This window comes from Citrobacter sp. BDA59-3, assembly GCF_015167655.1.
In the GTDB taxonomy this organism is placed as follows: domain Bacteria; phylum Pseudomonadota; class Gammaproteobacteria; order Enterobacterales; family Enterobacteriaceae; genus Phytobacter; species Phytobacter diazotrophicus.
The window spans coordinates 3,162,314-3,219,562 of the sequence record NZ_CP063427.1 but is presented as its reverse complement, the minus strand read 5'-3'; the positions used below and the strand labels follow the sequence as shown (position 1 = coordinate 3,219,562).

General features: G+C 53.1%; 57 protein-coding genes, 1 pseudogene and 1 other annotated feature (2 of these 59 only partly in view). Of the genes and pseudogenes, 42 read left to right on the top strand and 16 right to left on the bottom strand.

What is annotated here, in order from left to right; all coding sequences use genetic code 11:
• Together hutI and hutC are read right to left on the bottom strand one after the other, a co-directional pair.
• Window positions 1-361 carry the 5' end (the start) of an imidazolonepropionase gene (gene hutI, locus IP582_RS15145; protein ID WP_193793689.1) on the bottom strand. 902 nt of this gene lie to the left of the window's left edge, so 361 of the gene's 1,263 nt are visible here — the first part of the coding sequence; the start codon lies at window positions 359-361; its stop codon lies off the left edge, out of view.
• A 162-nt stretch (window positions 362-523) separates the two neighbouring features.
• Complete coding sequence (gene hutC, locus IP582_RS15140; RefSeq protein ID WP_193793688.1) at window positions 524-1,315, bottom strand: histidine utilization repressor; 792 nt, start codon at window positions 1,313-1,315, stop codon at window positions 524-526.
• Between the two features lie 237 nt (window positions 1,316-1,552).
• Here hutC and IP582_RS15135 point away from each other — a divergent pair, with 237 nt between their 5' ends.
• From IP582_RS15135 to astE, 15 genes are all read left to right on the top strand, one after another.
• Entirely contained in the window at window positions 1,553-2,926 is a 1,374-nt protein-coding gene (locus IP582_RS15135; protein ID WP_193793687.1) for a formimidoylglutamate deiminase, read from the top strand.
• On the top strand, window positions 2,923-3,510 hold the full coding sequence (locus IP582_RS15130) for a HutD family protein (protein ID WP_193793686.1): 588 nt from the start codon (window positions 2,923-2,925) through the stop codon (window positions 3,508-3,510). The genes IP582_RS15135 and IP582_RS15130 overlap by 4 nt, the downstream gene beginning before the upstream one ends.
• 228 nt (window positions 3,511-3,738) lie before the next feature.
• Window positions 3,739-4,722: an ABC transporter substrate-binding protein gene (locus IP582_RS15125; protein ID WP_041851642.1), complete on the top strand. Its 984-nt coding sequence runs from the start codon at window positions 3,739-3,741 to the stop codon at window positions 4,720-4,722.
• Between the two features lie 11 nt (window positions 4,723-4,733).
• A complete protein-coding gene (locus tag IP582_RS15120) occupies window positions 4,734-5,615 on the top strand; it encodes an ABC transporter permease (RefSeq protein WP_041851641.1) in 882 nt (293 codons plus the stop codon).
• Complete coding sequence (locus IP582_RS15115) at window positions 5,615-6,400, top strand: ABC transporter ATP-binding protein (protein ID WP_041851640.1); 786 nt, start codon at window positions 5,615-5,617, stop codon at window positions 6,398-6,400. Before IP582_RS15120 ends, IP582_RS15115 begins: the two co-directional genes overlap by 1 nt.
• Window positions 6,401-6,515: 115 nt before the next feature.
• Entirely contained in the window at window positions 6,516-8,066 is a 1,551-nt protein-coding gene (hutH, locus tag IP582_RS15110; RefSeq protein ID WP_193793685.1) for a histidine ammonia-lyase, read from the top strand.
• A 42-nt stretch (window positions 8,067-8,108) separates the two neighbouring features.
• Window positions 8,109-9,791 (top strand): urocanate hydratase, encoded by a 1,683-nt coding sequence (gene hutU, locus IP582_RS15105; protein ID WP_193793684.1) that lies wholly within the window; start codon window positions 8,109-8,111, stop codon window positions 9,789-9,791.
• A 56-nt stretch (window positions 9,792-9,847) separates the two neighbouring features.
• Entirely contained in the window at window positions 9,848-11,014 is a 1,167-nt protein-coding gene (gene hisC / locus IP582_RS15100; RefSeq protein WP_193793683.1) for a histidinol-phosphate transaminase, read from the top strand.
• Window positions 11,011-12,159: an alpha-hydroxy acid oxidase gene (locus IP582_RS15095; RefSeq protein WP_193793682.1), complete on the top strand. Its 1,149-nt coding sequence runs from the start codon at window positions 11,011-11,013 to the stop codon at window positions 12,157-12,159. The genes hisC and IP582_RS15095 overlap by 4 nt, the downstream gene beginning before the upstream one ends.
• Before the next feature lie 40 nt (window positions 12,160-12,199).
• Window positions 12,200-13,285, top strand: coding sequence for an iron-containing alcohol dehydrogenase family protein (locus tag IP582_RS15090; RefSeq protein WP_193793681.1), 1,086 nt, complete (start codon window positions 12,200-12,202; stop codon window positions 13,283-13,285).
• A gap of 402 nt (window positions 13,286-13,687) precedes the next feature.
• The gene (locus IP582_RS15085) at window positions 13,688-14,908 is read left to right on the top strand and encodes an aspartate aminotransferase family protein (protein WP_193793680.1); all 1,221 of its coding nucleotides are present in this window, start codon (window positions 13,688-13,690) and stop codon (window positions 14,906-14,908) included.
• On the top strand, window positions 14,905-15,939 hold the full coding sequence (gene astA / locus IP582_RS15080; RefSeq protein ID WP_193793679.1) for an arginine N-succinyltransferase: 1,035 nt from the start codon (window positions 14,905-14,907) through the stop codon (window positions 15,937-15,939). Before IP582_RS15085 ends, astA begins: the two co-directional genes overlap by 4 nt.
• Window positions 15,936-17,411, top strand: a complete 1,476-nt coding sequence (astD, locus tag IP582_RS15075) for a succinylglutamate-semialdehyde dehydrogenase (RefSeq protein ID WP_193793678.1) — start codon at window positions 15,936-15,938, stop codon at window positions 17,409-17,411. Before astA ends, astD begins: the two co-directional genes overlap by 4 nt.
• Window positions 17,411-18,736 carry an N-succinylarginine dihydrolase gene (gene astB / locus IP582_RS15070; RefSeq protein ID WP_193796286.1) on the top strand — a complete coding sequence of 442 codons (1,326 nt, stop codon included), beginning with the start codon at window positions 17,411-17,413 and terminating at the stop codon, window positions 18,734-18,736. Before astD ends, astB begins: the two co-directional genes overlap by 1 nt.
• An 11-nt stretch (window positions 18,737-18,747) precedes the next feature.
• Entirely contained in the window at window positions 18,748-19,713 is a 966-nt protein-coding gene (gene astE, locus IP582_RS15065) for a succinylglutamate desuccinylase (RefSeq protein ID WP_193793677.1), read from the top strand.
• Between the two features lie 80 nt (window positions 19,714-19,793).
• On the opposite strand, the gene IP582_RS15060 is transcribed toward astE, so the two are convergent.
• Complete coding sequence (locus IP582_RS15060) at window positions 19,794-20,222, bottom strand: hypothetical protein (RefSeq protein ID WP_193793676.1); 429 nt, start codon at window positions 20,220-20,222, stop codon at window positions 19,794-19,796.
• 768 nt (window positions 20,223-20,990) lie between these two features.
• Here IP582_RS15060 and spy point away from each other — a divergent pair.
• Window positions 20,991-21,461, top strand: coding sequence for an ATP-independent periplasmic protein-refolding chaperone Spy (spy, locus tag IP582_RS15055; RefSeq protein ID WP_193793675.1), 471 nt, complete (start codon window positions 20,991-20,993; stop codon window positions 21,459-21,461).
• Window positions 21,462-21,771: 310 nt separating this feature from the next.
• Window positions 21,772-22,329 carry an environmental stress-induced protein Ves gene (gene ves / locus IP582_RS15050; RefSeq protein WP_107222826.1) on the top strand — a complete coding sequence of 186 codons (558 nt, stop codon included), beginning with the start codon at window positions 21,772-21,774 and terminating at the stop codon, window positions 22,327-22,329.
• Here ves and cho read toward each other — a convergent pair.
• Both cho and nadE read right to left on the bottom strand, forming a co-directional pair.
• Window positions 22,323-23,189: an excinuclease Cho gene (gene cho, locus IP582_RS15045; protein WP_228007902.1), complete on the bottom strand. Its 867-nt coding sequence runs from the start codon at window positions 23,187-23,189 to the stop codon at window positions 22,323-22,325. The genes ves and cho overlap by 7 nt on opposite strands.
• An 84-nt stretch (window positions 23,190-23,273) precedes the next feature.
• Window positions 23,274-24,104: an ammonia-dependent NAD(+) synthetase gene (nadE, locus tag IP582_RS15040; protein WP_193793674.1), complete on the bottom strand. Its 831-nt coding sequence runs from the start codon at window positions 24,102-24,104 to the stop codon at window positions 23,274-23,276.
• A gap of 253 nt (window positions 24,105-24,357) precedes the next feature.
• On the opposite strand from nadE, the gene osmE reads away from it, so the two are divergent.
• The 7 genes from osmE (at window position 24,358) to chbG (ending at window position 30,197) form a co-directional block, all read left to right on the top strand.
• Complete coding sequence (osmE, locus tag IP582_RS15035; RefSeq protein WP_041851625.1) at window positions 24,358-24,699, top strand: osmotically-inducible lipoprotein OsmE; 342 nt, start codon at window positions 24,358-24,360, stop codon at window positions 24,697-24,699.
• A gap of 276 nt (window positions 24,700-24,975) precedes the next feature.
• Entirely contained in the window at window positions 24,976-25,293 is a 318-nt protein-coding gene (locus tag IP582_RS15030) for a PTS sugar transporter subunit IIB (protein WP_193793673.1), read from the top strand.
• Window positions 25,294-25,372: 79 nt separating this feature from the next.
• Window positions 25,373-26,731, top strand: a complete 1,359-nt coding sequence (gene chbC / locus IP582_RS15025) for a PTS N,N'-diacetylchitobiose transporter subunit IIC (protein WP_193793672.1) — start codon at window positions 25,373-25,375, stop codon at window positions 26,729-26,731.
• A gap of 51 nt (window positions 26,732-26,782) precedes the next feature.
• Entirely contained in the window at window positions 26,783-27,127 is a 345-nt protein-coding gene (chbA, locus tag IP582_RS15020) for a PTS N,N'-diacetylchitobiose transporter subunit IIA (protein WP_079496491.1), read from the top strand.
• A gap of 21 nt (window positions 27,128-27,148) precedes the next feature.
• Window positions 27,149-27,985 carry a transcriptional regulator ChbR gene (gene chbR / locus IP582_RS15015; RefSeq protein WP_193793671.1) on the top strand — a complete coding sequence of 279 codons (837 nt, stop codon included), beginning with the start codon at window positions 27,149-27,151 and terminating at the stop codon, window positions 27,983-27,985.
• A 100-nt stretch (window positions 27,986-28,085) separates the two neighbouring features.
• Window positions 28,086-29,432 (top strand): 6-phospho-beta-glucosidase, encoded by a 1,347-nt coding sequence (locus IP582_RS15010; protein WP_193793670.1) that lies wholly within the window; start codon window positions 28,086-28,088, stop codon window positions 29,430-29,432.
• 6 nt (window positions 29,433-29,438) lie between these two features.
• Complete coding sequence (chbG, locus tag IP582_RS15005; protein WP_193793669.1) at window positions 29,439-30,197, top strand: chitin disaccharide deacetylase; 759 nt, start codon at window positions 29,439-29,441, stop codon at window positions 30,195-30,197.
• A 36-nt stretch (window positions 30,198-30,233) separates the two neighbouring features.
• Here chbG and katE read toward each other — a convergent pair whose 3' ends face one another.
• The gene (gene katE / locus IP582_RS15000; protein ID WP_110295463.1) at window positions 30,234-32,492 is read right to left on the bottom strand and encodes a catalase HPII; all 2,259 of its coding nucleotides are present in this window, start codon (window positions 32,490-32,492) and stop codon (window positions 30,234-30,236) included.
• A gap of 209 nt (window positions 32,493-32,701) precedes the next feature.
• Between katE and cedA the strand changes: the two genes are divergently transcribed.
• Window positions 32,702-32,956 (top strand): cell division activator CedA, encoded by a 255-nt coding sequence (gene cedA / locus IP582_RS14995; RefSeq protein ID WP_072039777.1) that lies wholly within the window; start codon window positions 32,702-32,704, stop codon window positions 32,954-32,956.
• Window positions 32,957-33,010: 54 nt separating this feature from the next.
• On the opposite strand, the gene IP582_RS14990 is transcribed toward cedA, so the two are convergent.
• From IP582_RS14990 to hxpB, 4 genes are all read right to left on the bottom strand, one after another.
• Window positions 33,011-34,402, bottom strand: a complete 1,392-nt coding sequence (locus IP582_RS14990) for an L-cystine transporter (RefSeq protein WP_041851616.1) — start codon at window positions 34,400-34,402, stop codon at window positions 33,011-33,013.
• A 130-nt stretch (window positions 34,403-34,532) separates the two neighbouring features.
• Window positions 34,533-35,123, bottom strand: coding sequence for a metal-dependent hydrolase (locus tag IP582_RS14985; RefSeq protein WP_041851615.1), 591 nt, complete (start codon window positions 35,121-35,123; stop codon window positions 34,533-34,535).
• A 96-nt stretch (window positions 35,124-35,219) separates the two neighbouring features.
• Window positions 35,220-35,981 carry a 2-dehydro-3-deoxy-D-gluconate 5-dehydrogenase KduD gene (gene kduD, locus IP582_RS14980; RefSeq protein WP_193793668.1) on the bottom strand — a complete coding sequence of 254 codons (762 nt, stop codon included), beginning with the start codon at window positions 35,979-35,981 and terminating at the stop codon, window positions 35,220-35,222.
• 136 nt (window positions 35,982-36,117) lie between these two features.
• On the bottom strand, window positions 36,118-36,786 hold the full coding sequence (gene hxpB / locus IP582_RS14975; RefSeq protein ID WP_193793667.1) for a hexitol phosphatase HxpB: 669 nt from the start codon (window positions 36,784-36,786) through the stop codon (window positions 36,118-36,120).
• Window positions 36,787-36,931: 145 nt separating this feature from the next.
• On the opposite strand from hxpB, the gene IP582_RS14970 reads away from it, so the two are divergent.
• Window positions 36,932-37,468, top strand: a complete 537-nt coding sequence (locus IP582_RS14970) for a YniB family protein (protein WP_041851612.1) — start codon at window positions 36,932-36,934, stop codon at window positions 37,466-37,468.
• A 34-nt stretch (window positions 37,469-37,502) separates the two neighbouring features.
• Here the strand turns inward: IP582_RS14970 and IP582_RS14965 are convergent, their stop codons facing one another.
• The 3 genes from IP582_RS14965 to pfkB form a co-directional block, all read right to left on the bottom strand.
• A complete protein-coding gene (locus IP582_RS14965) occupies window positions 37,503-38,363 on the bottom strand; it encodes a fructosamine kinase family protein (protein ID WP_041851611.1) in 861 nt (286 codons plus the stop codon).
• 105 nt (window positions 38,364-38,468) lie between these two features.
• On the bottom strand, window positions 38,469-38,759 hold the full coding sequence (ghoS, locus tag IP582_RS14960) for a type V toxin-antitoxin system endoribonuclease antitoxin GhoS (RefSeq protein ID WP_041851610.1): 291 nt from the start codon (window positions 38,757-38,759) through the stop codon (window positions 38,469-38,471).
• A 107-nt stretch (window positions 38,760-38,866) separates the two neighbouring features.
• Window positions 38,867-39,799: a 6-phosphofructokinase II gene (gene pfkB, locus IP582_RS14955; RefSeq protein ID WP_193793666.1), complete on the bottom strand. Its 933-nt coding sequence runs from the start codon at window positions 39,797-39,799 to the stop codon at window positions 38,867-38,869.
• Window positions 39,800-40,091: 292 nt separating this feature from the next.
• On the opposite strand from pfkB, the gene IP582_RS14950 reads away from it, so the two are divergent.
• Window positions 40,092-40,850 (top strand): YdiY family protein, encoded by a 759-nt coding sequence (locus IP582_RS14950; RefSeq protein WP_041851608.1) that lies wholly within the window; start codon window positions 40,092-40,094, stop codon window positions 40,848-40,850.
• A 27-nt stretch (window positions 40,851-40,877) separates the two neighbouring features.
• Here the strand turns inward: IP582_RS14950 and IP582_RS14945 are convergent, their stop codons facing one another.
• On the bottom strand, window positions 40,878-41,123 hold the full coding sequence (locus tag IP582_RS14945; protein ID WP_193793665.1) for a helix-hairpin-helix domain-containing protein: 246 nt from the start codon (window positions 41,121-41,123) through the stop codon (window positions 40,878-40,880).
• Window positions 41,124-41,233: 110 nt separating this feature from the next.
• Between IP582_RS14945 and fumD the strand changes: the two genes are divergently transcribed.
• The gene (gene fumD, locus IP582_RS14940; protein ID WP_041851606.1) at window positions 41,234-41,449 is read left to right on the top strand and encodes a fumarate hydratase FumD; all 216 of its coding nucleotides are present in this window, start codon (window positions 41,234-41,236) and stop codon (window positions 41,447-41,449) included.
• Between the two features lie 701 nt (window positions 41,450-42,150).
• Here the strand turns inward: fumD and IP582_RS14935 are convergent.
• Both IP582_RS14935 and IP582_RS14930 read right to left on the bottom strand, forming a co-directional pair.
• Window positions 42,151-43,542, bottom strand: coding sequence for a hypothetical protein (locus IP582_RS14935; RefSeq protein ID WP_193793664.1), 1,392 nt, complete (start codon window positions 43,540-43,542; stop codon window positions 42,151-42,153).
• 366 nt (window positions 43,543-43,908) lie between these two features.
• A pseudogene (locus IP582_RS14930) lies at window positions 43,909-44,148 on the bottom strand (SOS response-associated peptidase family protein); the annotation flags it as partial.
• Window positions 44,149-44,466: 318 nt separating this feature from the next.
• Here IP582_RS14930 and thrS point away from each other — a divergent pair.
• The 14 genes from thrS to selO all read left to right on the top strand — a co-directional run.
• Window positions 44,467-46,395: a threonine--tRNA ligase gene (gene thrS / locus IP582_RS14925; protein ID WP_193793663.1), complete on the top strand. Its 1,929-nt coding sequence runs from the start codon at window positions 44,467-44,469 to the stop codon at window positions 46,393-46,395.
• A 3-nt stretch (window positions 46,396-46,398) separates the two neighbouring features.
• Window positions 46,399-46,941, top strand: a complete 543-nt coding sequence (gene infC, locus IP582_RS14920; protein WP_071845866.1) for a translation initiation factor IF-3 — start codon at window positions 46,399-46,401, stop codon at window positions 46,939-46,941.
• A gap of 96 nt (window positions 46,942-47,037) precedes the next feature.
• Complete coding sequence (gene rpmI, locus IP582_RS14915; RefSeq protein ID WP_001124225.1) at window positions 47,038-47,235, top strand: 50S ribosomal protein L35; 198 nt, start codon at window positions 47,038-47,040, stop codon at window positions 47,233-47,235.
• 98 nt (window positions 47,236-47,333) lie between these two features.
• A complete protein-coding gene (rplT, locus tag IP582_RS14910) occupies window positions 47,334-47,690 on the top strand; it encodes a 50S ribosomal protein L20 (protein WP_013366084.1) in 357 nt (118 codons plus the stop codon).
• A 241-nt stretch (window positions 47,691-47,931) separates the two neighbouring features.
• Window positions 47,932-48,055 (top strand) — a sequence feature (Phe leader region).
• The gene (pheM, locus tag IP582_RS14905) at window positions 47,937-47,981 is read left to right on the top strand and encodes a pheST operon leader peptide PheM (RefSeq protein WP_001386830.1); all 45 of its coding nucleotides are present in this window, start codon (window positions 47,937-47,939) and stop codon (window positions 47,979-47,981) included. It overlaps the preceding feature by 45 nt.
• Before the next feature lie 51 nt (window positions 48,056-48,106).
• The gene (gene pheS / locus IP582_RS14900) at window positions 48,107-49,090 is read left to right on the top strand and encodes a phenylalanine--tRNA ligase subunit alpha (protein WP_041851604.1); all 984 of its coding nucleotides are present in this window, start codon (window positions 48,107-48,109) and stop codon (window positions 49,088-49,090) included.
• A gap of 14 nt (window positions 49,091-49,104) precedes the next feature.
• The gene (pheT, locus tag IP582_RS14895; protein WP_193793662.1) at window positions 49,105-51,492 is read left to right on the top strand and encodes a phenylalanine--tRNA ligase subunit beta; all 2,388 of its coding nucleotides are present in this window, start codon (window positions 49,105-49,107) and stop codon (window positions 51,490-51,492) included.
• Between the two features lie 4 nt (window positions 51,493-51,496).
• Window positions 51,497-51,796 (top strand): integration host factor subunit alpha, encoded by a 300-nt coding sequence (gene ihfA / locus IP582_RS14890; protein ID WP_006820203.1) that lies wholly within the window; start codon window positions 51,497-51,499, stop codon window positions 51,794-51,796.
• A 99-nt stretch (window positions 51,797-51,895) separates the two neighbouring features.
• Window positions 51,896-52,876 (top strand): vitamin B12 ABC transporter permease BtuC, encoded by a 981-nt coding sequence (gene btuC, locus IP582_RS14885; protein WP_041851602.1) that lies wholly within the window; start codon window positions 51,896-51,898, stop codon window positions 52,874-52,876.
• A 218-nt stretch (window positions 52,877-53,094) separates the two neighbouring features.
• Window positions 53,095-53,646 carry a glutathione peroxidase gene (locus IP582_RS14880; protein WP_193793661.1) on the top strand — a complete coding sequence of 184 codons (552 nt, stop codon included), beginning with the start codon at window positions 53,095-53,097 and terminating at the stop codon, window positions 53,644-53,646.
• Window positions 53,646-54,392 carry a vitamin B12 ABC transporter ATP-binding protein BtuD gene (gene btuD, locus IP582_RS14875; RefSeq protein WP_370551772.1) on the top strand — a complete coding sequence of 249 codons (747 nt, stop codon included), beginning with the start codon at window positions 53,646-53,648 and terminating at the stop codon, window positions 54,390-54,392. The genes IP582_RS14880 and btuD overlap by 1 nt, the downstream gene beginning before the upstream one ends.
• Window positions 54,393-54,468: 76 nt before the next feature.
• Window positions 54,469-54,930, top strand: a complete 462-nt coding sequence (locus IP582_RS14870; RefSeq protein WP_071195364.1) for a C40 family peptidase — start codon at window positions 54,469-54,471, stop codon at window positions 54,928-54,930.
• A gap of 324 nt (window positions 54,931-55,254) precedes the next feature.
• Window positions 55,255-55,965, top strand: coding sequence for an EAL domain-containing protein (locus IP582_RS14865; RefSeq protein WP_193793660.1), 711 nt, complete (start codon window positions 55,255-55,257; stop codon window positions 55,963-55,965).
• Window positions 55,966-56,027: 62 nt separating this feature from the next.
• Window positions 56,028-57,249, top strand: partial view of a protein adenylyltransferase SelO gene (gene selO / locus IP582_RS14860; RefSeq protein WP_193793659.1) — the 5' portion only. The gene runs 221 nt beyond the window's last position; the window shows 1,222 of its 1,443 coding nt (coding positions 1-1,222); it begins with the start codon at window positions 56,028-56,030; its stop codon lies off the right edge, out of view.

Genomic DNA, 57,249 nt, shown 5'->3' with positions numbered 1-57,249 from the left:
TGGCGTTAACCGTGGAGATGATCCCACCACCGGCGGCGGCAATCTGCGCATAACTCACCCCGTTCAGCCGTTGCTCGAACTCACCGCTGCGGTTACCGCCAAAGACCAGATGGGTATGGCAATCGACAAAACCAGGCGTAATGATCCCACCTGCAAAATCATGCTGTTCGGCGTCGGGGAAGGGAGGACAATCGGCGGCCGGGCCGAGCCAGACAATTTTTCCGTCAGAGACAGCAATCGCACCGTTTTCTATCTGGCTGTAGTGTCCGTTTTGCATCGTGACCAGCGTGGCGCCACGCCAGACGCTATCGCAACGGGCGGGTGGCGTGGCGGAAAACGACAAAGATTCGGCTAACGACATGACAAACTCCGGGTTGGATTTATCTTGTATAGACAATTAAAGTCAACCTAACGCATAACCGGAAACGCGGCAAGGCGAGCAGAAAGAGTTTTTTCTTATTGCTGGTGAGCTTACATATCAGGAGACACAGCGGCCAGAAAAGCCGCTATGGGTAAAGCGGGGTTAGCCGTGGCTGGTGAAGCGGCCAAATAGCTGATAGCGCGAACCGGGGTAAACCAGACGGGCGGAGGTGACGATGCGGCTACCGCTCCAGGTACGGCGGTGGATCAGCAGACAGGGTTCGTGCTCCTCCAGTTGCAGCAATTCACGCTGCTCGTCGCTGGCGCTTACCGCTTCGACCCGATGTTCACCGGCGGTGAGCGGCGATATTTCCATCAGATAGGTGTAGGGCATCTGCTTATTGAATACCTGACGCAGATAATCCGGCGCGGCGGCAGGGTTAACGTAGCGGTCTTCGATTTGTACGGGGACATTGTTTTCGTAATGGACGATCTGCGAATAAAACAGCGTGTCGCCGGGCGCGATACCCAATTGCATGGCCTGATCGGCATCGGCCTCGCGGGCCTCACACACCAGAATTCTGCTGTCGTGGCGATGGCCGCGCTGGGCGATTTCATCGGCAATATTGTGCACTTCGAGCATCGGCGTGTAGGCCTTCGCTTCGGCAACGAAGGTGCCGACACCCTGCATGCGGATAAGAAAACCTTCGCTGGTCAGTTCACGCAGCGCACGGTTAATGGTCATCCGGCTCACGCCAATTCCGTTGACCAGTTCACTTTCCGACGGAATACGCTGATGGGGCTTCCAGGCACCGGAGCGAATCTGGCCGATGATAGCCTGCTTCACGCGCTGATAAATCGGGGCAGGTGTATCACTCATGGCAGCGGCAAGCTCAGACAATGCCTGCCGGGTCACGCCGTGTTGTGCGACACCGTTCGGTGAAGGCTCCGACATTTTCTTACCTCTCAAAAAATCCACAGGTATCAGGAACGTTTCCTCAACGTCCGGCCATGTCCACCGCGCAGGGGATAAGCGCACGTTGATGAAAAAACGAAAATAGTAAAAAAAACACGCTGCAAGTTTACAGCCAATTCAGGCATATGTATATGTATAGACAAATTGGTCAAAGGTTTGGCAGTGGTCTGCGCAACGGTGCTCAGACATTGCTTTCCCCCGCTCAGGAACAGTGTTATGCCTGCATATTTTGCTCCACGTGTCTTGCTCGCTACAGGTTGGGCGCACAATGTCCGACTGGAGGTTAATGATGTCGGCATGCTGACCGCCATCACGCCTGATGCTACTCCCGATGGCAGTATCCCGCTTTCCGGCCCGGTGGTGCCGGGCATGCCAAACCTGCACTCCCATGCCTTTCAGCGCGTGATGGCCGGGCTTGCGGAAGTGGCGGGCGACCCGCAGGACAGCTTCTGGACCTGGCGGGATCTGATGTACCGCATGGTACAGCGCCTGACCCCGGAGCAGGTCGGCGTGATTGCCCGCCAGCTCTATATCGAAATGCTCAAAGGCGGCTACACCCAGGTGGCCGAATTCCACTATCTGCACAATGACATCAGCGGCAAACCCTATGCCGATCGTGGTGAGATGACCGCACACCTGAGCGCCGCCGCCGGGGATGTGGGCATTGGCCTGACGTTATTGCCGGTGCTTTACAGCTATGCCGGGTTTGGCGGCCAACCCGCTCAGGCCGGGCAAAAACGCTTTATTCAGGATGTCGACAGCTATCTGGAGCAGCAGGCGATCATTGGGCGACAGATCAACGGAAAACCGCTGCAAAACCAGGGGTTGTGCTTTCACTCCCTGCGTGCGGTCACGCCTGAACAAATGGAGCAGGTTTTACGCGCCAGTGACCCGACGCTCCCGGTTCATATTCATATCGCCGAACAGCAAAAAGAGGTCAACGACTGCCTGAACTGGAGCGGTCAGCGCCCGATCGGTTGGCTGTATGATCATCTGGACGTGGATGCCCGCTGGTGCCTGATCCACGCGACCCATGCGGATGCCACCGAAGTGACAAAAATGGCCCACAGCGGTGCGGTGGCCGGACTGTGCCCAACCACCGAAGCGAACCTTGGCGACGGTATTTTCCCCGGCGTGGACTACCTGGCGCAGGAAGGGCGCTGGGGCATCGGCTCGGACAGCCATGTCTCGCTCAACGTGGTGGAAGAGTTGCGCTGGCTGGAATATGGCCAGCGCCTGCGCGACCAGCGGCGTAACCGGCTGGTCGCTGCGGGGCAAACGCGGGTAGGGGATGTGCTTTACACGCAGGCGTTGTCCGGTGGTGCGCAGGCCTGCGGTGTCCCGCTGGGGCAACTTTCGGTCGGTTATCGCGCCGACTGGCTGGTGCTTGACCATCAGGACCCTTACCTGGCCGCGGCAAGCGACAACGAGCTACTTAACCGCTGGTTGTTTGCCGGTCATGCCGGGCAAATTCGCGATGTTTATGTTGGCGGCGTGGCGCGGGTTATTGACGGGGTTCATCCTCAGCAGCGGGCCGCCGCGGCTGATTTTCTGCACCTTTTGCAACAGCTTTCTCAGGAGAACGCATGAACAACTGGCATCCGTTTTCCCAGGCGGCGTTGCCGGTAAGTCGCTGGCGCAATGGCGGAGGGGAAACCCGCGAGATCATCAGTTGGCCGCAGGGTACGGCGGAATTTGACTGGCGCGCCAGCATTGCCACTATCGCCGCCGATGGCCCGTTTTCCGCCTTCCCGGGTATTGATCGCTCGATAACTTTACTGAGCGGAGAGGGGGTACATCTGTCCGATGGCGTGCAGCTTAACCACCGTCTGAGCACGGTCGGCGCACCGTTTGCTTTCAGTGGCGACCTCTCACTCAGCGCGCATCTGTTGGGCGGTATGACGATGGATTTTAATCTGATGACCCGCCGCCATGTCTGCGCCCCTCGTGTGGTCGTCCTGCGTGAAAGCGGGACAGTCACCGCAGAGAAAGGCGGTGTGCTCTACGCCATTGAGGGTGAGTGGCAACTGCCGGACGGGACCCGTTTTGGCAAGGGCGAGGGTTTCTGGTGGTCGACGAGCGACAGCCAGGCGCAGGCGCAGTGGGTTATTTCGTCGTGTGCGCAAACCCATCCCGGGCAGGGTCTGCTCTTGTGGGCTGCGGTCACGGACTAACCCGGAGCAAAGTGCACTGAAATAGCGCGCCGGGTGCACTACTTTGATTCGTCAGGCCCACGGTCAGTGGGCGAAAGCAACGATACGGGCGCTCTTCCGGACTGGCACAAAGCTTGCTTTATCTTTCTCGGCTTAATTGTATAGACAAGAATATACAGTAGCGTCATTCGCCGGTGGCACATTGCTGCGCAGGCATTCCCGAGACAGGTAATTTGGCAGGAGTGGCAGATGAGCAACATGATTTCCAGGACTGTACTAAAGCGTTCGTTATCTCTGTTAGGGCTGGCAGTCGCGTTAGGCGGTGCGGCTAATACAGCACTGGCGGCGGATACGCCGGTGGCGATTGGGATTTCCGGCTGGACCGGCTTTGCGCCGCTGACCCTTGCCGATAAAGCGGGCATTTTCAAAAAGAATGGTCTTGATGTCACCCTGAAAATGGTCCCGCAGCAATCCCGTCATCTGGCGATTGCCTCCGGTTCGCTGCAATGCGCCGGGACTACGGTTGAAACCTATCTCACCTGGAATGCCAGCGGCGTGCCTGTTAAGCAAATTGTCCAACTGGATAAATCCTACGGTGCGGATGGGATTGCGGTACGCAGCGGTATCAATAGCGTGGCGGACCTGAAAGGCAAAACGATCAGCGTCGATGCGCCCGGTACGTCATCATATTTCCTGCTGGCGTGGATCCTCGATAAAAACGGCATGACGATGAAAGATGTCAAGCTCGCGACCTTAGGGCCGGATGCCGCCGCGCATGCATTTATTGCCGGGCAGAACGACGCTGCCGTGACCTACGAACCGTATCTCTCCAACATCCGCCAGAGCCCGGATAAGGGCAAAATCCTGACCACCACGCTCGACTACCCGATGGTGATGGATACCCTTGGCTGCACGCCGTCCTGGCTGGATAAAAACCCGAAAGCGGCCCAGGCCCTGGTAAACAGTTATTTCGAAGCGCTGGACATGATCAAAGCCGACCCGGATAAAGCCAATGAAATCATGGGCGCGGCGGTGAAAGAGACCGGCAAACAGTTTGCCGAAGAGTCCAGCTATCTGCGCTGGCAGGATCGCGATGCCAACAAAAAATTCTTTAGCGGCGAAATCGTAAGCTTCACCAATGAGGCGGCACGGCTGCTCACGGAGATGAAAATTCTGCGTAAAACGCCGGATATCAATACGTTGTACGACGCGAAGTACGTTACTCAGCCATGAAGGACCACGATATGAACAGTCCTGTCAGTCAGGCCGCGGACTACGCCAGCAAGACCACGACAGACTTACGCGAGCCGGCTCCCCTGCCGGCAAGCAAAAAGGTCTGGCATAACCCGATGATGGTGCCATTACGCCCCGTTGCGCCCCGTCATCGCTGGTTTCTGGGCTTCTGCTTCTTTGTGCTGTTTTTCGCCTTGTGGGCGCTGGTGACCTTTACCGGCCTGGTGGCGCCGACCTTCCTCGCAAGCCCGGCCAGTATGGTGCAGGAAGGGGTATTACTGTTTACCGATTTCGATTTCACCACCGATATCGGCATGACGGTAATGCGCGTACTGGGTGGGTTTGTCCTGGCCTGCGTTATCGCCGTGCCGCTGGGCATCTGGATGGGCTCGTACAAGCTTATCGAAGCCTTCTTCGAACCCTTTGTCTCGTTTTGCCGCTATCTGCCAGCCTCCGCGTTTGTGCCTCTTTTGATCCTGTGGGCCGGTATTGGTGAAATGCAGAAGATCCTGGTGATTTTTATTGGCTCTTTCTTCCAGATAACCCTGATGGTCGCTGTCGCCGTAGGCGCCGCGCGTCGCGATCTGGTCGAAGCGGCCTACACGCTGGGGGCGACCAATAAAAGCGTGGTGCGTCGGGTAATTATTCCCGGTGCGGCACCAGAAATCGCCGAACTTTTGCGTCTGGTGCTCGGCTGGGCCTGGACCTACGTCATCGTGGCGGAGCTTATCGGTTCATCCAGCGGGATAGGCCACATGATTGTCAACAGCCAGGCGTTACTCAACACCGGGCAGATGATCTTCGGCATTATCGTCATTGGCTGTATCGGCTTGCTCTCCGACCTGTTGTTTAAAGCGGTCAATCGCCGCCTGTTTGTATGGAGCTCTCTGTAATGAACTATCCGAAGCTGAGCGTTCGCCAGGTAGAGCGTGTTTTCACTGGCCCGAAAGGTGAAAAAACCCAGGCACTGTTGCCGGTGGATTATCAGGTTAATGAGAACGATTTTATTACCATTCTCGGCCCTTCCGGCTGCGGCAAATCGACGCTGCTGCGTATTGTCGCCGGGCTGGATCAGCCTACACGCGGTGAAGTCTGGCTGGATGGGGAACTGGTCGATGGCCCCGGTGCGGATCGCGGCATGGTATTCCAGAGCTATACGCTGTTCCCCTGGCTGACCGTTGAGCAAAATATCCGCTTCGGCTTACAGGAGCGAGGCGTGAGTAAAGCGGCGCAAAAGGAGCGCAGCGACTACTTTATTAATAAGGTCGGTTTGCGCGGCTTTGAGCATCACTTCCCACGGCAACTGTCAGGTGGTATGCAGCAACGTACGGCTATTGCCCGTGCGCTGGCGAATGACCCGAAAGTTTTGCTGATGGATGAACCCTTCGGCGCGCTCGATAACCAGACGCGCGTGATGATGCAGGAGTTACTGCTGTCAATATGGGAGTCATCGCGCAAGACGGTGCTGTTTGTGACGCACGATATTGATGAAGCCATTTTTATGGCCAATAAAGTGGCCATTTTCAGCGCCCGGCCGGGGAGAATCAAAACCGAAGTGGCGGTGAACTTCCCGCACCCGCGTGATTACACCTTAAAGACATCGCCGGAGTTTATGACGCTCAAAGCGCGGATAACGGAAGAGATCCGTACCGAAACGCTGCAAACCCTGGATCATTGATCGCTTTTTTTTGCGTCGTGTTGCCACTTTTTTGTCAGGTTGTGCGTAAGCACCCGGTGGGCCGAGTCCTGACCGGGTATATTTTCAGCTCTACTTGTATATACAGGAATAGATTATGGCTCCTTCATCCACCGGTTTCACCCTTTGCCGCCTGCAGCCTGGTCATGTTGATCTGCCGATGCTGCGCCAGATTTATCAGGGCAATGTTCATCTCGCGCTGGCGGAAGAGGCCCGTGCCGATGTGCTGGCCTCTCAGGAGACGGTCACCCGCATTGTGGCATCGGGGGAAGTGGTGTACGGCATCAATACCGGGTTCGGCAAGCTGGCGCAAACCCGTATTCCGGCCGAGCGCCTGGCGGAATTACAGCGCAATCTGGTGCTGTCGCACAGCGTGGGGACGGGTAAATATCTGGCGGATAACATCGTACGCCTGGTGATGGCAACCAAAATCCTCAGCCTGTCACGCGGCCATTCCGGCATTCGCATTGAAGTCATTGACGCCCTGATAACCCTCTTCAATGCCGGGGTCTATCCCTGCATTCCCGAAAAAGGCTCGGTGGGCGCCTCCGGCGATTTAGCCCCACTGGCGCATCTGTCTCTGATGCTGATTGGCGAAGGCACGGTGACGGTGCAGGGCAACACCCTGTCTGCGGTGGAAGGTCTGGCAAGCGCGGGGATACGCCCGTTCGAACTCGGGCCGAAAGAGGGGCTGGCGCTGCTTAACGGTACCCAAGTGTCGACCTCCCTCGCGCTGTCGGGACTGTTTGAAGCAGAACGTGTCTTTTCCGCCGGGCTGGTGGCTGGTGCACTGTCGCTGGAAGCCATTAAAGGTTCCGTTAAACCGCTGGACCCGCGTATCCATGAAGCCCGCGGACAGCAAGGGCAGATTGCCGTGGCGGCAGCGCTGAGCAAAATTCTTGCCGGGAGCGAGATTGTGACTTCCCATGCGGCCTGTGGCCGCGTACAGGATCCGTACTCCATCCGCTGTGTGCCGCAGGTGATGGGGGCGTGCCTTGATAACTTACATCACGCCGCCCGCATTTTGCGCATTGAAGCCAATGCTGCGTCCGATAATCCACTGGTGTTTGCGGAAAACGGCGACGTAATTTCCGGCGGCAATTTCCACGCCGAACCGGTCGCCTTCGCCGCGGACATTATCGCGCTGGCAGTGGCGGAGATCGGGGCGATATCGGAGCGCCGTATGGCGCTGTTGCTGGATACGGGATTATCCGGTTTGCCGCCGTTCCTGGTGCGCGACGGCGGCGTGAACTCCGGCTTTATGATTGCCCAGGTCACCGCCGCCGCGCTGGCCTCAGAAAACAAATCGCTGGCCCATCCGGGAAGCGTCGATAGCCTGCCTACCTCAGCCAATCAGGAAGACCATGTCTCAATGGCGACCTACGCCGCGCGTCGCCTGGGGGATATGTGTTTTAACACCAGCGTTGTGGTTGGCATTGAAGCCATGGCCGCCGCGCAAGGGGTGGATTTCCATCGTCCGCTGCAAAGCTCAAATACCCTGGAAAAGGAAATGCAGGCGATCCGCCAGAACGTTGCGTTCCTTGAAAAGGACCGCCTGATGTCACCGGACGTCGAGATGATGCGTCTGTGGGCCTCCCGCGAACACTGGCCCGCAGAAATCGAAGCGCTGTTACCAAGCTTCGCCTGATAACGCTGTGCAAAAAATTCAAATTTAGAGAAGGAAATGAACATGAATGCGCCACACAAAAATGCCGAAGCCCGCGTTGTCCGTGCTCCCCAGGGGAGCGAACTGAGCTGCCAGAACTGGCTGATCGAAGCGGCCTACCGCATGATTCAGAACAACCTCGATCCGGATGTCGCCGAGCGCCCGGAAGATCTGGTGGTTTATGGCGGTATCGGCAAAGCGGCCCGCAACTGGCCCGCCTTTGAGGCGATCCTTGAGAGCCTGCGCAAGCTGCGGGAAGACGAAACGCTGCTGGTACAGTCGGGGAAACCGGTCGGTGTTTTTCGTACCCACACCAATGCCCCGCGCGTATTGATTGCCAACTCCAACATCGTTCCCCACTGGGCGCACTGGGAACATTTTCATGAACTGGATAAAGCCGGTCTGATGATGTACGGCCAGATGACCGCCGGTTCATGGATATACATCGGTGCGCAGGGCATTGTGCAGGGCACCTATGAAACCTTCGCTGAAGCGGGCCGCCAGCATTACAACGGCAGTCTGCGCGGTAAGTGGATTTTAACCGCCGGACTGGGCGGTATGGGCGGCGCACAGCCGCTGGCAGGGGTGCTGGCGGGCGCGTGCGTGCTGGCAATTGAGTGCCAGGAATCGCGCATCGATTTCCGTCTGCGTACGCGCTACCTCGACTACAAAACCAACAGCCTCGACGAGGCTCTGGCGATGATTGAAAAAGCCTGCGCCGAGAACAAAGCCATTTCTGTTGGCCTGCTGGGTAACGCCGCCGAACTGATGCCCCAACTGGCGGCGCGGGCGAAAGCAGGCGGTTTGCGCCCGGATATCGTCACCGATCAGACCTCGGCGCACGATCCGCTCAACGGTTATCTGCCGGAGGGGTGGAGCCTGGAAAAATGGCAGCAGGCGCGCCAGTCCGATCCGCAGTCGGTGGTGAAAGCGGCCCGCTCGTCTATGGCGAAACACGTGCAGGCGATGCTCGATTTCCACGCGATGGGGATCCCGACCGTCGATTACGGCAACAATATTCGCCAGGTTGCCAAAGAGGAAGGGGTGACCAATGCCTTTGATTTCCCGGGATTCGTTCCTGCTTATATTCGTCCGCTCTTCTGCGAGGGTAAAGGCCCCTTCCGCTGGGTAGCGCTCTCCGGCGACCCGGAGGATATCTACAAGACCGACGCCAAACTGAAAGAGCTCTTCCCGGATAACGCCAATCTCATTAACTGGCTGGATATGGCGCGCGAGCGCATTGCGTTCCAGGGGCTGCCAGCACGTATCTGCTGGCTTGGCCTGGGGGAACGCCATCTTGCTGGTCTGGCCTTTAACGAAATGGTGCGCAATGGCGAGTTAAAAGCGCCGATTGTCATTGGTCGTGACCATCTGGATACCGGCTCTGTGGCTTCGCCTAACCGTGAAACGGAAGCGATGAAAGACGGTTCCGATGCAGTTTCCGACTGGCCGCTACTCAATGCGCTGCTTAATACCGCCGGGGGCGCGACCTGGGTCAGCCTGCACCACGGCGGCGGTGTGGGGATGGGCTTCTCTCAGCACGCCGGGATGGTCATTGTCTGTGATGGCAGCGAAGAGGCGGATGAGCGGCTGGCGCGCGTGCTGTGGAATGACCCGGCTACCGGTGTTATGCGCCACGCGGACGCGGGCTATGAACAGGCAAAAGCCTGCGCGCAGCGTAACCACCTGAATTTACCCATGATCTGATGATGAATGCCGGACAGGCCGTTCGCGGTTATCCGGCTTTTCCCGAAGGGGGAGTAATGGCTTCAGATGTCGCAGTTTCCGACCCGCTTTTTGCTTTACAACACCAGACGCTCAACAACCTTGCCCGCCCTACGGCACGTAGCCTGGGGCTGTATAACGCCGGGCTGTCGGCAGAGGCGGTACGACAGCAATATGGCGTAACGCATATTGCCAAACTGGCCAGTAATGAAAACCCGTCAGGCGCCAGCCCGCAGGTGGTATCGGCCTTACAGAAGGATGCCGGTTTTAGCGCGGTCTATTCCGATGCCGCCAGCGCCCAATTGCGTGATGCGCTGGCGAACTATACCGGTGTGAGCGCCGATAAGATTGTCACCGGCAATGGTTCAGAAGACATCCTGCATATGCTGGCGCTGGCTTTTCTTAACCCTGGCGACCGCGTTGTCACGCTGATCCCTTCCTTTGGCCTGCACGAGATTTTCCCGCGTATGATGGGGGCAGATGTGACCCTGGTCGGGGTGGATCAACGTCAGCAGTTTGATGTGGTGGCCTGGGAGCAGGCGCTCTCCACGCCCGCGAAAATGGTTATTTTCAGCAATCCGTCAAACCCCGTGGGGTGCATGCTCGACAAAGACGGTTTTGCCCGCGTCATTGCCGCCGCGCCACAGGAGTGTGTGCTGGTCATTGATGAAGCCTATTTCGAATATTGCCAGGCCGACCCGGATTATCCCGACAGTCTGGCGGTGCTGGCGGCGCAGTCGCGCCCGTGGATCGTGCTGCGGACTTTTTCGAAGGCTTATGGCCTGGCGGGGCTGCGCGTGGGCTATGGCTTAGCCAGTCACCCTGAACTGGTCAATCTGCTTAACCGCGTGCGTACGCCCTTTAATATTAACCGCGCGGCGCAGGCGGCAGCGGTGGCGGCGATAGGCGACCAGGCGCATGTGAAAGCGAGCGTTGCTCTGGTGCGCGTGCAGCGGGAGCGCATGGCCGCAGAGCTTACAGGGCTGGGGTTTTACGTGGCGCCCTCTCATGCCAATTTCCTTTTCTTTGACTGTGGACGGCCCAGCGGCGAGATGGCGCAGCAGTTGTTGCGCTATGGCGTCATCATCAAGCCGTGGCGGGAGCCAGGCTATGAGCGCTGGATCCGGGTGTCGATTGGCAATGAAGAGGATAATCAGCAGTTTATCGACGCCCTGAAAGCGATCCTCGCGCAGGGGGCGGCGTGAAACGACCGGCACTGAATATCGAAGAACTGCGCCATCGCGCCAGACGGGCGCTACCGCGTTTTGCTTTTAGTTATCTGGAAGGGGGCGCGGATGACGAGCAAACGTTGCGCGATAACCGCAGTGTCTTTGCCCGCTGGCGTTTTATTCCCCCGGTACTCAACGAGGCGAGCGAACGCGATCTCTCAGTCACCCTTTGTGGGCAGAAACTGGCGGCGCCGCTGCTGATTGCCCCTACCGGTTATAACGGCATGTTACGTTATGGCGCCGATGCGATGCTCGCGCGTGCCGCCAGAGATGCCGGGATTGGCTATATCCAGAGCACCGTCTCGACCGCAGCCATTGAGGATATCGCCGCTGAAAATCTGCCCCAACACTGGTTTCAGCTCTATGTACTTAAAGACCGCACGGTCACCCTGGGGCTACTTGCCCGTGCAAAAGCGGCAGGCTGCACCACGCTGGTGGTCTCCGTTGATGCAGTACATTTCGGCAATCGCGAAAAAGATAAGCGTAATTACCGCCGCCCGATGAAGCTCTCCCTCTCCAGTCTGTTTGATATCGCGTTACATCCGGCCTGGATGTGGCGCACCATCCGGCCTGCGGGGGTACCGGGGTTTGGTAACTTAACGCCCTATGTCCCGGCGGATAAACAGCGGGGCGCCGGGGGCGCCAGTTATTTTGCCGGGCAAATGGATACGCGCCTGACCTGGGAGACGCTGGCGTGGATCCGCAGCCAGTGGTCGGGGCCGCTGCTGGTGAAAGGTATTCTCGCGTCGGATGACGCAACCCGTGCTTTTGCCACAGGCGCCGATGGCATTGTGCTGTCTAACCACGGCGGGCGACAACTGGATGGTTCAGTGAGCGCCATGGAGGTACTACCCGAGATTCGTCGCCGTTGCGGGGCGGAGGCCACAATCCTTATCGACAGCGGTTTTCGCCGTGGTACCGACGTAGTGAAAGCACTGGCGCTGGGGGCAAACGGGGTGTTACTCGGGCGGCCAATGCTCTATGGCGTGGCCGCTGACGGTGAGGCCGGGGCGAAGCAGGCTCTGGCGCTGATTTTGCAGGAAGTTGACCGCACCCTGGCACAGTTGGGATGTACCTCTATTGCCCGGTTAGGGCCACATTTGCTGCGTCCTCAATCCTGACAGAGAAGGGGGCTGGTTTGTTTATCACGGAGAGTCAATTATGCAGGCACTGAATATCATCTTCCCGGCGCAAATTTTACGTGGCGCAGGCGTTATCAACCGCCTTGGCGGGGTGTGCGCCGCGTTGGGCAAACGCGCCCTGGTCATTGGCGGGCATGCCGGGCTGGCGGCGGTGGACACACAGATTCGCCATCAACTGGCGGCCTCTGCGGTCGAACTGGTGGGCCTGGAGTGGTTTGGCGGCGTGTGCAGCGAAGAGAATATCAAGCGCCTGGCCCACCAGGTCGAACTGACAGGGGCGAATCTGGTGATAGGCGTTGGCGGCGGCAAAGCACTTGATACCAGTAAAGCTGTTGCGGTACAGACGCATGTGCCGGTTGTTACCATTCCTACCATCGCAGCGACCTGTGCGGCCGTGACGCCATTGACCATTCGTTATCACGCCAATGGTCATTTTCGCGATCTTTTCCCCTTAGCGCAGGCGCCCGCCGCGGTTATTATTGACAGCGAAATTCTGGCCGCCGCGCCGCTGCGTTGGCTGGCGGCGGGCCTTGGCGACACGCTGGCAAAATGGTACGAATTCCGTGCAATCAGCGTGCGGCATCAGAACCACAGCGGCGTCGCGCAGGCTTCCAGCGCCAACAGTCGTATCTGTTATGACCTTATTAAGGCCCACGGACCTGCCGCCTGCGACGCCGTGCGGGCAGGCAAACCCAACGCCGCGCTGGAACAGGTGCTGGATGCCATATTTATGTTTGCCGGACTGACATCGCTGATGAGCAGCGGTGCGCATGCCGCCGCCGCCCATGCGATTTATGAAGGCTTTACGGTTTGTGATAAAACCCGCGAATTTGGTCATGGGCTCCTGGTGGGCTTTGGCAACCTGTGTCTGCTGGCGCTGGAAAATCGTAGTGATGATGAATTACTTGAGGCGGTACGTCTGGCGCATGCCTGCGCGGTACCGCTGCGCCTGAGTGATATTGCCGCGCTTGATACCGGTGAGCTTGAGCAGATTGTGCAAATGTCATTACATGCCCCGGATATGAAAAACATGCCGGATAACGTTACCGCACAGGCGCTCTACCAGGCGATTGCGCGCGTCGAAGCGATGGCAGAGCAAGTCTGATTCAAGAACCTGTTACGTCATAGCACTCAAAAAGCTGGCAACGAAGCCGGCTTTTTTTGTTCTGTTGAACAGGATAATTGCCCCATGGCAGTGCGTGATGCCCCAAATTGTCGCAGGATTTACCGATAAATTTCGCAGACGATCACAGATCCAGAATTATATTTTATCGCTGCATAATCTTTCTGATTTTCCCTCCGTCATCCAGACTTCATCTAATATTATTCACTTTTTATGCAATTTATGTGAATAGCGACAGGTTTTAACTTATTGATATTTCGTTGTCAGGCCGCGTTTATGCATTTTGATAGCTGGCTGGCACGCCCTGTGCAATATACATTTACAGCGTAAATACTCATATTTTTTAACATATATTCAACCAATTATTTACCGGGTGAGGTCGCTATGTCACAGTCAATTACGCGTGAGAACTTTGATGAATGGATGATGCCTGTGTACGCGCCAGCGCCTTTCATTCCGGTCCGTGGCGAGGGTTCGCGCCTTTGGGATCAGAACGATAAAGAGTACATCGACTTTGCAGGTGGCATCGCCGTTAATGCGCTGGGCCATGCCCATCCTGCGTTGTGCAAAGCGTTGAGCGAGCAGGCTTCGCGCTTCTGGCATACCGGAAATGGCTACACCAATGAGCCGGTATTACGCCTGGCAAAACGCTTAATCGACGCCACGTTTGCTGAGAAAGTCTTTTTCTGTAACTCCGGGGCAGAAGCCAATGAAGCGGCGCTGAAACTGGCGCGCAAATATGCTCACGATACCTATGGCGGCAAGAAAACCGGCATTGTGGCGTTCAAAAACGCTTTCCATGGCCGCACACTGTTTACCGTAAGTGCAGGCGGTCAGCCTGCCTACTCGCAGGATTTTGCCCCTTTACCCCCGGATATCGATCATGCCCCGTACAACGATCTGGCGGCGGCCAGTGCGCTTATCAATGACGATACCTGTGCGGTGATTGTCGAGCCGATGCAAGGTGAGGGCGGCGTGGTGCCGGCCAGCACCGCGTTCTTACAAGGGCTGCGTGAGCTGTGCGATCGCCATAATGCGCTGCTGATTTTCGATGAGGTACAAACGGGCGTCGGGCGTACCGGCGAACTTTATGCCTATATGCACTATGGCGTAACGCCTGACGTGCTGACCACCGCCAAAGCGCTGGGCGGCGGTTTCCCGGTAGCGGCGATGCTGGCTCGCGAGAAATATGCCCGCGTGATGACCGTTGGCACCCACGGTACGACCTACGGCGGTAACCCGCTTGCCTCTGCGGTTGCCGGTGCGGTACTGGATATTGTGAACACCCGCCAGACGCTGGATGGCGTCAAACAGCGCCACCAGTGGTTTAACGAACAGTTGCAGGCCATTAATGCGCGCAGCGGCCTGTTCCGTGAAATTCGCGGTCTGGGGCTATTGATTGGCTGCGAACTCAACGCTGAATACGCCGGAAAAGCGAAACAGATTTCGCAACTCGCCGCCACTGAGGGCGTCATGGTGCTGATTGCCGGGGCAAATGTGTTGCGTTTCGCGCCTGCGCTCAATATTAGCGAAGATGAAGTCTCTCGCGGGCTGGCACGCTTTGGTATCGCCTGTGATAAATTCCTTGCGGGGTGTCCATCATGATGGTGATTCGTCCTGTTGAGCACGACGATCTTCCGGCGTTGATGGCGCTGGCTGGAAAAACTGGCGGGGGGTTGACCTCGCTGCCTGCGGACGAAGCCACGCTCTCTGCGCGCATTGAGCGCGCCCTGAAAACCTGGCGCGGGGAGCTGGCGAAAAGCGAACAGGGGTATGTGTTTGTCCTTGAAGTCGTAGAGACCGGCGAAGTGGCCGGGATCTGCGCCATTGAGGTCGCCGTGGGCCTTAACGACCCCTGGTATAACTACCGCGTCGGCACGCTGGTCCATGCCTCAAAAGAGCTTAACGTTTATAACGCGCTCCCCACGCTGTTCCTCAGCAATGACCATACGGGCAGTAGCGAACTTTGCACCTTATTTCTCGACCCGGCCTGGCGCAAAGAGGGAAATGGTTATCTGCTTTCTAAATCGCGTTTTATGTTTATGGCCGCGTTCCGCGATCGCTTTAACGAAAAAGTGGTGGCAGAGATGCGCGGGGTCATCGACGAGACCGGTTATTCACCATTCTGGGAGAGCCTTGGCAAGCGCTTCTTTTCAATGGAATTTGCCCGTGCGGATTACCTGTGCGGCACCGGGCAGAAGGCGTTTATCGCCGAACTGATGCCGAAGCACCCCATCTACACCGATTTTCTCTCGCCCGAGGCGCAAGCGGTGATTGGTCAGGTACACCCGCAAACCGCGCCAGCGCGCGCGGTACTGGAGAAAGAAGGTTTTCGCTACTGCAACTATGTCGACATTTTCGACGGCGGGCCAACCCTTGAGTGCGACATTGACCGCGTTCGCGCAATCCGTAAAAGCCGACTGGTGGAGGTCGCTCAAGGAGAGCCTGTGCCTGGGGAATGGCCTGCCTGCATGGTAGCCAACGAGCAATATCATCAATTCAGATCCATGCTTATCTATGCCGACCCGGCAACGGAACGGCTGGTGCTGAGCGCTGCACAACTTGATGCTCTCAAATGTCACCCGGGCGACAAAGTTCGCCTGGTACGCCTGTGCGCAGAGGATAAAAAATCATGACTCAATGGATTAACGGTGAGTGGATTGCGGGGCTGGGTGCCCGACGTAGCAAAACGAACCCGGTCAGTAACGAAACGCTGTGGCAGGGTAATGATGCCGATGCTTCTCAGGTCGGTTTAGCCTGCGAGGCGGCACGCGCCGCGTTTCCCGCCTGGGCAAAACTGGCGTTTAGCCAGCGTCAGGCGATTGTTGAAAAATTCGCCGGGCTGCTGGAAGCCAACAAAACCGCATTAACTGAGATTATCGCCCGTGAAACGGGGAAACCACGCTGGGAAGCGACCACGGAAATCACGGCGATGATCAATAAAGCCGCCATTTCGGTAAAAGCGTATCACGCGCGGACCGGCACTCAGCACACAGAGATGCCGGACGGCGCAGCCACGCTGCGCCATCGCCCACATGGCGTTCTGGCGGTGTTTGGCCCCTACAATTTCCCGGGCCATCTCCCCAACGGGCATATTATTCCGGCCCTGCTGGCGGGCAATACCCTGATTTTCAAACCCAGCGAGCTGACGCCGTGGACCGGCGAGGCGGTGGTAAAACTGTGGGAAGAGGCGGGGTTGCCGCCGGGCGTGCTGAACCTGGTGCAGGGGGGACGGGAGACCGGCCAGGCGCTAAGTGCCCTGGAAGGCATTGACGGTCTGCTCTTTACCGGCAGCGCCAATACTGGTTTCCAGTTACATCGCCAGCTTGCCGGGCAGCCGGAGAAGATCCTGGCCCTTGAGATGGGCGGCAACAATCCGCTGATTGTTGAAGACCCGGCGGATCTTGACGCAGCCGTCCATTTGACCATCCAATCGGCGTTTATCACCGCCGGGCAGCGTTGTACCTGCGCGCGTCGTCTGCTGGTCAAACGGGGCGAAGCCGGGGATGCGTTTTTGCGCCGATTGGTGGAGGTCTCCTCACGGCTGACACCTGCGGCCTGGGATGCGGATCCGCAGCCCTTCTTTGGCGGGCTGATTTCGGAACAAGCGGCACAGCATGTCAGGCAGGCCTGGCAGGGCCACGTCGAACGTGGCGGTAAAACCTTGCTTGAGCCTCGCCTGCTGCAGCCCGGCACCTCACTGCTGAGCCCTGGCATTGTTGAGATGTCGGAGGCGCAGAATGTGCCGGATGAAGAGGTCTTTGGGCCGTTGCTCTGTGTCTGGCGGTATGACGACTTTGACGAGGCCATCACGCTGGCAAACACCACGCGTTACGGGCTGGCCTGTGGTTTGATTTCGCCGGACCGTGAACAGTTCGACCAGTTGCTGCTGGAGGCGCGGGCCGGGATCGTCAACTGGAACAAACCGCTTACCGGCGCCGCGAGCACCGCGCCATTTGGCGGAGTGGGCGCCTCAGGCAACCATCGCCCCAGCGCCTGGTATGCCGCCGATTACTGCGCCTGGCCTATGGCGAGCCTTGAATCGGCAGATCTGGCTTTACCGCAATCGCTCAGTCCGGGGCTTGATTTCAGCCGGGAGGAGAGGTGATGAAAGCGCGGGAAGTCAATTTTGATGGTCTGGTGGGCCTGACGCACCATTATGCCGGTTTGTCGTTCGGTAACGAAGCGTCGACGAAACACCGTCACCAGGTTTCTAACCCGAAGCTTGCGGCAAAGCAGGGGCTGTTAAAAATGAAAGCGCTGGCGGATGCCGGTTTTGTGCAGGCCGTGATCCCACCGCAGGAGAGGCCGAACATCCCGGTCCTGCGCCAGTTGGGTTTTAGCGGAAGTGATGAGCAGGTGGTGGAAAAAGCCGCTGCGTATTCACCGCATCTGCTTTCTGCCGTCAGCTCTGCATCATCCATGTGGGTGGCGAATGCGGCAACGGTCTGCCCCTCTGCCGATGCGCTCGACGGGCGGGTGCATCTGACGGTGGCTAACCTCAATAACAAATTTCACCGGGCCATCGAAGCGCCGACCACCGAAGCGGTGCTAAAAGCCATCTTCCACGATGAGCGTAAGTTTGCCGTGCATCCCGCATTACCGCAGGTGGCCATGTTTGGCGATGAAGGGGCGGCTAACCATAACCGTCTTGGGGGCGACTATGGCGAACAGGGTGTTCAGTTGTTTGTTTACGGCCGTGAAGAGGGCAGCAACGCCGCACCAGGGCGCTATCCCGCCCGCCAGACGCTGGAAGCCAGCCAGGCGGTCGCGCGGCTTAATCAGGTCTGCCCACGACAGGTTATCTTCGCCCAGCAAAATCCTGCTGTTATCGATCAGGGCGTGTTCCATAATGATGTTATTGCGGTATCAAACCGACAGGTGCTTTTCTGCCATGAGCAGGCGTTTTTGCATCAACAGGCGTTGTTTAGCCAGTTACGTGCGCGGGTGCCGGGGTTTGTGGCGCTGGAGGTGCCCGACGCTGAGGTCTCCGTCAGCGATGCGGTGCAAACCTATCTGTTTAACAGTCAGTTGCTGAGCCGCGAAGATGGCAGCATGGTGCTTATATTGCCTCAGGAATCCCGCGAGCATCCGGGCGTCTGGCGCTATTTGACCACGCTGCTGGAGCAAGATAATCCCATCAGCGAGATTAAGGTGTTTGATCTGCGCGAAAGTATGTCTAATGGCGGCGGCCCGGCCTGTTTGCGCCTGCGCGTCGTTCTGACGGACGAAGAGGCGCGTGCGGTAAATCCGGCAGTGATGATGAATGATGTGCTGTTCCGCGCACTAAATGAGTGGATTGAGCGTTATTATCGTGACAGGTTAACGCAGGCCGATCTGGCTGATCCGATGCTATTACGGGAGAGCCGGGAAGCACTGGATACGTTGACGCAAATGTTGAGATTAGGTTCCGTTTATCCCTTCCAGCAGTGACAGGAGGCCGTATGGACAATTTTCTCGCAATGACGCTGTCAGGTGAAATGCCCCGCAGGACGGTGGGTGAGGCTGGTGCGATCCACTGGTTATGGCATGAGCAGGGCGTTCTGGAGTTAGTGCCCCCAAAGCCAGTAAAGCGCTCTCTGGTGCTTTCCTGCGCGATTCACGGCAATGAAACCGCGCCGGTGGAGATGCTGGATGGACTGTTAAAACAGCTTCTGAACGGGACGCTGACGTTAAGCTGGCGCTTGCTGATCATTATCGGTAACCCGCAGGCGCTGGGGCAGAATAAACGTTTTCTGCGCAGCGACCTTAACCGCATGTTTGGCGCACGCTGGCAAGGTTTTCCGGCCAGTGATGAGACGATTCGCGCCGCACAACTGGAACGGGCCGTCACTCATTTTTACGCTGAAGATGATGAAGATCGCTGGCACCTTGACCTGCACACGGCGATCCGTGGTTCGTATCATGTACGTTTTGGTGTACTGCCTGCGCGTGCAGAACCCTGGGATGAAATTTTTCTCAAGTGGCTGGGTGATGCCGGGCTGGAAGCGTTAGTCTTCCATCAGTCCCCAGCGGGAACCTTTACTCACTACACCTGCGAACAGTTTCAGGCCCATTCCTGTACGCTGGAGCTTGGTAAAGCGCTACCTTTTGGTGAAAATGATTTGAGCCAGTTCGAACGTACCCGCTGGGCGCTGGCGGCGTTGCTTGCTGGCGATGTGGTGCCCGAAGCGGAAAACGCACCGATACGCTATCGTGTGGTGCAGCAGTTAACACGGCGTAGTGAAGAGTTCGTGCTTTATATGTCGGACGATACGCTGAATTTTACCCCGTTTGCGGCGGGTACGCTTCTTGCAGAAGATCGCGGCGAGCGTTACGTTGTCCAGCGCGATCAGGAATATGTGCTCTTTCCTAATCCTAACGTCGCCGTGGGGTTACGGGCGGGGTTGATGCTGGAACGCATCAGTTAGTCCTGTAAATATTAAGAAAAACGCGCCCGAGCATCACGTCGGGCGCGTTTTTTTATTGCGAGGTGCTTTGCAATGATCCGTCAGGCGTTAGCTGCTTGCGGAATATAGTCATCAGATTGCAGGAAGTGGTTAATCAAGTAGATCATGGTCTGTCCTGAAAGCCCACGCATGCACTCATAAGTTTTGTCTTTTGGACACCACTCAGCAAAGGACACACCGTTTGTTTCTTTGGGATCTGTACTCACCAGTCTGCCGCATGGACCGTAAGCCGGGCAGGCAACATCAATACCTAATGCATTCCAGCCTTGTGCGCCATTTCTGAACGGTAAACGGTTTTTCGCCTCAATTTGCGAGTAAATAGAAATGATGCCGATCGAGGTCATGCCCGCAAGGGCAACCGGACCCGAATCACAGGCGATCAATAGCGCGCAATGGCGCATAAAATAGATCGTTTCCATAATTGAAAACGCATTGACGGCGGTAATAGCGTGCGGGTTGGTAATGGTCATCAAAGCTCGTTTGTGCTATTTAGAAGGAGTTGATTTTTTGACTAATTTTGTTGGGGTGTTGACTTTAATACTTCATGTAATAAGTTACTTGATCATGTAGTATTACCATTGATGATAGTATTGGTTTATTCTCATCGTAATTAGAACTATTGACTACTCTATACTCATGTAGTCGATGACCAATGAAGGCACCCATAGCTGGTATGTCGCGCCACGGAATGGTCATGTAACGATCCATACTAAAAAGTCGCTTTCAATTCTTTTTGCGAAAGTTGGAATGGACGTGTTTAGCTTTAGCGATAGCGTGCATATAGCCTATTTCCCGACACCAGCGGACGCTTAAGAATCTGAGCTGGCCTCATCATCTTAACGATATGAGGCTTTATTTGCTCAGCTGAATCCGGGAAGTGATCAACGGATCCGCGTCGCGGATTCGTATCAGTCGACTACAGTTGGTGATATATCAGGCATAGTTCACCAGTTTGCATATATTTTTAATCCATATGCAGATTATTCCTGTTGCATTAACTTGTTATTATCTACCAGCGTTATATAATCTCCATTATTAGCTGTAAAACTATCTGTCGTTATATTTGGTTTGCTACTCTCCTTCGTTTATCCATATTTCCTCCACAATTGCTGTAAAAATGTTTTTTACACTTTCATTGTTTTACCGATGCTCTGATTTATTGACGAATAAAACGCTAAAGTGAATATCGTCAACACGGCATACGCCGCAAGAAAACATGAATAGTAAGGAATTATATTATGCGTAAACTCACCGCTCTGTTTGTTGCCTCTACCCTTGCTCTTGGCGCAGCTAACCTGGCGCATGCTGCCGATACCGCGACCGCTCCGGCTGATGGCGGCCCGACAATGCATCATAAAGGCCCACGCGGACCTCATCATGACATGATGTTCAAAGGCCTGAACCTGACGGATGCGCAGAAACAGCAGATCCGTGACATCAGGAAAGGCGAGTATGAGCAGATGCTGCAAGAACGCCGCGATATGCACAACATTATTGCCAGTGACACCTTCGATAAAGCGAAAGCAGAAGCGCAAATCGCGAAGATGGACGAGCAGCGTAAAGCGCACATGCTGGCACATCTTGAAACACAGAACAAAATCTACAATGTTCTGACGCCGGAACAGAAAAAACAGTTTAATGCCAATTTTGAGAAGCGTCTGACAGAACGTCCGGCGCCAGAAGGTAAAATGCCTCAACCTGCTGAATAATTGATTCAGCAACCCTCATCAAGACCGCCGGTCTTGCTCATAGCACGTGTTTATGTTGTGGGCAGGACTGGCGGTTTTTTCTTTTCCGCCCTCTTGTCTGCCGCCCGTATCACGGTATTCTCAACCTGCTCGTTTTTGACAAAAAATTTCCGTGTATCATTGCGTTAATTTTTTACATGCTGACCACAGCATCGCTAAGGCATCCTGCTTTGCTGCCGATAATCTATTAATGGCAGGATGGATGATAATGACACGCTGCCTTTAGAAGCAGCGGCGCGGCGCTTCCATGCTGCGCCATTCAGGAGTGATGATGGAATTCTTTGATATCCGCAAAATGCCGGTAAATCTCTGGCGTAATGGTGCAGGGGAAACCCGAGAAATTTGTTGTTTTCCGGAGGCGACGCGAGATTTCAGTTGGCGGGCAAGTATCGCATCGCTGGCCAGTAACGGTGAGTTTCCGCAATTTCCCGGCGTCGATCGTGTCATTACCCTTATTGAAGGCGGTGAAGTTACCCTGGATGCCGGCCATGAATTCTGTCACACGCTAAAAAAATTCCAGCCTTTTACGTTTCCCGGAGAACAGCCGGTGAAAGTCCAGCTTCATGAAGGGCAGATGTCGATGGATTTCAATATTATGACTCGCCGCGATCACTGCCGTGCAAAAGTACGCATTGCGGACCGGACTTTTACCACATTTGGTACCCGTGGGGGGGTAATCTTCGTACTGAGTGGGGCATGGCAACTTGGCGATAAGCTGCTTACCGCCGATCAGGGGGCTTACTGGAGTGAAGGCCGCCAGACGCTACGTTTGTTAAAGTCAGAAGGTCAGTTACTTTTTAGCGAAATTACCTGGCTTCCCGGTCACTGAGGGAATTCACTAATCAAATACTCCCCGGACAGTAATGGCTTGCAGAGTATTTTATAACCATCGTGATCAAACCCGGCGGGCGTGCGGAGTAACTCTGCCGCCTCATCCAGATGGTTTACTGCGCCAAGCCACAGCCAGTTGTGGATGATATGGTATTGCGTCATCTGTTCACCCACTTCCTGTAAGCTAATTGGCCCGTTCCAGGGCCAGCACACCAGACGCATACGCTCCATTGCGGCCAGAAAACGGCTATCATGCTCGGCCACGGTTTCTTTACCGCAACATGCGCCTGCGCACCGGCGCAACGCCGAACGAAAACAGCCGCGACCGCGGGTTAGTGACTCCAGACCAAGCAGGCCATAGCAGAGCTTTTCGTCATCGGCGATGGACTGCAAGGTTTGCAGGGCGGCGCGGCGGTTGGCGAACAGGCCGTAAAGGCCGACCTCTGAGGAAAAATCCACTTCACGGGCGTAGACCACCTGTGGTTTATCGCCTTTGACTGATAATGAACAAAGCTGTCGATTGCGGCGCAGACGTTTATTAAAAAGCGGTTGTTGCTCTTTAATCAGGCGAGCTTCAAGCAACAGGGCTCCAAGCTCACCTGCGGTACATATCCACGTGATGCGTCGGGACTGGCGGAGCATCGCCGCTTCATCGGGTGTACGCAAATGGGAAAGCACCCGGCTACGGATATTCACGCTTTTACCGATGTACAGCGGCATCGCGTCGCTTTCGCCATGGAAAAAATAGACGCCTGGCTGCTTTGGTAGTGCTTCCAGCCATGGACGTAAATGCTCGGGATATTCATAAATAGCCGCCGCTTCAAATTCAAGACGCGGGGCGGATTGACGCCTGTTCACTGCGGACTCCTGATACTGTTTAGATATCCAGTGTAGCAGGCTGCGGCAGGTGAAAAAAGAGGCGGCTTGCGCCGCCCCTGAGATTTATTGCTTTTTCCAGAAATCGTCGAAAACGGTGATCGGCGGGCGACGCTTATGTTCCGTCTTCACATACCAGCCTTCGATGATCTGCGCTGTACCGGCGTCGAGCGTTTTGCCTTCCAGGTAATCATCAATGTTTTCGTAGGTAACGCCGAGTGCCGCTTCGTCCGGCAGAGAAGGGCGATCGTCTTCCAGGTCTGCGGTAGGCGCTTTCTTATACAGATGTTCCGGGCAACCCAGGGATGCCAGCAGTTGTTTACCCTGACGTTTGTTGAGACGGAAAATCGGGTTGATATCTGTACCGCCATCACCGTATTTGGTGAAGAAGCCGGTGACCGCTTCTGCCGCATGGTCAGTACCTACGACGACACCTTTCGTCATCCCGGCGATACTGTACTGGGCTTTCATACGCTCACGGGCTTTTTCGTTGCCGCGAATAAAATCGCTCAGCTCAATGCCTGCCTCGCGCAGCGCCTGTTCGCTGGCCAGCACCGCACCTTTGATGTTTACCGTCAGCACGCGATCTGGCTTGATAAACTCAATGGCATCCTGGCAATCCTGCTCGTCAGCCTGTACACCGTAAGGCAAACGTACGGCGATAAACTGGTAACTGGCGTCGCCGGTTTCCTGACGCAATTCGGAGATGGCGGTCTGGCAAAGCTTACCGGCCAGGGTTGAGTCCTGACCACCGCTGATCCCCAGCACCAGTGAGCGTAAAAAGGGATAGGTTTGCAGATAGGATTTGAGAAAATCAACGCTACGACGAACTTCTTCTTCGGCGTTGATGGTCGGCTTGACGCCCAGTGCCTGAATAATCTCTTGTTGCAGAGTCATTTAACCCCTCCGTCATGTGGCCTGCTATGCAGGTAGCAAATAGGTGATGCAGCCAAATTAACCCTTTGACGGTAAAACGACAAGGATCACGAATTTGAGTGTCGCATATTACGCCGTTTTAGCAGGTTGTCGTCGTTTTATTAGATTTTTCCGAAAGTTATACTAGTCACGTCCTATAGTTGAAAAATGCAATTTTATATTCCAGGCTTAGATAACACGCTGATACACAAGCGGATAAACAAGAGGATGGAATATGAACAAGAACATCGCAGGAATTCTGGGGGCAGCGGCGGTACTGACTATGCTGGCAGGGTGTACGGCTTACGATCGCGCTAAAGATCAGGTGAGCCAACCGGTAGTGAAAGATGTCAAAAAAGGGATGACGCGCCAGCAGGTTATGCAGGTTGCCGGTCGTCCTTCTTCCGAAGTGACCATGATCCACGCGCGTGGCACTTGCCAGACCTATATCCTGGGTCAACGTAATGGTAAAACTGAAACCTATTTCGTCGCGCTGGATGAGACGGGTCACGTGATGAACTCCGGTTACCAGACCTGTGCCGAGTATGACACCGATCCGCAAGCGCCTAAGCAGTAACCTTTGATTCTCTTTGCCTGAGCAGAGCTAAAACCGGCCCCTGGGCCGGTTTTTTTACGTCAGAATCTTTTTTAACGAAGCGAATTATTTGGTCGTAATGTGAAGGGAATCATAATGCCAGGTCAATGAGAGACAATTGTGGTTTGTAGCGAATTATCCCCTCGCAGCGCGCCCACGTATACTCAATACAATATCAAAAAACAGATAACACGGCGTCTCGCCACACGGCTTAATCAAGCATTCCTGCGATGATTCACGCCGCTCAAGGGAGGTTTTATGGATAAGAAAATCATCTATTTGTTCTGCTCAGCGGGCATGTCTACCTCGTTGCTGGTGTCGAAAATGCGCGCGCAGGCAGAAAAGTATAATGTGCCGGTTATTATCGATGCTTTTCCGGAAACACTTGTGGCAGAGAAAGGCCCGCAGGCGGATGTTGTCTTATTAGGTCCGCAAATTGCGTATATGTTGCCTGAAATTCAGCGCATTCTGCCCGATAAGCCAGTAGAAGTTATTGATTCTTTGCTTTATGGCAAAATCGATGGTTTAGCAGTTCTTAAAAGTGCCATTGCTGCCATTAAAAAAGCAGCGCTTTAAATTTTTATTTTTCCCGTCAAAGAGTAATTTCACACATTCATGCCGCAATTAACGTTGCGGCACTTAAGGGCTTATTTGTATGAATAAAGCGATCAATTCTCTGGAAAAGGTGCTGCTGCCGTTCGCGGTAAAAATAGGCAAGCAACCGCATGTCAATGCGATTAAAAATGGCTTTATTAAATTAATGCCATTAACGCTCGCCGGGGCCATGTTTGTCTTAATTAATAATGTTTTTCTTAGTTTTGGCGAAGGTTCTTTTTTCTACTCTCTTGGCATTCGACTGGATGCGTCAACAATTGATTCCCTGAATGGCCTTAAAGCCATCGGCGGTAATGTCTATAACGGTACATTGGGCATTATGTCGCTGATGGCGCCTTTTTTTATTGGCATGGCGCTGGCGGAGGAACGCAAAGTTGATCCCCTTGCTGCCGGATTGCTGGCCGTGGCGGCGTTTATGACGGTGACCCCTTATAGCGTTGGGGAGGCGTATGCGGTAGATGCTAACTGGCTCGGCGGTTCGAACATTATCTCCGGTATGTTGATTGGGCTGGTGGTCGCGGAAATGTTCGCCTTTATTGTCCGGCGTAACTGGGTGATTAAGTTACCTGATAGCGTTCCTGCGTCGGTCTCTCGCTCCTTTTCGGCGCTGATTCCGGGCTTTGTGATCCTCTCTGTCATGGGGATTATCGCATGGGGACTGGCCGGTGCCGGAACGACCTTTCACCAGATTATTATGGACTCCATCTCTAAGCCACTGGCGGCAATGGGCGGGGTGGTTGGTTGGGCGTATGTCATCTTTACCTCGCTGCTGTGGTTCTTTGGTGTCCATGGTTCACTGGCCCTGGCCGCACTGGATAGCGGCATCATGACGCCGTGGGCGCTGGAAAACGTGGCGCTGTATACCGAATACGGTTCAGTCGATGCGGCGCTGGCCGCGGGGAAAACCTTCCATGCCTGGGCGAAACCGGTTCTTGACTCCTATATCTTCCTGGGCGGCACCGGGGCGACGCTGGGGTTAATTATCGCCATCTTTATTGCGTCCCGCCGTGCCGATCACCGCCAGGTGGCGAAGCTGGCATTGCCTTCCGGGATCTTCCAGATTAACGAACCCATGATGTTTGGCCTGCCGATTATCATGAACCCGGTGATGTTTATTCCGTTCATTCTGGTTCAGCCGTTACTGGCAGCCATCACCATGGCGGCTTATTACATGGGAATCATCCCGCCGGTCACTAATATCGCGCCCTGGACCATGCCCACCGGGCTGGGGGCTTTCTTTAACACCAACGGCAGTATCGCAGCCCTGTTGCTGGCGCTGTTCAACCTCGGCGTGGCGACACTGCTCTATCTACCGTTCGTCGTGATATCGAACAAAGCACAGAACACTATCGAAGCCGAAGAGAGCGAGGAAGATATCGCCCAGGCGTTGAAATTTTAAGGAACTTCGCCGCGGCCTGTGTACCGCCGCGGCTAAAGACGAGGAGTCATCATGTTGGATTTAGATAACCTGCCGGAAACAGACACCGATGCGGACGCCCTGGAAGAGGTTGTCATGGGGCTTATCATCAACGCGGGCCAGGCGCGAAGCCTGGCGTACAGCGCATTAAAACAAGCCAAGCAGGGGGATTTTGAGACGGCAAAAACGCTGATGGCGCAATCCCATGCCGCCCTGCATGAGGCACATCGCGTACAGACGCAGCTCATTGAAAGTGATGAGGGGCAGGGTAAGATAAAGGTGAGCCTGGTATTGGTTCACGCGCAGGATCACCTGATGACAGCCATGCTGGCGCGTGAGCTTATTGCCGAGTTGATTGAACTGCACGAGAAAATGTGACGATAAAGGAGAAGCCTGCAGATGCAGCCAGAGATAAATGCGATGGACGCGAGAATAGTCAGAGAGCAACAGCTTTTTAATGGCCGGCCTTTTCACGTGTTTATCTACAATAAAGTTGAGAGCATCAGTGGGCTGCATCAGCATGATTACTATGAATTTACGCTCGTCCTGACCGGGCGTTACTATCAGGTGATCAACGGGAAACGGGTGTTGCTGGAGCGAGGTGATTTTGTGTTTATACCCGTAGGTTCAACCCACCAGAGCTTTTATGAGTTTGGCGCAACGCGGATCCTTAATGTGGGGATCAGCCGGCAATTTTTTGATACGCATTATCTTTCGCTGGTGCCGTTTTGTTTCGTTGCCTCGCAGAGTTACCGCATCAAGGCAACCTTTCTGGCGTACATTGAATCGGTCATAGCATCGCTCAATTTTCGTGATAGTGAACTCGATGAGTTTATTGAAAATGTCACCTTCCATGTTATCAATCGCCTGCGCCATTACCGCGAGCAGCAGGAGGAAGATTGCATTCCGCAATGGTTAAAAATGACCGTAGAGGGTATGCATGACAAACACCGTTTTGCTGAAAACGCGCTGGAAAATATGGTCGCCTTGTCGGGGAAATCTCAGGAATATTTAACCAGGGCGACACAGCGTTATTATCATAAAACACCGCTGCAAATTATTAATGAAATTCGGATTAATTTTGCCCGCAAGCAGCTCGAAATTTCGAATTTCTCAATCAATGATATTGCATGGGAGGCAGGGTACAGCAGCCCCAGCTTATTTATTAAAACATTTAAACGACTGACCTCATTTACACCGGGTAGTTACCGTAAACAACTGACGAATATTTCCTGATTTGCGGGGTTCGTCCCCGCTAACAAACATCACCATTCTATAATTATCGCACTGCGGTAATGACACGGCTTGTCTTAACATCAGGCCTGAGGGAGAAAATATGACGACGAAACTGAAAATTGTCACTATCGGTGGCGGCAGCAGTTATACCCCGGAATTACTTGAAGGATTTATTCTTCGCTACCATGAATTACCCGTCAGTGAATTATGGCTGGTAGATGTGGAGGAGGGGAAACATAAGCTGGATATCATTTATGATCTTTGTTGCCGCATGGTGGACAAAGCGGGGGTGCCATTAAAGATATTTAAAACCCTTGATCGACGTGAAGCGCTGCGCGATGCGGATTTCGTTACCACACAATTCCGTATCGGCCAGCTCAAAGCACGTGAACTCGACGAGCGCATTCCGTTAAGCCATGGTTATCTTGGTCAGGAAACCAATGGCGCTGGTGGTTTGTTTAAAGGGCTACGCACTATCCCGGTGATTTTCGATATTCTTCGTGATGTGGAAGAGTTGTGCCCGCAGGCATGGGTGATCAATTTCACTAACCCGGCTGGCATGGTGACCGAAGCGGTTTATCGGCATACCAACTTCCGTCGCTTTATTGGCGTATGCAATGTCCCCATCGGTATGAAAATGTTCGTCCGTGATGTTCTGCAACTCGCCGCGACTGACACGCTATCGATAGATTTATTTGGTCTGAACCACCTGGTTTTTATCAAAGATGTGCTGGTGAATGGCGAGTCGCGCTTTGCCGAATTAATGGACGGGGTCGCTTCCGGGCGTCTGGCGAAATCTTCGGTGAAGAATATTTTTGATTTACCCTTCTCGGAAGGCTTACTGCGTTCGCTCAACCTGCTGCCATGTTCCTACCTGCAATACTATTTCAAATCCAAAGAGATGCTGGGTATCGAAATGGGGGAATATTACAAAGGGGGTACGCGTGCGCAGGTGGTTCAGGAGGTCGAAAAGAACCTCTTTGAGATGTACAAAGATCCGACACTCAATGTGAAACCGAAGGCGCTGGAGATGCGCGGCGGGGCCTATTATTCCGATGCCGCTTGTGAAGTGATCAATGCGATTTTTAATGATAAGCAGACGGAGCATTACGTGAATGTGCCGCACCGGGGCTGTATAGAAAATATCCCTGCGCATTGGGCGGTAGAAATGACCTGTCTTCTGGGGCGCGAGGGGGCGACGCCGCATCCACGAATCACACACTTTGATGACAAGGTTCTTGGGCTGATTTACACCATTAAGGGCTTTGAGATTGCTGCCAGCAACGCGGCACTGAGCGGTGAACTGAATGATATTTTGCTGGCGCTCAACCTGAATCCGCTGATCCATTCCGATAAAGACGCGGAAAAACTGGCCCGCGATATGCTGCTGGCCAACCAGCAGTGGTTACCGCGTTTTGCTACGGCAATAGCATCCTTCAGACAGTGAGGGGTTATGCAAAGACTGTTAATCGTCAATGCGGATGACTTTGGCTTAAGCCGTGGGCAGAACTACGGCATCGTCGACGCCTGCCGTAACGGCGTCGTAACGTCCACGACCGCGCTGGTGAACGGTGCCGCTATCGAACATGCGGTTGCGCTGTGCGAGCAGGTTCCGGAACTGGCGGTGGGGCTGCATTTCACCCTGACGCTGGGAAAACCTGTGGGAAATACGCCATCATTGACGCGAGAGGAGCAACTGGGGAAATGGCTCTGGGATCTGGCTGCACAAGGTTCCCTGCCGCTCCAGGAGATTGCCGATGAGCTGGCCTGCCAGTATGCGCGTTTTATCGCGCTGTTTGGCAAGCCGCCCTCACACATCGACAGTCATCATCATGTGCATATGATTGGCGCCATTTTCCCGCTGGTTGCGGCGTTTGCCCGGCAGAAAGGCATTCCGCTGCGTGTCGATCGCGATGAGGCCCGGCGCCAGGGAATTGACGCAAACGGGATATGCAGCACGAGCGGTTTTTCCAGTGCCTTTTATGGCGATGAGATCACGGTATCGCTGTTCACCGCCATTCTGGATGCCGCCGCGCAGCGTGGCGACAGCTCACTGGAGATCATGAGCCATCCGGCGTTTGTGGATAATCAGCTTATGGCAAGTCAGTACTGTTACCCACGTTTAAAAGAGCTGGAAGTGCTGACGCAGCCTTCATTGAAACAGGTCATTGCCGAACGCGCCTTCAGACCGGGCACTTTTCGGGATCTGTAAGTCACGCACCGCGGAACAGGCCGCGGTACGCGTTTATCAGGCAGGAATGCTGGCGATTTTACTCATGCGTGACCAAATACGGTGCGCGCGCAATAACCCCAGGAAATCATCCAGAGTGCTGCCTGATGCATCCTCGGCCTGGATCACACCTTCTTCCCCCTGCGCGCCAACCTGTAAAGCGGCGCTGAACTGACGGGCATCGCCCAGCAGCGTAATGGGTTTTAGATGTTTGTAGGCTTCCAGCAAGTAGTAAAGTGCATCGCCATTATTCAGTAACTGGCTGAGATCACCGCCAGGCACAATGACGCCATCAACCGTCAGTGACGGTGCGCCCGCAAAAGTCCCCGCGACAGGTAAGACGGAGCCATCATCGGTCACAACGCTGCCCATTCGGGAATAGAGCAGTTTCGCGTGCACCCCTTGTGCCTTAAGCGCTTGCAGAATAGTGAGCACATCGTCGGCGCGCGTTTTATCATTCAGCAACACGGCGACGACACGCCCTTTGATGGCACCATCCGGGATGGCATACAGGCTGAGCGAAGGATCTTTTTTCAGGCCGTTCACCTCCTTCGGTGGCGCAATGTTGCGTTGTTCTTCACTCAGCGTAATGCCGAGGTTCCCGGCGACGGCATTTGCCAGATGGACGTCAATATGCGCCAGTTGGTCAACCACCCGTTCACGAATGTATTCGCGCACAACTTTACTCAGCTCGAAGCTGAAAGCATCGATAATATGCTGCTGCTCAAATGGCGTCTGGCTGAGCCAGAACAGACGTGGATGCGCATAATATTCGGCAAATGAGGGGCTACGTTCGCGAATTTTGCCGCCTTCGACCCGCTCCTGGTAAGACTCAAACCCTCCCCGTTTGGGGCCCGGCGGCGTCTCACGCGGCCAGTTGTCATTAATCGAGTTGGGTTCATAGTTTGCCGGGTTGGTATCAATATCCATTCGATGCATGCCGTCGCGCTGCAAATTATGGTACGGGCAGGTGGGGCGGTTTATGGGGATCTCATGAAAGTTTGGCCCGCCAAGACGGCTAATCTGCGTATCCGTATAGGAGAACAGACGCCCCTGCAGCAGGGGATCGTTAGAGAAATCGAGCCCGGGGACAATATGGCCGGGGTGGAACGCGGCCTGCTCGTTTTCGGCAAAGAAATTATCCGGATTGCGGTTGAGCACCATTTTGCCCACTCGCTTCACTGGCACCAGCTCTTCCGGGATCAGTTTCGTCGGGTCGAGGAGATCAAAATCAAATTTAAATTCGTCTTCTTCGGGAATGAGCTGTAATCCAAGCTCATATTCCGGGTAATCACCCGCTTCAATCGCTTCCCACAGATCGCGACGATGAAAATCGGGGTCACGACCGGTCAATTTCTGCGACTCATCCCAGACCAGTGAGGCTTTGCCTGCCACGGGTTTCCAGTGAAAACGCACAAACGTGGCCTTGCCTTCGGCATTGATCATGCGAAAGGTATGAATACCAAAGCCTTCCATGGTGCGATAGCTGCGTGGGATCCCGCGATCAGACATTGCCCAGATGACATTATGCAGTGTCTCCGGTTGCAGCGAGACATAATCCCAGAAGGTGTCATGGGCGCTCTGTCCCTGGGGAATTGCCCAGTGAGGCTCGGGTTTTACCGCATGAACGAAATCCGGGAATTTATGCGCGTCCTGAATAAAAAATACGGGCGTGTTGTTACCCACCAAATCGAAGATACCCTCTTCGGTGTAAAACTTGGTGGCAAATCCACGGATATCCCGCACGGTATCGGCGGAGCCTGCTCCTCCCTGAACCGTAGAAAAACGCACAAATACCGGCGTGATTTTCTCCGGGTCGGAGAGAAAATCTGCTTTGGTGATGGCCGATAAACTTTCGTAAGGCTGGAAATAGCCATGGGCGGCAGAACCGCGTGCGTGGACGATGCGTTCAGGAATGCGCTCATGGTCAAAATGGGTGATCTTTTCGCGCAGAATAAAGTCTTCCAGCAGCGTCGGTCCCCGCGTGCCCGCCCGCAGTGAATTTTGATCGTCTGCGATGCGAACGCCCTGATTTGTCGTCAGTGGAAAATTTTCGCTGCCCTTACGAAAGGCTTCCAGCGCGGTGAGTTTCTCATTGGCCGTGTTGGGGGCCTTTAAACTGCCTGGGGCCGTGGGCTGCTCGCCGGGCGCGGAGAGATGCGGGGAAGGGCGATGGGAACCGTCTGCCGGTGCCAAAGAATCCAGACCGGGCTTTGACTCACTGGCATCATGCACCGGTGACTGATGATTTGTAGGGTTTTGTTCTTGATCCGACATTGAACACGTCTCCTGTTTTCATTGCTGAAAAATGGTCGTTGCTTTGGCAAAACCCTTCTAACTATAGAACAACTCAGGGCAGTGCTCAGGCGTAACGGCTATGAGCGCACTGAGAGAGCGGCAAAAATACGCAGAAAGTCAGCCCGGAGGCGACGCGCGGGGTGACGATCGGCTATGATAGGACTTTCGTGTTAGTGGAAATCGTTTTAGTGAACTCTTCGCTTATGAAACCTTTGCGCCATCAAAACCGTCGTGTTATCAGCTATGTACCCCGTATCGAACCTGCACCGCCTGAACATGCTTTGAAGGTTGATGGGTTTCGTGACGTCTGGTTATTGCGCGGGAAATATGTGGCCTTCGTGTTACAGGGCGAGCGTTTTACGCGTTCACCTGTTTTTAGCGTGCCTGAAGCCGCTCAGCGCTGGGCAACTCAGATTCGTCAGGAAGGCGAAATCGACGAATAAAAAAACCGCCTGCAATGACTTGTCAGGCGGTTTCCGTTTCGAATGACGTCGAAATTAGCGATGTGCCAGTTCGGCGTCCTCTTCGCTGTTCAGAATGGTTTTGTCCGTCTGCTTAAGCCACTGGCTGGTCAGCGTACCTGCGGTCATTGAGCCGCTGACATTGAGCGCCGTACGCCCCATGTCAATCAGCGGTTCCACCGAAATCAGCAGCGCAACCAGTGTGACGGGTAAACCCATAGCAGGCAGCACAATCAGTGCGGCGAAGGTCGCACCACCACCGACACCCGCAACACCTGCGGAGCTGACTGTTACAATACCGACCAGGGTGGCAATCCACATCGGATCCAACGGATTAATACCTACTGTCGGCGCAACCATTACCGCCAGCATTGCCGGGTAGAGACCCGCACAGCCGTTCTGACCGATGGTCGCACCGAACGAGGCGGAGAAGCTGGCGATAGACTCAGGTACGCCCAGACGACGGGTCTGCGCTTCCACATTCAGCGGGATAGACGCGGCGCTGGAACGGCTGGTAAACGCGAAGGTCAGTACCGGCCATACTTTGCGGAAGTATTTCAGCGGGCTGATGCCATTCACACCCAGCAGCAGGCCATGCACCACAAACATAATGCCAAGACCAATGTAGGAGGCGATAACAAAGCTGCCGAGCTTAATAATGTCCTGGATATTCGAGCCAGCCACCACTTTGGTCATCAGTGCCAGAACGCCATACGGCGTCAGTTGCATCACCAGACGCACCAGCTTCATCACCCAGCTTTGCAGCGTATCAATGGCGATGAGTACGCGTTCGCCTTTCGGCGCATCGTCTTTGAGCAGTTTCAGGGCGGCCACACCCAGAAAAGCAGCGAAAATCACAACGCTGATAATGGAGGTCGGGCTTGCACCCGTCAGATCGGCAAACGGGTTCTTGGGTACAAACGACAGCAGTAACTGTGGTACGCTCAGATCGGCCACTTTGCCTACGTAGTTGGTTTGAATTGCCGTTAAACGGGCCGTTTCGGCGGTCCCCTGAACCAGACCTTCGGCGGTCAGACCGAAGAGGTTGGTCATCATGACGCCAACCAGCGCTGAAATCATCGTCGTAAACAGCAGAGTGCCGATAGTTAAAAAGCTAATTTTTCCCAGCGAAGAGGCGTTGTGCAGGCGTGCAACGGCGCTCAGAATAGAAGCAAAAACCAGCGGCATAACAATCATCTGCAGCAGTTGCACGTAGCCATTACCGACCACATTGAACCACTGGATAGAATTCTTCAGTACCGGGTTATCCGAGCCGTAGATAGCCTGCAATGCAAGGCCAAACACCACGCCCAGCCCTAAACCGGCCAGTACTTTTTTTGCCAGACTCCACTGTTTGTGACGCGTTTGCGCCAGCAACAGCAGCAGTGCGACAAACACCACAACGTTTGCGATTAAAGGAAAGTTCATCCCCGTTCTCCTGATCTCATTATAAGGCTGGCATCCAAAGGTCAGCCAATGGCGGAAGGTTAGCAGAAGAGGTCCGCAAGCCTTATATCCAAATGGAATGAATTATGCCGTAAGAGCGGAAAGTGGCGATTTAATGGTCGGTCTGGTGATGAATAAAGCGATTGAACTGGTTTTGCAGCACATTAATCATCTGCGACGACCAGCGCACTGCACTGTTATCGGGCAATGTTTGCGGCATCCACAGCGCCCAGGTGAACAGCGCCATGCATAACACACGCTCCAGTTGGTTACCGCGTTGCGGCGAGAGCAAGGGCAAACGGAATCGCCAGCGGCAGGGCCAGAGAAGAGGGACGCCTGCCGGGGTGATCATATCGGCAAGGATATGGCTCAAATAACCCAGAACCAACCCCTGCAGTGCGTCTGCCGGGATAATCCAGCTATCGGGCACTTTGAGATAGAACAGCGTTAAGCCAATAAAAACGGCCAACAGGCTATGGGTAAAACCCCGGTGACCGAACATGCGGGCCACGGGTTTTGAGATCCATTTTAACCGCTGCCCAAGAAACGACTTCGGGTGGTCGATATCGGGCAGAAGACAGGTCAGAATGGCTGACGGAACAATATGCCACCAATCCCCGTGTGCCAGCACGGGCGTCAACTCGGCATTTTTGGCAAACACCGCGCAGGCAATGGAAAAAAGCAGGTGTCCTTCCGCCGTCATGATAAAACTCGCTAAACTGTCGATGCATACAGTATAGGGTTTTTATACAGTAGGCGGAAGAGGTGACGGTGTAACTCTTTGTCACAAGAATGACATTTAACGCGCCAGCCAGCCACCGTCCACGGCGAGAGTAAAGCCATTGATATAGTCAGAAGCCGCAGAGGCGAGAAAGACCGCCGGGCCTTTGAGATCATCCGGTTTTCCCCAGCGGCCTGCCGGAATGCGATCGACAATCTCCTGGTTACGTTCTGCATCTTCCCGTAACGCCTGGGTGTTGTTGGTCGCCATGTAACCAGGGGCAATGGCATTAACATTGATATTGTGCGATGCCCATTCATTGGCGAGCAGACGGGTCAGCCCCAGAACACCGCTTTTAGACGCAGTATATGACGGTACGCGGATGCCCCCCTGAAACGAGAGCATAGAAGCAATATTGATGATTTTTCCGCCATCGCCCTGGGCAATAAACTGACGAGCGACAGCCTGAGACAAAAAGAAAACCGTCTTGACGTTAAGGTTCATCACATCGTCCCAGTCTTTCTCGCTAAATTCCAGCGCATCGCAGCGACGAATCGTCCCGGCGTTATTGAGCAAAATATCAATGCGCCCCATCTGTGAAACGGTCTGGCTGACGATGTCATTAATGCCGTCTTGCTTGCTGAGATCAGTCTGGATTGCGAGGAATTCGCGGCCCAGCGCGGTGACTCGCTTGGCGGTCTCCTGTGGTTTTTTACGGCCAACACCGACGATATGGCATCCTGCTTCGGCAAGCCCCAGCGCCATCCCTTGCCCCAGGCCAGTATCGCAGCCGGTAACGATGGCGACTTTGTTTGCAAGTGAAAAGGCATCAAGAATCATAGTTCCCCCGGGTCCTGGTTATTGTCATCGCGCCTGAGATGAGGATAGGGGCAGTTACGGAGAATTACAAATAAAATGAAACGATGTTTTAAAAATAAAAACCAGAGACAGTGTTACCCATCTCTGGTGTCAGGAGCTAGCCGCACAAATGCGTCAGGGTGAGCTCTTCAAGGCTGGTTAACTTCACATCGGCTAACGCATAGCGCGGATCGGCACGGTTCTCTTCGGCAGGCACCACAATGGAGCGCATCCGGGCGGCTTTACTGGCGATCATGCCATTGACAGAATCTTCCAGCGCCACACAGGTAAGCGGGTCAACGCCAAGCTTTGCGGCACAGTCCAGATAAACCTGCGGATGCGGTTTGCTGTAGGGCAGTTTTTCGGCGGACGCCAGCGCATCGAAATTATCGCGCAGGCCGAACAGAGAGAGCGTTTTTTCCAGCATATGCAGCGGCGATGCCGAGGCCAGACCCACTTTCAGACCGCTGGCTTTGCACAGAGCAATCGCTTCACGCGCGCCTGGCAGCAACGGGCGCGTTTCTTCCACCAGGGCGATGGCGCGACTGATGATGCGTTGGGTGACCTCTTCGCAGTCCGGACCGGTCCATGGCTGGCGGGCGAACCACAGGCCAACAACCATATCAATGCGCAGGCCGAGGGTATCCGGTAGCTCATCGCGGCGGGTGATATCAACCCCCAGGCTTGCCATGACATCCAGTTCAGCACGATCCCAGAGTGGCTCTGAGTCCATAATTAATCCATCCATATCGAAAATGGCAGCGAGTATTTGTCGCGGGGCAGACATTCACACCTCTCTTTCTTACGTTAGAACACAGGGAGAAACACTTTTTCTGGTCAGGAGGTCATCATACCGTCTTTAAAGATCGGGCGAAAATGAATATGAGAGGGTAGACTTAGGCGGAAAACGGAACGTCTCACAAGGGGAATCCATGACGTATCAACAAGCTGGACGCATTGCCATACTAAAACGCGTCCTGGGGTGGGTTATCTTTATCCCATCGGTGATTTCGACAATTATTTCAGTACTTAAGTTTATGTACGACCACAGTGAAAAACAGCCGGGCATCAATGCCGTTATGCTGGATTTCGCCCATGTGATGATTGAGATGATGCGGTTTAACACGCCATTCCTCAATTTTTTCTGGTACAACTCACCCACGCCGGATTTCCATCACCAGCTTAATATCGGTTTCTGGATTATTTTTGCGCTGATCTTTGTGGGGCTGGCGCTGCAGGCTTCCGGGGCAAGGATGAGCCGTCAGACGCGGTTTCTGCGTGAAAATCTTGAAGATCAACTGATTCTGGAAAAGGCAAAAGGGGCCGAAGGGCTGTCACGCGAACAAATAGCTGCGCGTATCGTGGTACCGAATCACTCCATCTTCCGGCAGATTTTCCCGCTCTATGTCCTGCCTGTTATTTGTATCGTCGCAGGTTACTTTTTTTTCTCTCTGCTCGGTTTCCTTTGAACTAAGGCCACCTCTGGGTGGCCTTATCGTTCCGTCATGCGGCAAGTACCCGCTCCAGCGCTTTTTGCGCCGTTACCAGATGCTGCCCTCCGAACAAAATCGCCCGGTTAAAAAGTGTATAAAGCTGGTATACGGGCTGACGGTCAAGGAAATCGCCCGGTAAGGGACTCACGGACTGGTAGCCATCATAAATTTGCGGCGGCTGGTCCGGGTGTAACGGGAGCATTGCCAGGTCACACTCTCTGTCTCCCCAGTAACATGCCGGGTCGTAAATAAACGGACCGTCCGGACCAAGCGCACAGTTTGCTGACCACAGATCGCCATGAAGCAGAGACGCCTGAGGTTGGTGCGAAGCAAGACGCTGCTGGACATGTTCGACAATGGCGTCGATATTGCCAAACTCCAGCCCTTTTTCTGCCGCCAGCTCCAGTTGCCAGCCGATACGTTGCTCGGCAAAGAAGGTTGACCAGCGACGTTGCCAGGCATTGGGCTGCGGTGTTGTCGACAGGTCATTATCAAAATCAAGACCGAACTGCGGTTGGTCGCTCCACTCATGCAGCCGCGCCAGTTGCTGGCCAAGTAAAAAAGCGCTGTGGGCATCGAGGGGGCGGGCCGGGAGATACTCCATTACCAGGAAGCTGTAGTCGCGGTCGCTGCCGACCGCCAGGACTTTGGGTACGCGCACCGTATTGCTACGGGAGAGCAGTTCTAGCTGGTCAGCCTCTGCGGTGAAGATGGGCAGTAATTCCCGTTCATCGCATTTTACAAACAAATCCTGACCACCATAACGCAGGTGCCATGCAGCATGGATTTCTCCACCTGGCAACTCGTCACGCTGTTCGATCTCACCAACGCCTAGTTGTTCGCTTAACAGACGACTTATTGCTTGCCACATGATATGTCTCCCATGTTATCAGCCAGATCATAAGGTTAGCGCACTACTGTTATGAAAAAATACGAACCAACGCACACCTGCGCATCCTGGGATGGACAATGGCACTTATTGTGTCTGTTTTTGCCATGCTTCCCAGGTTGTCACGCTAATGTCAGGCTTTGCGCTGACGACGCTATCTGCAAGGCCACTGGCCAGCTCTGTCACCTCTTGTTCGTTCAACGGGCTGATAAGGCCAAAGGTATTTGTCCCAAGGTCGTGCACTTTGCCTTCTTCATCCGTGAGCGTGAGCAGGAATCCGGCGCGCGTAAACTGATTATTCAGCTCGTTGATTTCCGCCAGGCTCTGCTCGTGAAATTTCACCGTAACCACGTAGCGGGTAATACCGTCGCTGCTCATAATTCACCTCGTTGTTATCCTGAATTTTTTTAGCATAGTCGGCGAAGGGGATTTGTCGACTGCCGCCAGAGGAGGGAAGGCCCTCGCGGTAAGACGAGGGCGTATTTTCAGAGATTGCGCAGGTAATCGTAGATTTTTTGTGTGTCGGCGCGGGAACACAATTTCGTACCCTGATTAATGGTCGCAGCACTCCCGGCGGCAACACCGAATTTCACCATCTCTTCAAGCGACGCGCCTTCGGCAAGTTTCAGCGTCATCGCGCCGACCATGCTGTCGCCAGCGCCCACGGTACTCTGGCTTTTCATCGGCGGTGGCACAACCTGGACACACTGGCTTTCATCAACGGCGAGCGCGCCCTGTGGGCCGAGAGAAACCACGACCCGTCGCGCTTTGCCCTGACGAACAATCTCTTTTGCCGCATTCTGAACGTCATCCGGCTGCGTTAATTCCCGGCCTACCAGCGCGCTGAGCTCTTTCTGATTCGGTTTGACCAGTTCTATATTACCGATTTCGAGTGCCGCGGAGAGAGCATCACCCGAACTGTCGATGATGCAGCGGATCCCTTGTTGTTGCGCGGCCTTAACCAGTTGCGTCAGCTTCGTCACATCAATACCCGGCGGCAGGCTGCCGCTAATCACAAGGATCGCGCCACTCTCAATGGCGAGTACTTTCTCTTCCAGTCGGCGGAATTCATCAGCGGTTAGCGTGGCGCCTGGCATCACAAAACGGTATTGCTCGCCACTGGCCTCAACATGCACATGCAGATTTTGCCGGGTCCAGTCATGCGTTGCGACACATTGCGTGGGAATATTTTCATCGGCAAGCAGCGCCGTTAAATGCTCGCCTGTCGCACCACCTGCCGGGAAAATTGCCGTAGCTTTTCCCCCCAGATGGGCGATGGCGCGTGCGACATTAATGCCGCCGCCGCCGGGTTCAAAGACGGGGGCGCTACAGCGGAGTTTCCCTTCCGGGTAAATCTGCGGCGTGAGCGTCGCGCTATCGAGGGAAGGGGCCAGCGTTAGGGTATAAACCGATACCATAATGATCTCCTTTTACGGTGAATGTATTAATCCTGGCATCTGATACACAGAAGGCAATGTAAATAAATCGATGATTTAGAATATGAATTTTCGCTAAATCGCCGTAAAGCTTTTATACATTTAATGTCTATTTGAGATCTGTCTTATTCAAAAAATGAAATAAGAATTCATTGCTATGTTAAACGGGCCTTTTTATAATTTGTTACCTTTCAATGGACCGTCGGTCGTTGATCCACCTGAAAGTTTCCGGGACCGTTATGGTCTCTTTTTTTGTTGTTCGGACTCCTAATAAATGAAGCTTTTTAAGACAGTACCCGTGCTGATTGTTCTCGCGGGAGGCGTGCTTGCGTCGTTGAATGCTGCCGCAGATGACACCGTTTTTACTGTTATGGATGACCCCTCCACCGCGAAGAAACCATTTGAAGGTAGCGTTAACGGTGGTTACCTGGCCCAGTCTGGCAATACCACAAGTTCTTCTCTGACTGCTGACTCCACCCTGACCTGGTATGGCACATCTACCGCATGGTCTTTATGGGGAACCGCGAGCAACACCTCATCAAATGATGAGCGTTCCTCAGAGAAATATTCCGTAGGTGGACGTAGCCGTTACAACATGACGGATTACGATTATCTGTTTGGCCAGGCAAGCTGGCTGACTGACCGATACAACGGCTATCGTGAGCGTGATGTTCTGACCGCTGGTTATGGTCGTCAGTTCCTCAATGGTCCGGTGCACAGCTTCCGCTTTGAATTTGGTCCCGGTGTTCGTTACGACGAATACACTGACGGGGACACCAAAACGCAAGGCCTGGGCTATGCCTCTGGTACCTATACCTGGCAGATGACCGACAACGCCAAATTCACACAGGGTGTATCTGTGTTTGGTTCAGATGACACGACACTGAACTCTGAGACTGCGTTAAATGTCGCTATTAATGACCACTTTGGTCTGAAAGTGGCATACAACGTGACCTGGAACTCTCAGCCGCCATCATCGGCGCCAGAGCATACCGATCGTCGAACCACAGTCTCCCTCGGCTACAAGATGTAACCGCGCCGGGCCGGGTTCTCCGGCCCTTTATTTTCCCTCAGATACTGTTTTTGCCAGCGCGATAGCATTGCTAATAGCAGCTTTTGCCTGCGGGCTGTTTTTCCAGCACGTTGATCCGACGAGCGCCGCCCCGTGGGCGACGATATCGTCAACGGAAGCTTCACTGAGTTGATCGAGTGAGCTAAATCCCATTTGCTCCAGCCGTTCAATGACTTTCGGGCCGACACCTTTGCAGGCGAGCAGGGCAGTGCGCTCTTGTGCGGTAAATGACATCGACATTTCCTTATTGTGATTATCACCTTGCTGTGGATATTCAGTATTATTAATGAGTAACAAAAGAACAACAAACCACGAAAAGACGTGATCACCTCATGGGGGAGTGAATGGGCAGGACAAAAGATGCCGAGTTATATGAAGAAATGTGCCGGGTCGTTGGGAAAGTGGTGCTTGAGATGCGAGACCTTGGTCAGGAGCCAAAACATGTGGTGATTGCCGGGATGGTGCGCACGATGCTGGCGAATCAACGTGTGCCGCGTACGGAATTGACTAAACAGGCCATGGCGGAGGTAATCCGCGCGCTGGGTTTTGAGGCTTCCTGATATTCTATTTTTGTGAGCCAGCAGTAGGACACAGAAAATAGTCAAGGGAACCAATATCAAACAAGAGGTACATTCCCCCTTTTTTTAGTGTTACCATCCTCTGACGCAATGAAAAGTGTGAGCCATGGTGGCCTTCATTGACGTAACAGATTACGCGCCAATTTAGCGATTGTTGGTTAGATGGCGGCGTAATTTATTTCGGCTAAACAAATACTTACTTCGTATGTGATCTTTCGTGTAAGACATGTACGAAGTTTCACATGATTACACTCCGTTTCATTCCAGCCGTTTAACCCCTCATCAGCTTTGACTTTCTCCTGTCCCGGTGTTTCACTTCATTTTTCTTTGTGCGTGTTTGTGCCACGCTATCTTTGTACACACCAATGTCCACAGTGGACAGAAGGTGAAATATACATAGCACGAGTGGAAGCCGGTGGATTTATTTTTGTTGGTGATGATGGCGCGCCAAACGGGGAGGGAGGGAGCGCGTCTCCAGTGGAGCATCGGGATGATGGTTCGATCCTTTACCAGCCTGGCGGCTTGGACGGAGAAGTTATTTTCGAGGAGTGTGCAGCATGAGTGACACATTACTCGAATACGCCTACCGCCGGATCGCTGCGTTGTAATAATTGCAAAAATAAGGATGAATGAAAACTGGAGCATCAGACTCTGATTCTGATGAACCTGATGCTCTTTTATGCTTATACCGGAATGTTGTTATTGCGTAACAGGTTTATCAGTTTACATGCACCAGTAAAGTTGAGGTGATCACCATCACGGAAATCTTGTGGACGAAATGATTTTTCCTCTGAAAGATCAATGAAATGTACATCTTCATTACAAATCCGATTAAAATAAACCCTATGCGTTTGTTTCATCTCGCTAACTATATTTTTTGTATATTCATCAGGGAATGGCGGAGTCAACCAATAACTGGTTTTTCCCTCGAGCTTAATTCTCTCTGATATTTCACTTGTTCTTATCTTATTCTCATCAAGAGATACTTGATGATTAACTGCTTTAGAATGCACAAGTGCACGCTGCTCCGAAATTAAACCTTGTTGCTCTGTTTCTAAAGATATAGTGCTAGTAACAAGTTGCAAATTTTCGTTATATATTCTCTGCCTCAAGGAAATATTATCCATGTCCTGAAATTCAGGGAGTGAGTCCACTCCACTTTCAATTATCAGGCGGCTAAATGTGTCTAAGATATTATTATTTGAGTGCGTAATGCTTGCAATATGATAATGGGACAATATCTGGCTAAATGCATCTATCACATTTTTGTTGAATGCATGCTTTGATTTAAATAGATCGCCATAGAGGTCAAAAAAACCAATGCAAAAAATGAAGTTGTCAATGTGTGGATACTTAATAAGAATGTGCTCAACTAGCCTTTGGGTTTGTTTGATGCCCAGACTGTGCATAGAAATGTTTACAGAATGCTGAATGATATTGTCTGGAAAAGCATAAATACCATATGAATTGCCAATGATAACGGTTTTAATATTGGTATTACTGAGTTTGGTATACTGATGAGCAAATAGGATAGTGAAGCTATTTAAAACGTCAGATGTTGGAAGCGAATTATGTATTAATATCTCGTAATTATTCAGGCTAGCTATTGGGTTGGTGTTTTTAATTTTATCTAAAAAATGCATTCCATCAGGATCGTAAATGATCAAGGGCGCAACAGAAGATTCAATGCTCGAAATGTAATCGTTAATGTAATGAATATCTGTATCGTTTGATGCTAAATACTTTATACTATTAACAATAGCTGGGTTTAGATGTTTTGCGAGTATTTTGAGATTTGTTAACTCACCAAGGTAAAATACATTTATTTTCGCTTTTATTATACAGTCAAGCCAGAAAAAATAAAGAGCATCATAGATTTTAAGTACGGAACCACCATTGTTCTCTAACCAGTCTGCAATCAAATTTACTAAGGAAATGGTGTTTGATGTTTCCTCCAGTAAATTATGATGTGAGAAGATAACTTCTGCTACTAGATGTATAGCGTCATCTTCATCCTTATTTTCTTTAATTACGCGAAGGCATTCCTGAATTTGTTTGAGAAATAAATTATCCATAATTAAATTTGCTATTATTTTGATGGGACTGGATGATAACATAAAAAAAGATTGATAATCACTTAATTAATGTGTGGGAATGGTATTTTTTCTGCTGATTGAATGAATAGAGTCCATCCGATACACATTACACGAAAAACCATGGTCACTTTGTGCGCGTGAGTACCTGGTTCGTTTATTAGCACTGAACATCCTGTGGTATCGTTTCGTAGCTCAAAGGGATGATAGGCAGAGTTACGAGTTGACGAAATGAGTTGTGTGACATATCACATATTCAAAACTACCTATCAATTAATGCTGTCTATATGCACAGCCTTTTTATAAACAGACCTGTTTTAGTTCCATGCATTTTTTGAGCCCCCGACCTGTTTCGACGCAAGCGTTAATCAGGGGAGCTTTTTGCCACCAACCGGGAGTGTAACCCCAGCTTACAGGATCCAGTTATATTTGCTCGTCGCGCCCACTAAGCAGGAGTACTTTCGTGCCAGGCGCGACGTTATACCGGCCAATTGGATCTGGGTCATAAGCCATGTCGCGTTCTGCTTCATCTGCAAGGTAAGTGAGGTGTTCTTCGCGCGTTTGCGCCTGGGCAAATCGTCCGCACATATGCACCTCCAGTTTGATAAATGAAGTATAGGCATTCGGTCCGGGCGATGTTTATTAACAGCATAATAGAACGGCGAGTAGATGAGCTTAGTGTGTGATGAGGTTAACACTAACCTTTTATCATACTGATTAGACGTGTACTATCTGTGGTGAGCTTATCAACAGAAGAGAAGGGTACATTTAGCATTTTGTACACGCGCATGTACACATTCGTCAGAGTGAAGACGAAAACCTTATCTAACCTGCTGATAATTATTTAAAATATGATTTTGCATGTGATCTTTCGTGTGGGTCACCACTGCGAATTAAGGATATGAAATGCCTGTAATTACTCTTCCTGATGGCAGTCAACGCCATTTCGATCGTGCTGTGAGTCCAATGGATGTAGCTCTGGACATTGGTCCGGGTCTTGCGAAAGCGACCATTGCCGGTCGTGTGAACGGTGAGCTGGTTGATGCGTCCGATCTGATTGAAAATGACGCAACGCTCTCTATCATCACCGCCAAAGACGAAGATGGTCTGGAAATCATCCGCCACTCCTGTGCGCACCTGTTAGGTCACGCTATCAAGCAACTGTGGCCGAACACCAAAATGGCGATTGGCCCGGTTATCGATAACGGCTTCTATTACGACGTTGATCTTGACCATACCCTGACCCAGGAAGATATCGACGCGCTCGAAAAACGTATGCACGAGCTCGCCGAGAAAAACTACGACGTTATTAAGAAGAAAGTCAGCTGGCACGAAGCGCGTGAAACCTTTGTGAAGCGCGGCGAGAGCTATAAAGTCTCTATTCTTGATGAAAACATTGCCCATGATGACAAGCCTGGCCTGTACCATCATGAAGAATATGTCGATATGTGCCGTGGTCCGCACGTGCCGAACATGCGTTTCTGTCATCATTTCAAATTGATGAAAATCGCCGGCGCTTACTGGCGTGGCGACAGCAACAACAAGATGTTGCAGCGTATTTACGGTACTGCGTGGGCAGATAAAAAAGCGCTCAACGCCTACCTGCAGCGTCTGGAAGAGGCCGCAAAACGCGATCACCGTAAAATCGGTAAACAACTCGACTTGTACCACATGCAGGAAGAAGCGCCTGGCATGGTGTTCTGGCACAATGACGGCTGGACTATCTTCCGTGAACTGGAAACCTTTGTACGTTCCAAACTGAAAGAGTATCAGTATCAGGAAGTAAAAGGCCCGTTCATGATGGACCGTGTGCTGTGGGAAAAAACTGGCCACTGGGACAACTACAAAGATGCGATGTTCACGACATCTTCCGAGAACCGTGAATATTGCATCAAGCCGATGAACTGCCCGGGCCACGTGCAGATCTTTAACCAGGGCCTGAAATCCTACCGCGATCTGCCGCTGCGTATGGCAGAATTCGGTAGCTGCCATCGTAACGAGCCGTCAGGCGCGCTGCATGGCCTGATGCGTGTTCGCGGCTTTACGCAGGATGACGCGCATATCTTCTGTACCGAAGAACAAGTGCGTGATGAAGTCAACGCCTGTATTCGACTGGTCTATGATATGTACAGCACCTTTGGCTTCGAGAAAATCGTCGTCAAACTGTCTACTCGCCCGGAAAAACGTATCGGTAGCGATGAGATGTGGGATCGTGCTGAGGCGGATCTTGCAGTTGCGCTGGAAGAAAACAACATCCCGTTTGAATATCAACTGGGTGAGGGCGCGTTCTACGGTCCGAAAATCGAATTTACATTATATGACTGCCTCGATCGTGCATGGCAGTGCGGTACAGTCCAGCTGGACTTCTCGTTACCGGCTCGTTTAAGCGCCTCTTATGTTGGCGAAAACAACGAGCGTCAGGTTCCGGTGATGATTCACCGCGCAATTCTGGGGTCTTTGGAGCGCTTTATCGGCATCCTGACCGAAGAATTTGCCGGTTTCTTCCCGACCTGGCTGGCCCCTGTTCAGGTTGTGGTGATGAATATCACTGATTCTCAAGCTGAATATGTCAACGAATTGACCCGTAAATTGCAAAATGCGGGCATTCGTGTAAAAGCGGACTTGAGAAACGAGAAGATTGGCTTTAAAATCCGCGAGCACACTTTACGTCGTGTCCCTTATATGTTGGTCTGTGGTGATAAAGAGGTGGAAGCAGGCAAAGTGGCCGTTCGCACCCGCCGCGGTAAAGACCTGGGCAGCCTGGACGTAAGTGAAGTGATTGAGAAGCTGCAACAAGAGATTCGCAGCCGCAGTCTTCAACAACTGGAGGAATAAGGTATTAAAGGCGGAAAACGAGTTCAAACGGCACGTCCGAATCGTATCAATGGCGAGATTCGCGCCCAGGAAGTTCGCTTAACTGGTCTGGAAGGTGAGCAGCTGGGTATTGTGAGTCTGAGAGAAGCTATCGAAAAGGCTGAAGAAGCTGGAGTAGATTTAGTTGAGATCAGCCCTAACGCCGAACCGCCAGTTTGTCGTATCATGGACTACGGCAAGTTCCTTTATGAAAAGAGTAAGTCTTCTAAGGAACAGAAGAAAAAGCAAAAAGTTATTCAGGTCAAGGAAATCAAATTCCGACCTGGCACCGATGATGGCGACTACCAGGTAAAACTCCGCAGCCTGGTTCGCTTTCTGGAAGATGGCGATAAGGCCAAGATCACACTGCGTTTCCGCGGTCGTGAGATGGCCCACCAACAGATTGGTATGGAAGTGCTTAACCGCGTCCGTGACGATCTGAGTGAACTGGCAGTAGTCGAATCCTTCCCTACGAAGATCGAAGGCCGCCAGATGATCATGGTGCTCGCTCCTAAGAAGAAACAGTAAGGCCTTCAAGTAGCAATTCCTGTGGCGCCTTTGGGCTTCACAGGTTTTGTTCGCCTGGGTTTCGTTTATTAACAATGCGAAGTGGAAGTTATTAAAATGCCAAAAATCAAGACCGTACGCGGTGCTGCTAAGCGCTTCAAAAAAACCGGTAAAGGTGGTTTTAAGCACAAGCACGCTAACCTGCGTCATATTCTGACCAAAAAAGCTACCAAGCGTAAACGTCACCTGCGTCCGAAAGCCATGGTTTCCAAAGGCGATCTGGGCCTGGTAATCGCGTGCCTGCCGTACGCATAAGTCGTTAACCTTTTTATTAACTTTTTTATGTCCCTGTTCGTTTGCATGATAAATGCGACGGGAGAAGGGCACTCAGAATATAGATACAGGAGAGCAACATGGCTCGCGTAAAACGTGGTGTAATTGCACGCGCACGTCACAAGAAAATTTTGAAACAAGCTAAAGGCTACTACGGTGCGCGTTCACGCGTTTACCGCGTTGCCTTCCAGGCTGTTATCAAAGCAGGTCAGTACGCTTATCGTGACCGTCGTCAGAAAAAGCGTCAGTTCCGTCAACTGTGGATTGCGCGTATCAACGCAGCAGCACGTCAGAACGGTATTTCTTACAGCAAATTCATCAACGGCCTGAAAAAAGCCTCTGTTGAAATCGACCGTAAGATCCTGGCTGATATCGCAGTATTCGACAAAGTAGCGTTTACCGCTCTGGTCGAAAAAGCGAAAGCAGCTCTGGCTTAATAAGTCAGTGGAAGAGGGAGCGATGCTCCCTCTTTTCGTTTATACCCGTCATGTCTCGCATTGCATGCGCGTAGGCTGAGATTTTCACCCGGTCACTTACTTAAGTAAGCTCCTGTGGTTTCACTCTCTCGCCGCTGTTTTGCAACGCGAATTATTTAGGGTATAACACCATCAGAAGATTGACTTTTTTCCGGTGAGCCCTTTCAATAAGGTAATCCGCTTTTTACCACACAAGGTAACGCAAGCATGAATGCTGCTATTTTCCGCTTCTTTTTTTACTTTAGCACCTGACTCCGGGAGGCTAGCGCGTGAAAGAAGAAACGGAAAATTAACGCCAAAAGCCTCCAACAGGAGGCTTTTTTTGTGTCTGAATTTTAAGTAAAAAGTCCAACAACAAGGACATAACGAGGAAAATTATGTCACATCTCGCAGAGCTGGTTGCCAGTGCACGGGCAGCCATTAATGATGCCTCAGATGTTGCCGCGTTAGATAACGTACGCGTTGAATATCTGGGTAAGAAAGGGCATCTGACCCTTCAGATGACCACCCTGCGTGAGCTGCCGCCAGAAGAGCGCCCGGCTGCCGGGGCGGTGATTAACGAAGCAAAAGAACAGGTCCAGCAGGCGCTGAACGCGCGTAAATACGATCTGGAAAATGCTGCACTGAACGCGCGCCTGGCGGCTGAAACCATCGACGTATCCCTGCCGGGGCGCCGTATCGAAAACGGCGGCCTGCATCCGGTCACCCGTACTATCGACCGCATTGAGAGTTTCTTCGGTGAGCTTGGCTTTACCGTGGCGACGGGCCCGGAAATCGAAGACGATTATCACAACTTCGATGCATTGAATATTCCAGGCCATCATCCGGCACGCGCTGACCACGACACTTTCTGGTTTGATGCCACCCGCCTGCTGCGTACGCAGACATCTGGCGTGCAGATTCGCACCATGAAAGAACAGCAGCCGCCGATTCGTATTATCGCGCCGGGCCGCGTGTACCGTAACGACTACGACCAGACGCATACCCCGATGTTCCATCAGATGGAAGGTCTGATTGTTGATACCAACATCAGCTTTACCAACCTGAAAGGCACGCTGCACGATTTCCTGAACAACTTCTTTGAGGAAGATCTGCAGGTACGTTTCCGTCCATCCTACTTCCCGTTCACTGAACCGTCTGCAGAAGTGGATGTGATGGGTAAAAACGGCAAATGGCTGGAAGTGTTGGGTTGCGGCATGGTGCATCCGAACGTACTGCGCAATGTCGGCATTGACCCGGAAATCTATTCTGGCTTCGCGTTTGGGATGGGGATGGAGCGCCTGACCATGCTGCGTTACGGTGTGACTGATCTGCGAGCATTCTTCGAAAACGATTTGCGTTTCCTCAAACAGTTTAAATAAGGGCAGGACAAATAATGAAATTCAGTGAACTGTGGTTACGCGAGTGGGTTAACCCGGCAGTCGACAGTGAAGCGCTTTCCGATCAAATCACCATGGCTGGCCTGGAAGTTGACGGCGTCGAGCCTGTGGCGGGCGCATTTAACGGTGTGGTTGTGGGTGAAGTTGTAGAGTGCGGTCAGCACCCGAATGCAGACAAACTGCGCGTTACAAAAGTGAATGTGGGCGGTGAACGCCTGCTGGATATTGTCTGTGGCGCGCCGAACTGCCGCCAGGGGCTGAAAGTGGCTGTTGCCACCATCGGCGCAGTACTGCCGGGTGACTTCAAAATTAAAGCGGCCAAACTGCGCGGTGAACCGTCAGAAGGCATGCTGTGTTCGTTCTCTGAGCTGGGTATTTCCGATGACCACAGCGGCATTATCGAACTGCCGCTGGATGCCACGATTGGTACCGATATTCGCGACTACCTTAAACTTGATGACAACACCATTGAAATCAGTGTGACGCCGAACCGTGCTGATTGCTTAGGGATCATTGGTGTCGCGCGCGATGTCGCCGCACTGAACAAAGCACCGCTGGTTGAACCGGAAATCATCCCGGTTGTCGCCACCATTAACGATACGCTGCCAATCACCGTCGACGCCGCTGATGCTTGTCCGCGTTATCTGGGGCGTGTGGTTAAAGGTATTAACGTAAAAGCGCCGACTCCGCTGTGGATGAAAGAAAAACTGCGTCGCTGCGGTGTGCGTTCTATCGATGCGGTTGTGGACGTGACCAACTATGTTCTGCTGGAACTGGGTCAGCCGATGCATGCTTTCGATTTAGATCGTATCGACGGCGGTATCGTCGTACGTATGGCGAAAGAGAACGAAACGCTGGTACTGCTCGACGGTAGCGAAGCCAAACTGGCAACCGATACGCTGGTGATTGCTGACCACAATAAAGCGCTGGCTATGGGCGGCATTTTTGGTGGTGAACATTCTGGCGTGAACGGCGAAACACAGAACGTTCTGCTGGAATCCGCGTTCTTTAACCCACTGTCCATCACTGGTCGCGCGCGTCGTCATGGTCTGCACACGGATGCTTCCCATCGCTATGAGCGTGGCGTTGATCCGGCGTTGCAGTACAAAGCCATGGAGCGAGCGACCCGTCTGCTGATTGATATCTGCGGTGGTGAAGCCGGTCCGGTTGTTGATATCACCAATGAAGCCACGCTGCCGAAACGGGCTACCATCCGTCTGCGCCGCAGCAAGCTGGATCGTTTGATTGGTCATCACATTGCGGATGAACAGGTTACCGACATCCTTAAACGTCTGGGGTGCGAAGTCACCGAAGGGCAGGATGAGTGGCTGGCTGTTGCGCCGAGCTGGCGTTTCGATATGGAAATTGAAGAAGACCTGGTGGAAGAGGTTGCGCGCCTGTACGGTTACAACAATATCCCGAACGCACCGGTACAAGCCGGGCTGGTGATGGGTTCACACCGCGAAGCCAATCTGTCGCTCAAGCGCGTGAAAACGCTCTTAAATGACAAAGGCTATCAGGAAGTGATCACCTACAGTTTCGTTGATCCGAAAGTACAGCAGTTGATCCATCCGGGTGAAGAAGCGCTGATTCTGCCAAGCCCTATCTCCAGCGAAATGTCAGCGATGCGTCTGTCACTGCTGACCGGCCTGCTCGGGACTATCGTCTATAACCAGAACCGTCAGCAGAGCCGTGTGCGTATCTTCGAAACCGGTCTGCGCTTCGTACCGGACACCCAGGCGCCTTTAGGTATTCGTCAGGATCTGATGCTGGCGGGCGCCATCTGCGGTAACCGCTATGAAGAGCATTGGGATCTGGCTAAAGGCAGCGTTGATTTCTTCGACCTGAAAGGCGATCTGGAATCTTTACTCGATCTGACCGGCAAATTGTCCGCGATTGAGTTCCGCGCAGAGGCGAATCCGGCGCTGCATCCTGGGCAATCCGCAGCGATTTATCTGAAAGATGAATACGTTGGTTTCATTGGCGTCGTGCATCCGGAGCTGGAACGTAAGCTCGATCTGAATGGTCGTACGCTGGTGTTTGAACTGGAGTGGAACAAGGTCGCAGACCGCGTGGTTCCTCAGGCGCAGGAGATTTCACGCTTCCCGGCGAACCGTCGCGACATCGCTGTCGTCGTCGCTGAAAACGTGGCTGCGGCAGATATTTTAGCCGAATGTAAGAAAGTTGGCGTAAATCAGGTAGTTGGCGTAAACTTATTTGACGTGTACCGCGGTAAGGGTGTTGCGGAGGGGTATAAAAGCCTCGCCATTAGCCTGATCCTTCAGGATACCAGCCGTACACTCGAAGAAGAGGAGATTGCCGCTACCGTCGCCAAATGTGTAGAGGCATTAAAAGAGCGATTCCAGGCATCATTGAGGGATTGAACCTATGGCGCTTACAAAAGCTGAAATGTCCGAATATCTGTTTGATAAGCTTGGGCTTAGCAAGCGAGATGCTAAAGAGCTGGTAGAGCTGTTTTTCGAAGAGATCCGTCGTGCTTTGGAAAATGGTGAGCAGGTAAAACTCTCCGGCTTTGGCAATTTCGATCTGCGTGATAAGAATCAACGTCCGGGACGTAACCCGAAAACGGGCGAAGATATTCCCATTACAGCCCGGCGCGTGGTGACCTTCAGACCCGGCCAGAAGTTAAAAAGCCGCGTCGAAAACGCTTCGCCCAAAGCAGAGTAATCTGGACTAATTAAAAAGGCCGCAATCGCGGCCTTTTTCTTTCAATACTGAATATCATCTTTAAAATCAACTCACTCAATAACGCATCAATTGAACTGCATGCTGAATTACGCAAAACTCCAACAGCGTCGCAATGGTCAGTGGCTCTGCGGCCTTGCGCTGCTTTTGCTGATCGCGCTGTTTATTAGCCTGTGCGCGGGCGATCAGTGGATTGGTCCTGCAAACTGGCTTGATGCTCGTGGGCAACTTTTTGTCTGGCAAATACGTCTGCCCCGTACGTTAGCGGTTTTGCTGGTGGGTGCGGCGCTGGCATTAAGCGGCGCGATTATGCAGGCGTTGTTTGAAAACCCACTGGCCGAGCCGGGGCTTCTGGGTGTGTCTAACGGTGCGGGTGTCGGGTTAATAGCCGCCGTACTGCTGGGAAAAGGTCTGTTGCCTGGCTGGGCGTTAGGGTTATGCGCCATCGCCGGGGCGCTGGTCATCACGCTTATTCTGCTGCGCTTTGCCCGACGGCATATGTCGACCAGTCGTCTGCTGTTAGCCGGCGTCGCTTTAGGGATCATTTGTAGCGCGCTGATGACCTGGGCCATCTATTTTTCCACTTCATTTGACCTGCGCCAGCTCATGTACTGGATGATGGGCGGTTTTGGCGGCGTAGACTGGCAACAAAGCTGGCTGATGGTCGCACTGTTACCGGTTATGGGCTGGACCTGCTTTCAGTCGCAGCCACTTAACGTACTGGCACTGGGGGAGACATCGGCCCGTCAACTCGGGCTACCCTTGTGGTTCTGGCGCAATGTGCTGGTGGTGGCAACCGGCTGGATGGTGGGTGTCAGCGTCGCGCTGGCTGGTTCCATTGGCTTTATAGGGCTGGTTATCCCCCATATTCTGCGTCTTTGCGGCCTCACCGATCATCGCGTGCTTCTGCCCGCCTGCGCGCTTGCGGGGGCGACGGCACTGCTTTTTGCCGATATTGTTGCCCGAATGGCGCTGAGCGCCGCGGAATTACCTATCGGCGTCGTGACGGCAACACTGGGGGCACCGGTGTTCATCTGGCTCTTGCTAACGGCAAGACGCTAAAGGCCGGAGGACGTAATGCCCGGATTCACCCGCAGACAATAATTAAGTAAAAGTGTGTAACAACAGCACGTCAAAAAAAGAAAAATTGCCTAATTCGTTGGTTTTATGTCTTTTTTTGGTAAATGACAGGAGAAGGATTATCGCGCATTATCTGGCTATTATTAATGACTGGCCGGGCGAGAGATCCGGCGTACGAATGAACCGACTAAGGGGATGCTATGCACCAGGATATTTTGAACACCGAGATTACAACAATTGATGGCGAACATATCACGCTGGAAAAATACCAGGGCAAGGTTATTCTGGTGGTGAATGTGGCTTCAAAATGTGGCCTGACACCACAGTATGAACAACTGGAAAACATTCAGAAAGCCTGGGAGAAAGACGGGTTTATCGTTCTTGGCTTCCCGTGTAATCAGTTTGCCGGGCAGGAGCCGGGCAGTGAAGAAGAGATCAAAACCTTCTGCAGCACGACCTATGGGGTGACTTTCCCAATGGCAGCCAAAGTCGATGTTAACGGTGAAAACCGCCATCCTTTGTATCGCAAATTGATTGCCGCGGCACCAAAAGCTGTCGCCCCGGAGGGCAGCGGTTTTTATGAGCGCATGGCCAGCAAAGGGCGGGCACCGCTTTATCCGGATGATATCCTGTGGAACTTTGAAAAATTCCTGATTGGTCGTGATGGTCAGGTTGTTCAGCGTTTCTCACCGGATATGACACCCGAAGATCCTATCCTGATGGAAGCGATTAAGCTGGCGCTGGCAAAATAATGCCGTTGCTGCAACTTTATGACCTTGAGGAAGCAGGCAGACTGGGGCCGATTACGGCCCTGGTCGACAAGGCGCAAATGCTGCATCTCGTCGGGCCGAATGGTGCCGGGAAAAGCACGCTTCTGGCACGTCTCGCCGGTTTGACGCAGGGAAAGGGCAGTGTGCAGTTAAATGGTCGTCCGCTTGAGCAATGGCATGCGCCGCAACTGGCTCGTCATCGCGCTTACCTGTCCCAGCAGCAGACACCTCCCTTCGCTATGCCGGTCTGGCATTATCTGGCACTGCATCAGCATCACCATCCCAACGATAGCGTGGTTGAAGAGATTACGCATAAACTTGGGCTGGCGGATAAGCTGGGGCGCACGGTCAATCACCTCTCCGGTGGCGAATGGCAGCGGGTGCGGCTGGCAGCGGTGATTGCGCAAATTCATCCGGCAGCGAATGCGGATGGGCAACTCCTGTTGCTAGACGAGCCGATGAACAGTCTTGATGTCGCCCAGCAGGCCGCGCTGGATGGCATGTTAAGCGAGCTGGTGGCGGCAGGGATCACCGTTGTGATGAGCAGCCACGATCTCAACCATTCGCTGCGTCGTGCGCATCAGGTGTGGCTATTACGCCAGGGTAAACTGATTGCCAGTGGCCCACGCGATGAGGTGTTAACGTCGCAAAATCTGGCGACCGCATACGGTATGCCATTCCGTCGCCTCGACCTGGCTGGTCACAGGATGCTCATTCCTGAGGTATAGCAGTAAACGGAACTTGCAAGAATTGCAATTCACACGCTAAATTATTCCAGCATAACAAAAATAGAGGTTTTGCTGGATGCGCATCTGGTTTCTTCTGGCGGCATTAATTCTTTCAGGGTGCAGCAGTCATCGGGCACCGCCACCTAACGCACGCCTTTCTGATTCCATCACCGTCATTGCGGGGCTTAATGATCAACTGCGCGACTGGCGCGGTACGCCTTACCGCTATGGCGGCATGAGCCGCAATGGCGTCGATTGTTCGGCATTCGTGATGATGACCTTCCGCGATAAATTTAACCTTGAGCTTCCCCGCGATACGCGTAAACAGGCGGAAGTGGGAACGAAAATCGATAAGGATGAATTGCTGCCAGGCGATCTGGTGTTCTTCAAAACAGGATCCGGTGATAACGGTCTGCATGTGGGCATCTACGACACCGATAATGCCTTTATCCATGCATCCACCAGCCAGGGAGTCGTGCGTTCTTCGTTAAATAATGTCTACTGGCGCAAGAATTTCTGGCAGGCGCGTCGTATCTAATCCCCTTCCGATAGCAAGCAGCGAATAGCTAACCGGTTCGCTGCTTTTGTGAACTAAACGCAAATTTTGTTATTTTCCTCATCGTTCATTCATTTTTTCTTCAATATTTATTATTTAACTATTCGTTACCTTAAAGGGCTGTCAGTATCGTGGCATACGCTGGTGTGAGCAATTTAACCAGGATAAGCTTGCGCACGAAAATAAGGAATTTTCGACAATATAATGGGAAATGATGAAGTCAGTTTTGTTAAGTTCAACTACGTTGATGCATGTGCGCATTGGTTTTTCGATGCAGGATATCAACCTTAATGCGGGGTTGGCGCCATGATCGTATCGTTTGATGACACCTATCGCTCAGAGTTTTTACTACAGCCTGCGCGCAACGGTTACGGCACGCTTGTCGGGATTGAAATCGTGGTCAATTTCGTTGGGGCGGGTTCTGTACGGGCATCTGCAGAGCGGATAATGCCACGCCTGAGCCCAGACGAAACGCTGACGCTTTTTACTGAGCAATTAGAATTACTCGAATCCTGTAAGCTATTCTTTATTCAGCATCAACTTCTCGCCTGGATACATATTTCACCGGTTATTGTCGATGCATTGATCTCTAATGCTGAACTTGCCGAAACGGTAGCGAAATATCCTTTTCTCGAATTTACTGTGAATGAGAATTATCCCAACCTGACGAAAGGTAATGAAAATCATTCTCTCGTTTTGTTTAGCGAGCGGTATCCTTTAATCCTGGGAAGTTTTGGTGCCGGGGCGGCTTCCACTCGCGCCATTTTTGACGGGCTGTTTAAGCGGGTGGTGTTGGATAAAAACTTCATCCATCAGCGGCTGGCCTCGCGTTCGTTCGAACCCTTTATGCGCGCGATCGTCTCACAAATCTCCCCCTATTGCCGTTCGGTAATGATAGACGGTATTGACGATGAAAAAACCTTAAAGCGGGTGAAGCCGTATCAGTTCAGTGCCATGCAGGGGAATTTATGGCCAGCGGTCCCCGCCGCTCAGATAACCAGCCTGGTTCAGGGATAACCTTGCCTTTAACCCGTGTTTAACATTATCTAAACCCACTACAATGAAAGACAGGAGGTGCTATGACCCTGTCTTTTATTACCCGCTGGCGCGATGAGCTGCCTGGTTTTTATACTGCCCTTTCCCCGACACCGCTGAGTAATGCCCGCTTGCTTTGGCATAATGCCCCTCTGGCGAAAACCATGGGCATCGATCCCGCCCTGTTTACGCCGAACGAGGGGGCTGGCGTGTGGGGGGGCGAAACGCTGCTTCCCGGAATGTCACCGCTTTCGCAGGTCTATAGCGGACATCAGTTTGGCGTCTGGGCGGGGCAACTGGGCGACGGGCGCGGTATCCTGCTCGGCGAACAGCAACTGCCTGATGGTTCAACGCTGGACTGGCATCTGAAAGGTGCCGGGCTTACGCCGTATTCCCGTATGGGTGATGGCCGCGCGGTGCTGCGCTCAACCATTCGTGAAAGCCTGGCCTCTGAGGCCATGCACCATCTGGGGATTGCGACGACACGTGCGCTTTCTATTGTCACCAGTGACACGCCTGTTTACCGCGAAAGCGTTGAGCAGGGGGCGATGATGATGCGCATTGCGCAAAGTCATATCCGTTTTGGCCACTTTGAGCACTTCTATTATCGGCGCGAACCTGAAAAGGTACGCCAACTGGCGGATTTTGTGATTCGTCATTACTGGCCGCATCTGCAGGATGATGCCAACAAATATGAAGTCTGGTTTCGGGATGTCATTGCCCGTACCGCCGCGCTGATGGCTCGCTGGCAGGCGGTCGGCTTCGCCCATGGGGTGATGAATACGGACAACATGTCGATTCTGGGACTGACGATTGATTACGGCCCCTACGGTTTTCTTGATGACTACCAGCCCGGTTTTATCTGCAATCACTCGGACTACCAGGGACGTTACAGCTTCGATAACCAGCCAACAATTGCCCTGTGGAATCTGCAACGGCTGGCGCAAACTCTGTCGCCGTTTATGAGTGCCGATGTGCTCAATGTGGCGCTGGACAGTTATCAGCCGGTATTGCTGAGTGAATATGGCATATTGATGCGCCAGAAACTGGGCTTTTTTAGCCAGCAAAAGGATGACAATGTGTTGTTAAGCGAGCTTTTCGCTTTGATGAAGCGTGAAGGCAGCGACTATACCCGCACTTTCCGTATGTTAAGCCATACCGAGCAGATGAGCGCCAGCAACGCGCTACGTGACGAGTTTATCGATCGCGAAGCGTTTGACAGTTGGTTTAGTCGCTACCGCGCGCGGCTGGCGCAGGAGACCATTG

Excerpts from the sequence above, each read along its gene's own strand:
- hutC (WP_193793688.1), bottom strand. The coding sequence starts at position 1,315 with ATGTCGGAGCCTTCACCGAACGGTGTCGCACAACACGGCGTGACCCGG.
- IP582_RS15135 (WP_193793687.1), top strand. The coding sequence starts at position 1,553 with ATGCCTGCATATTTTGCTCCACGTGTCTTGCTCGCTACAGGTTGGGCG.
- IP582_RS15130 (WP_193793686.1), top strand. The coding sequence starts at position 2,923 with ATGAACAACTGGCATCCGTTTTCCCAGGCGGCGTTGCCGGTAAGTCGC.
- IP582_RS15125 (WP_041851642.1), top strand. The coding sequence starts at position 3,739 with ATGAGCAACATGATTTCCAGGACTGTACTAAAGCGTTCGTTATCTCTG.
- IP582_RS15120 (WP_041851641.1), top strand. The coding sequence starts at position 4,734 with ATGAACAGTCCTGTCAGTCAGGCCGCGGACTACGCCAGCAAGACCACG.
- IP582_RS15115 (WP_041851640.1), top strand. The coding sequence starts at position 5,615 with ATGAACTATCCGAAGCTGAGCGTTCGCCAGGTAGAGCGTGTTTTCACT.
- hutH (WP_193793685.1), top strand. The coding sequence starts at position 6,516 with ATGGCTCCTTCATCCACCGGTTTCACCCTTTGCCGCCTGCAGCCTGGT.
- hutU (WP_193793684.1), top strand. The coding sequence starts at position 8,109 with ATGAATGCGCCACACAAAAATGCCGAAGCCCGCGTTGTCCGTGCTCCC.
- hisC (WP_193793683.1), top strand. The coding sequence starts at position 9,848 with ATGGCTTCAGATGTCGCAGTTTCCGACCCGCTTTTTGCTTTACAACAC.
- IP582_RS15090 (WP_193793681.1), top strand. The coding sequence starts at position 12,200 with ATGCAGGCACTGAATATCATCTTCCCGGCGCAAATTTTACGTGGCGCA.
- IP582_RS15085 (WP_193793680.1), top strand. The coding sequence starts at position 13,688 with ATGTCACAGTCAATTACGCGTGAGAACTTTGATGAATGGATGATGCCT.
- astA (WP_193793679.1), top strand. The coding sequence starts at position 14,905 with ATGATGGTGATTCGTCCTGTTGAGCACGACGATCTTCCGGCGTTGATG.
- astD (WP_193793678.1), top strand. The coding sequence starts at position 15,936 with ATGACTCAATGGATTAACGGTGAGTGGATTGCGGGGCTGGGTGCCCGA.
- astB (WP_193796286.1), top strand. The coding sequence starts at position 17,411 with ATGAAAGCGCGGGAAGTCAATTTTGATGGTCTGGTGGGCCTGACGCAC.
- astE (WP_193793677.1), top strand. The coding sequence starts at position 18,748 with ATGGACAATTTTCTCGCAATGACGCTGTCAGGTGAAATGCCCCGCAGG.
- IP582_RS15060 (WP_193793676.1), bottom strand. The coding sequence starts at position 20,222 with ATGACCATTACCAACCCGCACGCTATTACCGCCGTCAATGCGTTTTCA.
- spy (WP_193793675.1), top strand. The coding sequence starts at position 20,991 with ATGCGTAAACTCACCGCTCTGTTTGTTGCCTCTACCCTTGCTCTTGGC.
- ves (WP_107222826.1), top strand. The coding sequence starts at position 21,772 with ATGGAATTCTTTGATATCCGCAAAATGCCGGTAAATCTCTGGCGTAAT.
- nadE (WP_193793674.1), bottom strand. The coding sequence starts at position 24,104 with ATGACTCTGCAACAAGAGATTATTCAGGCACTGGGCGTCAAGCCGACC.
- osmE (WP_041851625.1), top strand. The coding sequence starts at position 24,358 with ATGAACAAGAACATCGCAGGAATTCTGGGGGCAGCGGCGGTACTGACT.
- IP582_RS15030 (WP_193793673.1), top strand. The coding sequence starts at position 24,976 with ATGGATAAGAAAATCATCTATTTGTTCTGCTCAGCGGGCATGTCTACC.
- chbC (WP_193793672.1), top strand. The coding sequence starts at position 25,373 with ATGAATAAAGCGATCAATTCTCTGGAAAAGGTGCTGCTGCCGTTCGCG.
- chbA (WP_079496491.1), top strand. The coding sequence starts at position 26,783 with ATGTTGGATTTAGATAACCTGCCGGAAACAGACACCGATGCGGACGCC.
- chbR (WP_193793671.1), top strand. The coding sequence starts at position 27,149 with ATGCAGCCAGAGATAAATGCGATGGACGCGAGAATAGTCAGAGAGCAA.
- IP582_RS15010 (WP_193793670.1), top strand. The coding sequence starts at position 28,086 with ATGACGACGAAACTGAAAATTGTCACTATCGGTGGCGGCAGCAGTTAT.
- chbG (WP_193793669.1), top strand. The coding sequence starts at position 29,439 with ATGCAAAGACTGTTAATCGTCAATGCGGATGACTTTGGCTTAAGCCGT.
- katE (WP_110295463.1), bottom strand. The coding sequence starts at position 32,492 with ATGTCGGATCAAGAACAAAACCCTACAAATCATCAGTCACCGGTGCAT.
- IP582_RS14990 (WP_041851616.1), bottom strand. The coding sequence starts at position 34,402 with ATGAACTTTCCTTTAATCGCAAACGTTGTGGTGTTTGTCGCACTGCTG.
- IP582_RS14985 (WP_041851615.1), bottom strand. The coding sequence starts at position 35,123 with ATGACGGCGGAAGGACACCTGCTTTTTTCCATTGCCTGCGCGGTGTTT.
- kduD (WP_193793668.1), bottom strand. The coding sequence starts at position 35,981 with ATGATTCTTGATGCCTTTTCACTTGCAAACAAAGTCGCCATCGTTACC.
- hxpB (WP_193793667.1), bottom strand. The coding sequence starts at position 36,786 with ATGTCTGCCCCGCGACAAATACTCGCTGCCATTTTCGATATGGATGGA.
- IP582_RS14970 (WP_041851612.1), top strand. The coding sequence starts at position 36,932 with ATGACGTATCAACAAGCTGGACGCATTGCCATACTAAAACGCGTCCTG.
- IP582_RS14965 (WP_041851611.1), bottom strand. The coding sequence starts at position 38,363 with ATGTGGCAAGCAATAAGTCGTCTGTTAAGCGAACAACTAGGCGTTGGT.
- ghoS (WP_041851610.1), bottom strand. The coding sequence starts at position 38,759 with ATGAGCAGCGACGGTATTACCCGCTACGTGGTTACGGTGAAATTTCAC.
- pfkB (WP_193793666.1), bottom strand. The coding sequence starts at position 39,799 with ATGGTATCGGTTTATACCCTAACGCTGGCCCCTTCCCTCGATAGCGCG.
- IP582_RS14950 (WP_041851608.1), top strand. The coding sequence starts at position 40,092 with ATGAAGCTTTTTAAGACAGTACCCGTGCTGATTGTTCTCGCGGGAGGC.
- IP582_RS14945 (WP_193793665.1), bottom strand. The coding sequence starts at position 41,123 with ATGTCATTTACCGCACAAGAGCGCACTGCCCTGCTCGCCTGCAAAGGT.
- fumD (WP_041851606.1), top strand. The coding sequence starts at position 41,234 with ATGGGCAGGACAAAAGATGCCGAGTTATATGAAGAAATGTGCCGGGTC.
- IP582_RS14935 (WP_193793664.1), bottom strand. The coding sequence starts at position 43,542 with ATGGATAATTTATTTCTCAAACAAATTCAGGAATGCCTTCGCGTAATT.
- thrS (WP_193793663.1), top strand. The coding sequence starts at position 44,467 with ATGCCTGTAATTACTCTTCCTGATGGCAGTCAACGCCATTTCGATCGT.
- rpmI (WP_001124225.1), top strand. The coding sequence starts at position 47,038 with ATGCCAAAAATCAAGACCGTACGCGGTGCTGCTAAGCGCTTCAAAAAA.
- rplT (WP_013366084.1), top strand. The coding sequence starts at position 47,334 with ATGGCTCGCGTAAAACGTGGTGTAATTGCACGCGCACGTCACAAGAAA.
- pheS (WP_041851604.1), top strand. The coding sequence starts at position 48,107 with ATGTCACATCTCGCAGAGCTGGTTGCCAGTGCACGGGCAGCCATTAAT.
- pheT (WP_193793662.1), top strand. The coding sequence starts at position 49,105 with ATGAAATTCAGTGAACTGTGGTTACGCGAGTGGGTTAACCCGGCAGTC.
- ihfA (WP_006820203.1), top strand. The coding sequence starts at position 51,497 with ATGGCGCTTACAAAAGCTGAAATGTCCGAATATCTGTTTGATAAGCTT.
- btuC (WP_041851602.1), top strand. The coding sequence starts at position 51,896 with ATGCTGAATTACGCAAAACTCCAACAGCGTCGCAATGGTCAGTGGCTC.
- IP582_RS14880 (WP_193793661.1), top strand. The coding sequence starts at position 53,095 with ATGCACCAGGATATTTTGAACACCGAGATTACAACAATTGATGGCGAA.
- btuD (WP_370551772.1), top strand. The coding sequence starts at position 53,646 with ATGCCGTTGCTGCAACTTTATGACCTTGAGGAAGCAGGCAGACTGGGG.
- IP582_RS14870 (WP_071195364.1), top strand. The coding sequence starts at position 54,469 with ATGCGCATCTGGTTTCTTCTGGCGGCATTAATTCTTTCAGGGTGCAGC.
- IP582_RS14865 (WP_193793660.1), top strand. The coding sequence starts at position 55,255 with ATGATCGTATCGTTTGATGACACCTATCGCTCAGAGTTTTTACTACAG.